Here is a 57,089-nt window from a genome sequence, read left to right on the forward strand (position 1 = left end):
ACCTGCCCGCCGCCCTGTGGGGCGGGGAGCTGACGCCCTCGCTGGCCAAGCCGTCCCTCGTGGCCGGGCTGCTCACCGGATACGTGATCACCGCCGCGCCGCCCGTCGAGGCCGCCCACCCCGCGTCCCTGCCCGCCGGGGCGCTCACCCAGGCCACCCCGGTCTCCGTCGAGCAGGACGCCTTCGACTGGGCCGCGCTGCCGGCCTTCACCGCCACCGGGCAGCCGCTGGACACCGGGCAGGGCGCGCCGGCGCGTGCCGCGATCGCCGGCAAGCTGCTGCCCGGCGTCCCCGTCGACCTGCGCGGCCTCAGCGCCGCCGACTTCCTGGAGGCACCGCAGGTGGCCCATGTCTGAGCTGACCTTCCTCAGCGACATCGTTCCCGGGCTGGAGTCCGGCGACTACACCGTCGTCCTCACCCAGGACGTCGATCTGAACACCGGGAGCTGGACGACGACCCGCACGTTCCAGGTCGCCGGGGAGCGGTTCACCCTGGCGCCGGACCTGATCGGCGCGGTCTTCCCGCCGGCCGGCAGCCTCGGCGACCACGCGCTGGTGCTCCCGCACCTCGTGCTGAACCGGGCCACGCTGCCGTGGGAACGCGAGTCCGGGGCCGGGCCGGGGCTGCCGTGGCTGGTCCTGCTGGTGTTCAGCGGCGACGAGCAGCCCGCGCAGCGGACCGCCGCGCTGGGCACGCTGCCGTTCGCGGCGCCCGAGCCGCCGCACCAGAGCGCCGACGACCCGGTGAACGTCATCGACGTGCCGCGCGACCTGCTGGCCGGCCTGATGCCGCCGGTGGCCGACCTGCCCTACCTCGCGCACGTCCGCAGGACCGGCGACGGCGACCGCGCCGTGGTGATGTCCCGGCGGCTGCCCGCGGCCGGCACGTCCAGCACCGCGCACCTGGTCTCGGTGGAGGGCCGCTACGACGCCTCCGGGTTCGTCCTGGGGGACGGCGACGGCCCGGTGCCGCTCGTCACGCTGGCGAGCTGGACGTTCGCCTGCGACGACGACGCGCAGACCTTCGCCGGGCTCGCGGCGGCGCTGGCCGGCGAGGGCAGCCCGTTCCGGCTGCCCGACAGCGGCGACCCCGGCGCCGACGCCTTCCTCGCCCAGGGGCAGGTGCCGGTCCGGCACCGGCTGCGCCAGGGCGGGCGGACCGTCTCCTGGTACCGGGGGCCGCTCGTCACCGGAGCGCTGTCCGGCGACCCGCCGCCGGTCGTGCGCACCTCCGACCGGCTGCTGCGCTACCACCCGGACGCCGGCATGTTCGAGACCGGCTACGCCGCCGCCTGGCAGCTCGGCCGGCTGATCACCCTGCAGCACACCGCCACCGCGACCGCCCTGTACGGCTGGAAACGGCGCCGCGCCCAGCTCAGCAAGCGCACCGACCCGGCCGGCCACCCGCTGGCGGTGGCCCCCATCGACGACACCCCGCCGGCCGGCGCGCTGGCCCTGCTCCAGGATCTGGCCGTGCTGCGCGGGGTCCCGCTGCGTTACCTGATCCCCGACGAGCGGCTGCTCCCCGTCGAGACCGTCCGCTTCTTCCAGCTCGACCGGTCCTGGGTGGCCGCGCTCCTCGACGGGGCCTCCAGCGTCGGCCGCATCACCGCCGCCGACGCCGAGGCCGACCAGGCGTCCCCGCTCCCGGTGGAGCCGCCGGAGGCGAGCGGCGCCCTCATCCGCTCCGAGCTGGTCTCCGGCTACCCGGACCTGCTGGTCGAGGCGTACGCCACGGACGCCGCGGACCAGCCGCTGCCGCTGCTGCGCGCCGAGCGCCTGGCCCCCACCATCATGGTGTGCCTCTTCGAGGGCGTCATGAGCCGCTTCGACCTGTGCCGGCGCCCGGAGTCCCAGCACTTCGCCGTCGAGGCGGGCCGCGTGCCGGGCGAGTACGCCAAGACGCTGCGCACCGGCACCGGCGACCCCGGCCCGTCGTTGCCCTCGCGCCCGCTCGGGCCTCGCTCCACGATCCCCGTCGCCGCGCTCGCCGCCGAGATGGCCACCGCCCTGGCCGACCCGGCGGACACGTTCGGCTCCGCCCAGTTCGCCCGCCAGATGATCGAGACCGCCGACCGCGTCACCTACCTCCGCGCCGCCCCGCCGCCGCCCTCCTGACGGCTGCCCCGGATCCTGTCCCGGTACCACAGGGCGCTCTGCTCGGGGATGCGGCGCTGGGTGTCGCGCGGAAGGTCATATCGAGAACTCGCCCCTGTTCAGCACGCGCGGCCCGAAGTAGCTGGCCTGCACGCTCGCGTTGGTGTTGTAGGCCGGGTCGATCAGCCACTCCGCCCACACCATGAACCAGGTCCAGCGCGGCTGGGCGTCCAGCAGCGCGGGGCGCGGGGCGCGGCCGACCTCGGCCAGGGCGATCGGCTTGCCGCCCGCCACGCCGAGCATCGCCTGGTAGTCGGCGGCCGACGGCTCCATCTTGACCCAGACGTCGAGGGTGGCCACGTCGGCGTAGCCGGCGCCGGGCCAGTACTGGCCGATCGAGCCCATGTTCAGATCCTTGACGTTCCAGACCCAGACGAGGTTCGTCAGGCCCTGGGCCGTGAAGTAGTCGCGGGTGATCTGGTAGAGCCTGCGGCTGCCGTTCGCGCCGGGCCGCCCGCCCCACCAGGACCACCCGTCGTTCATCTCGTGGACGGGCCGCCACAACACGGGCACGCCCGCGTCCTGGAGCCGGCGCAGGTGGGGGACGGCCTCGGCCAGGCGGCTCTTGAAGGCGTTGTTGAGCGCGGTGCCGTCGGTGACGAGCTGGCTCCACTGGCCGTCGGACAGGTGGCTGAGCACGCCGCTGGAGTCCCAGCCGCAGGTGGGGCCGGTGGTGGGCGGGCACATGTGCCAGGTCAGGGCCACCACCGAGCCGCCCTGCCACTGGCGGATGGCCTCGCTGATCATGGTCGAGCGGGCGGCGACGTCGGCGGCGGAGAACAGGAAGTCGCCGCCCCACAGGCCGGGGGTCTGGCCGGTGATGCCCTGGGCGAGGCGGGTGTACTTGGTGGGGTCGCTGTTGGGCTCGCGGTTGTGCTGGCCGGACAGCGTGTACCGGCCGGAGATCCCGGCCAGGTAGGCGATCAGCGCGGAGCGGGAGGTGGCGGGGAAGGCGTGGGCGGGCGGGGCGAGGCCGGCGACGACGGCCAGGGCGAGCGCGAGGGCCCACCAGCGGGGGGTGCGCATGGGTTCGTCCTCTCTACGAGCCTGCGGGTCTGCGGTCTGCGGGCTGCGGGCTGCGGTCTGCGGTCTGCGGGCTGCGGGGCCTACGGCCCTACGGGCCTGGGTAGGCGGTGACCTGGTCGACGGTGAGCGTGCCGCTGCCCGGGCCGCCGCCGACGTAGATCGACAGTTGTTCGAAGCGGGTCAGGTCGAGCGGGCCCGCGCCGGCCCAGCCCGGATGGTCGAAGTCGGCGAAGGGGATGCGCACGGCGCCGCCGGGGACCGCGTCGAGGGTGTGCTCGAAGTAGACGCCGCCGGTGACGAACTGGACGGTGACCTTCGCGGCCGTGCCGGTCCGGTCGAGCCGCAGCTCCAGGCCCCGCATGCCCCACAGGTCCAGCGCGGCGGGGAAGGTGCGGGTCACGCCGGCGTAGCCGGCCGCGCCGAGCGTGTAGTCCAGCCGCATGGCCTGCCCGGGTTCGAGCCGGGGCACGATCTCGTCGCCGCTGGGGTTGCGCACGTAGGTCCCGGCGAGCTGAGCCGTGGAGGTGTACGACTCGAAGTCGTCCACGACGGCGGGCCCGGCCGGGAGGGGGCGGGTGGCGAAGCTCGCGACGGCGCCGGCGGTCCGGCCGGCCGCGTTGACGGCGGTGACCCGCCAGTAGTAGGTGGTGCCGGGGGCGAGCGGGCCGGACGGCGCGTGGCTCGTCCCGGTGATCGCGGTGGCCGACAACACGGGCTCGCTCAGGTCGGCGTGCTCGGAGACGGTGAGCGTGTAGTAGCCGGCGCCCGCGGCGGGGCTCCAGGTGAACGCGGGCGGGCCCAGCACGTCCCGGGCGCCGGGGGCGGGTGCGAGCGGGGCGGGCGCGGCCGGGGGCGCGGTGACCGGCGCGGGGTCGGCCGACCACAGGGTGGCGCGGGTCAGCCCCGTGCCGCCGCTCCACGACACCCGGACGTGGCCGGCGCCGCCGGTGTCGGCCGTGACCTGGCCGCCGTCGAGGTCGTGGCGCACGGTCCGCCAGGTCGAGCCGTCGGCGGAGACCTGCACCCGCACGCGGCGCCGGCCGGTCACGTCGAAACGCGCCAGGCGCAGGCCGGGGCGGCTCCACGACATCCACGCCTCCCCCTCGGCCAGGGCCGCCGACGGGGTGAGGACGACGTTCGCGTGGCCGTCGGCCAGGTCCGTCGTCTGCAGCGGGTCGGCGAGCACGGTCTGCGCGCGGGTGACGCGCACCGGCTCCGAGCTCTGCCCCCGGCGGCCGTGCCGGTCGACCGGGACGACCCGGTAGGTGACCTCGCCCGGCGGCTCGGGGTCGATCCACGGCGTCCGGTCGTCGGTGAGCAGGCCCTGGTGGGCGGGGTTCCAGCGGCCACGTTGCGAGCGCTCCACGATGTAGCCCACCGCGCCCGCCGCGCCGCGCCAGCGCAGCTCGTTGAGCCCGCCGCGCTTGTCCACCTGGGTGATCAGCGGCGGCCCGACCCGCGCCGGGCGCCCGCCGGACGGGGAGACCCGCTCGGCGAAGGCGAGCTGCGCCTCCACCAAGGCCCGCATCCGCTCGTCGTCGCCCGGGTAGTGCAGGGTGAAGCCGTCGTCGTGCTGGACGAAGCCGTTGCGGTCGCCGTGGCCGAACAACGACCACGACAGCATGCCGGTGACGTCGGGGTTCCCGGCCAGCGGGGTGAGCAGCTCGTGGGTGGCGGCGGTGGAGGCGTACTCGCCGGCGAGGTAGACCTTGCCCGCGCCGGTCACCGTGGCCGCGTCGGCGCTCACCCGCTCGGCGGTGGGCGGGTAGTAGTGCACGTCCACGATGTCCACGCCGGGCGCGGCGAGCGTGTCGGGGTCGATGTCGAAGCGGCGGCCGGCCGCGATGAGCTGGCGCGGCGCCCAGCGGCGGAACGCGGCGGCGTTGGCGTTGATCCAGTCGAGGGTCATGCCCTCCAGCTCGTTGCCGAACTCCCAGGCCATGATCGTGGGGTCGGCGTTGTAGGCCCGCCCGGTCAGCGGGTTGACCCGGTGCATGACGTGCTCGACGTACGCCTGGTAGTCGGCGATCACCCGCTCGTCGGTGGAGAAGGCCGCCGACGGCAGCCCGTACGGGTCGGTGAAGTCGCGGTGGCCCCCGTGGTAGTACGCCCACTCGTCGGTCAGCGGCAGGATCAGGCGGAGGCCGATCGACCCGGCGTAGGCGATCGCGTAGTCCACGGTGGCGAACGCCTCGTCGTTGAAGCCCTTCTCCTTGGAGGGCAGGATGGACAGCGCGTTGCCGGTGGAGACCAGCATGTGCGAGCGCACCACGGTCATGCCCATGGCCTTGGCCGTGTCGAGCGCGTCGCGGATGCGGAAGAAGGTCGGGTAGCCGACGCCGCCGACGTTCTCGTCGAGGCCGAGCCAGTAGATGTTGGTGCCGGCGAAGCGGAACGGCTTGCCGTCGAGGCTGAGCCGGGGGCCGGACCGGGTCACGTACCTGGTGTTCGGCGAGGATGACTCCGGCTGGGGCGAGGCGTGGGCCGGCGGGGTCAGGGAGAGCGTCAGGGCGAGCGCGGCGAGGCTGGCCCATCCGATGGATCGCATGCCGGCACCTTTCTCAGGGGGCGCGGAGAGGGCTGAACGGTTGCTTTACCGGATAAGTGACCCTGACCATAGAGCCGTGCGTCAACAGCGTCAACACCTCGGAACTCCCGCGTCAGCCCACGAACTGACCGGTTCAGTGCCCTCTCTCCCGGCCCGGGCCCGCTCCCTGGCCGGAGGACGGGCCGCCACCTGCGGGTTCAACCGTTTACTGAAACGGTCTAGACAGGTTTAGTAGCCATCATCTACCTTGATCGGACGCCAAAGGACATTTGCCCCATTGCCTGATCAAGGAGCACCGGTTGACCAAGCAGATCACGTCACTGGACGCGGGATGGACGCTCCGCCTGGCGGGCGTCCAGGCGCCCGGCGGCCTCGACCGGCTCCTGGACGAGCCCGTGCCCGCCCGGGTGCCCGGCTGCGTGCACGCCGACCTCCTGGCGGCCGGGCTGATCCCCGATCCCTACCGTGACCTCAACGAGCTGGAGGTGGCGTGGGCGGGCCGGGCCGACTGGCGCTACGACACCGCGCTGGCGCGGCCCCCGGCCGGCTTCGAGCGTACGGACCTGGTCTTCGACGGGCTCGACACCGTCGCCCGGGTGCTCCTGGACGGGCGGGAGCTGGGCCGCACCAGGAACATGCACCGCTCGTACCGGTTCGACGTGACCGGGCAGGTACGGGAGGGCTCGGCGCTGTCGGTCCGCTTCACCTCCGCCTACACCGAGGCCGAGGCGCTGAAGGAGCGCCTGGGCGAGCGGCCCAACGAGTACCCCGAGCCGTTCAACTACATCAGGAAGATGGCGGCGAGCTTCGGCTGGGACTGGGGGCCCACCCTCGTCACCGCCGGCATCTGGCGCCCGGTCCGGCTGGAGAGCTGGAGCACCGCCCGGCTGGCCACGGTCCGGCCGCTGGTCACCGTCGCCGGCGGGGACGGCAGGATCGAGGCGCACGTCGAGCTGGAGCGCACCCCGTCCGGCGCGGAGCGCGAGCTGACGCTGACCATCGAGACGGCCGGGCGCGCCGCCGCCCATGCCGTCCCCGCGGGGGCGGGCAGCGCGGTGGCGGTCCTGGAGGTGCCCCGGCCCGCCCTGTGGTGGCCGCGCGGCCACGGCGACCAGCCCTTGTACGACTGCGTCGTCGTCCTGTCCGACGCCGGGACCGGCCAGGTCCTGGACCGCTGGCAACGGCGCGTCGGCTTCCGCACGACAGAGCTGGACCGCTCGCCCGACGAGCACGGCACCGCCTTCACCCTGCGCGTCAACGGCCGGCCGGTCTTCGCCCGCGGCGTCAACTGGATCCCCGACGACGTCCTGCCCGCCCGCCTCACCCCGGAGCGCTACCGGCACCGGCTGCGCCAGGCCGCCGAGGCGGGCGTGGACCTGGTCCGCGTCTGGGGCGGCGGCATCTACGAGGACCACGCCTTCTACGACGCCTGCGACGAGCTCGGCCTCATGGTCTGGCAGGACTTCCTGTTCGCCTGCGCGGCCTACCCCGAGGAGCAGCCGCTGCGCGGCGAGATCGAGGCCGAGGCCCGCGAGAACGTCACCAGGCTCGCCCCGCACGCCAGCCTCGTGCTGTGGTGCGGCAACAACGAGAACCTGTGGGGCTTCCGCGACTGGAACTGGGAGCCGAGGCTGGCCGGCGAGAGCTGGGGCGAGGGTTACTACCTGGGGCTGCTGCCGCGCGTCGTGGCCGAGCTGGACCCCACCCGCCCCTACCAGGCCGGCAGCCCCTGGTCGGGCTCCTGGGACCACCACCCCAACGACCCGGCGCACGGCCCGTCGCACTTCTGGGAGGTGTGGAACCGCCGCGACTACACCGACTACCTCAACGACGTGCCGCGCTTCGCCGCCGAGTTCGGCTGGCAGGCGCCGCCCGCGTACGCGACCCTGCGCGAGTGGCTGGGCGACGACCCCCTCACCCCCTCCTCGCCCGGCATGCTCCACCACCAGAAGGCCGAGGACGGCAACGGCAAGCTCGACCGGGGCCTGGCCCGCCACTTCGCCGTCCCCGGCGACTTCGACCGCTGGCACTACCTCACCCAGGTCAACCAGGCGCGGGCGGTCGCGACCGGCGTCGCGCACTGGCGCTCCCACTGGCCGGTGTGCGCGGGGACCGTCGTCTGGCAGCTCAACGACTGCTGGCCGGTCACCTCGTGGGCGGCGATCGACGGGGCCGCCCGGCCCAAACCGCTCTACCACGAGCTGCGCCGCCTGTACGCCGACCGGCTGCTGACGTTCCAGAGCAGGGACGGCGCCCGCGTGCTCGCCGTGGACAACCAGTCCCCCGCGCCGTGGCGGGACGAGGCGCTGGTCCGCAGGGTCCACGCGGACGGGACGGTCCTGGCGGAGGAGCGGGTGCCGTTCGACGTGCCGCCGCGCTCGGTCGCGCTGCTGCCCCTGACGGTCGCCGAGTTCAAGGAGGCGGGCGAGGAGGTGCTGATCGCCGATGCGGGCGAGCTGCGCGACGTCGTCCTGGGCCGCCCGGACAAGGAGTTCGCCTATCCGCCCGCCGACTTCGACCTGCGCCTGGACGCCTCCGGCGGTACGCTCAAGGTTGTGATCACCGCGCGTTCCCTCGTCCGCGACCTGCTGCTGCAGGCCGACCGGCTCGGCCCCGCGGCCGCGGCCGACCGCGGGCTGGTCACGCTGCTGCCCGGGGAGAGCGTCACGATCACCGTGAGCGGCGCGCCGAGCGGTCCCGGCGCCGGCGAGGAGGCCGTCAGGGCCGCGCTGTTCTGCGTCAACGCGGCGGGAGGGTAGCCCGACCATGAGTGCTGCCGCCCGCGCGGGCGGGAAGGTGACCATCGCCGAGGTCGCCCAGCGGGCCGGGGTGTCCAAGGGCGCGGTGTCGCTGGCGATGAACGACAAGCCGGGCGTGTCCGCCGCCACCCGCGAGAAGGTCCTCAAGGCCGCCCGCGAGCTGGGCTGGCTGCCCAACCAGGCGGCCAGGTCCCTGTCGTCGGCCTCGACGCAGGTCAGCAACGTCGGGCTGGTCATCGCCAGGCCGGCCCGCATGCTCGGGCTGGAGCCGTTCTACATGGAGTTCGTCTCCGGCATCGAGAGCGTGCTGGCCGAGCGGTCGCACTCGCTGCTGCTCCGGCTGGTGCGTGACGTGCGGGAGGAGATCGACGTCCTGGACGGCTGGGGCCGCAGCAAGCAGATCAGCGGCTCCATCATGGTGGACTTCACGCTCGACGATCCCCGCGTGGCCGCGGTCGGAGCGCTCCACCTGCCGGTGATCGCCGTCGGGCACCCCGACCTGACCGGCGGGCTGCCGTCGGTGTGGACCGACGACGGCGCCGCGGTCACCGAGGCGGTGCGCTACCTGGCCGCGCTGGGCCACCGGCGCCTGGCGCGGGTGGGCGGCCCGGCCACGCTGGGGCACAGCGCCATCAGGAGCGAGGCGTTCGCCAAGGCGGTCGCCGACCTCAACCTCGAACCCGGCCGCATCCTGCCCACCGACTTCTCCGGCGAGCAGGGCGCCCGTGCCACCCGCGCGCTGCTCGCCTCCGCGCAGCGGCCCACGGCCATCCTGTACGACAACGACATCATGGCCGTGGCCGGCCTGTCGGTGGCCACGGAGATGGGCGTCTCGGTGCCCGCCGAGCTGTCGCTGCTGGCCTGGGACGACTCGCAGTTGTGCCGGCTCACCCACCCGCCGCTGTCGGCCATGAGCCACGACGTCTTCGCGTTCGGGGCCGAGGTCGCGCGCCGGCTGATGAGCCTCGTGGACGGCGGCGAGGCGGTGGCCGGCGCGGTGCCGACGCCCGTGCTCGTCCCGCGCGGCACCACCGCCAGGGCACGCTGAACCATCCGATCTCGGGTTCCCGCGCGGCCCTCGCGCGCCCTTTGTTGACTAAACCGCTCTAGTAATAGTTTTCGCAGCTAGAACGGCCTGGATTCGCCGTTCACCACCGAATCCCCGGTAACGGTTATGTATCTTCGGCACTTCGTCCCTTTTGCCACTAAACACGGCGTGCCACTGTTCACCGCAACCACGGTGCTTCCCCTAGGAGATGGTGTGAGATGCGCAGACTCGCGCTGACCGGTCTGGCCCTCGCGATGACCACGGCCCTGACCGCCTGCGGTGGCAGCGGGACGACCACGGCACCCGCCACGGCGGCGGCCGACCCGGCGAAGGTCTCCGGCGACATCACGGTGCTGACCAACCGCACCGACCTGGTGAACGACGGGACGATGAAGAAGTACGCCGACGAGTTCGCCAAGGTCTACCCGAACGTGCGGGTCACGTTCGAGGCCATCACCGACTACGAGGGCGAAGTCAAGATCCGCATGAACACCGAGAACTACGGTGACGTGCTGCTCATCCCCAACGCGATCGCCAAGGGCGACTACCCGAAGTTCTTCGCCCCGCTCGGCTCCACCGGCGAGCTGTCGCGCAAGTACCAGTTCATCGGCGCCGGCACGGTCAACGACCAGGTCTACGGCCTCGTCTCCTTCGCCGCGGCCAACGGTTTCGTCTACAACAAGGACCTGTGGGCCAAGGCCGGGGTGAGCGCATGGCCCAGGACGCCCGAGGAGTTCCTGTCCGGGCTCAAGGCCGTCAAGGACAAGACCGGCGCCACCCCGCTCTACACCAACTACAAGGACGGCTGGCCGCTCACCAACTGGACCAACGCCAACGGCTCGGTCACCTGCGACCCCAAGGCCGAGAGGGTGCTGGTCACCGAGGACCCCTGGGCCGCCGGCAAGGACCTGAACGTCATCGACTCCCTGCTCTTCAACGCCGTGCACCAGCAGCTCACCGAGAAGGACCCGGCCACGACCAACTGGGAGGACTCCAAGAAGTTCCTCGCCACCGGCAAGATCGGCGCCATGTGGCTCGGGTCGTGGGCGATCCCGCAGATGCGGGCCGCCGCCACCACGGCCGGCCGGAGCCCGGACTCCATCGCCTTCATGCCCTTCCCCTCGCAGGCCGGCGGCTCGTGGTGCTCGGTGCTCAACCCCGACTACCAGTACGCCGTCAACAACCACTCCAAGAACAAGCCGGCCGCCCGGGCCTGGCTCGACTGGTTCGTCGAGAAGTCCGGGTTCTCCGCCGCCAACCAGGGTGTCTCCAGCGTGAAGTCCGAGCCGCTGCCCTCGGCGCTCAAGCCGTACAGCGACGCGGGCGTCAAGCTCATCGAGCTGGAGACCGACCAGCGGGTCACGGTGGACAACATCGACAAGGAGGCCGAAGTCGGCCTCAAGTCCCCCGACTACCGGCAGAAGCTCATCGACGTCGCGCGCGGCGCCGCCAAGGGCGACCTGAACAGCGTGCTCGCCGACCTGTCCGCCCGGTGGAAGGCAGGACAGCAGGCCGCCGCCTGACACCCCCGTCCCCGGTGCCGGCGCGACGCGCCGGCGCCGGCTCCACCAACGGAAAGGCAGAGATGACACAGACCTCGTCATCCCTGAGGCGCGGCGGCGCGGGAGGCGCCCGGCCGCAGGACGCGGCGCGGCGCTCCCGGCGCAGGCCGCGCCGCCACTGGAGGCAGGGCCTGACCCCGTGGTTGTTCCTGCTCGTGCCGCTGGCCCTGCTGGTGACCTTCTCCTACGTGCCGATCGTCAACATGGTCGTGTACAGCTTCACCGACTGGGACGGCGTCAGCCCCGACTACACCTTCACCGGGCTGGCCAACTACGCCGACATCCTCACCCGCCCCGAGCTGTTCAAGGTCTTCGTCGCCAGCGCCTACTACCTCGGCGCGGCCGTCCTGCAGATCGTGCTGGCGCTGTACTTCGCCACCGTGCTCAGCTTCAACACCCGCTTCCGCAACCTGTTCAAGGGCATCCTGTTCTTCCCCTACCTGATCAACGGGGTGGCCATCGGCTTCGTCTTCCTCTACTTCTTCCAGGAGGGCGGCACCTTCGACACCGTGCTGCGGCTGTTCGGGATCGGCGGCGAGCACCTGTGGCTCGGCGATCCCGACCTGGTCAACTTCTCGCTGGCCGGCGTGTCGGTGTGGCGCTACATGGGGCTGAACTTCGTGCTCTTCCTCGGCGCCATCCAGTCGATCCCGCCCGAGCTGTACGAGGCCGCCCAGCTCGACGGGGCGAGCCGCTGGCAGCAGTTCCGCTTCATCATCGCGCCCAGCCTGCGGCCGATCATCGGGCTGACCGCGATCCTGGCGGTCTCCGGCAGCCTGTCGGTCTTCGAGATCCCGTACATCATGACCGGCGGCGCCGGCGCGAGCGAGACCTTCGTGATCCAGACCATCAAGCTCGCCTTCCGGTTCAACAAGACCGGGCTGGCCTCGGCCGCGGCGGTGGTCCTGCTCGTCATCATCCTGCTGGTGGCCTGGGTGCAGCGCCGGCTCGTCCCGGAAGAGAGGGTGACCCCGTCATGACGGCCGTCCGCGCCCGGGTGGCGAGCGCGCTCAAGTACCTGTCCCTGATCGCCGCCGCCGTGGTCGTCCTGCTGCCGCTCGGCGTGGTGGCGCTCACCTCGCTGAAGACCTCCGACGAGCTGGCCACCGGCAGCGGCCCGCTGACCCCGCCGCACAACTGGCTGAACCTCGCCAACTACGTCACCGCCTTCGACAAGGGCCGGATGGCCGAGGCCGCGCTCAACACCTTCGTCATCCTGGTGGTGTCGATCGTCGGGACCGTCTTCATCGGCTCGGCCGCCGCCTACGCCATCGACCGCTTCACCTTCCGGCTCAAGAAGCTCGTCGTCGCCCTGTTCCTGTTCGCCACGCTGGTGCCGAGCATCACCACGCAGGTGACGACCTTCCAGGTGGTGGACCAGCTCGGGCTGTTCAACACCCGGCTGGCCCCGATCATGCTCTACCTCGGCACCGACATCGTGGCGATCTACATCTTCCTGCAGTTCATCCGGAGCATCCCGATCTCGGTGGACGAGGCCGCCCGCCTGGACGGCGCCTCCGCGTTCGCCGTCTACTGGAAGATCATCCTGCCGCTGCTCAGGCCCGCGATCGCGACGGTCGTCATCGTCAAGGGCATCGCGGTCTACAACGACTTCTACATCCCCTTCCTCTACCTGCCCGACCAGGATCTCGGCACCATCTCCACGTCGTTGTTCCGCTTCAAGGGGCCCTTCGGCGCGCACTGGGAGAACATCTCGGCGGGCGCCATCCTGGTGATCATCCCGACCCTCGTCGTCTTCCTGCTGCTGCAACGTTTCATCTACAACGGCCTGACCCAGGGCTCGACGAAGTAGGCGAGGATCCACCCTGAGCGGCCTCGTGGCCGGCTTCCGCCTGCCGGGGCTGGGCGCGGTGGGCATCGGGCCGGCCGGCCCGCCCGACGTCCGGGCGGGCACGGTCTCCCCCGTCGACATCCCGGCGTGGCGGGGCTTCCCGCTGGTCCTCCCCGCGCTCACCACCCGGTGACCAGGTCCGCGGCCCTGCGGACGTCGTCGTCCAGCGGGCGGTCGGGGTCGACCGGCGGCACCACCTCGGCCAGGCCGTCGAGCAGCGCCCGGCAGGCCGGAGCCGTGGGGCGGCGCGCGCCGACGTGGGCGGCCTGCCGCAGGCCCACCGCCAGCGAGCCGCACAGCAGCCGCAGCAGGCCGGCCATGTCGTGGGCACGCAGCGCCGCCTGCGTGCCGAAGGGCACCACGTCCTGGTTGTGCAGGTTCGTCGGCAGGCTCTGCATGCCGGCCGGCACGGCGGCGTGGCGCAGCTCGGCGACGAACGCCGTGGTGGCGAGCTGCACCCCCTGCATCCCGTGCTGGCGCCCCGGCCCGGCGGCCAGCATCGGCGGCAGGCCGCCGTTGCGGGCCGGATCGACGAGCAGGTCGAGCTGCCGCTCGGCCAGGTTGCCGAGCTGCGCGGCGACCATCGCCAGGACGTCGGCGGCGAAGGCGGCCGGCTGCCCGAAGAAGTTGCCGCCGTGCACGACCAGGTCGTCGCCGGGGAAGAACAGCGGGTTGTCGCTGACGCCGGACAGGTCGGCCGCGACGACGCCGTCCACGTACCGCAGCGCGTCCTCGGCCGCGCCCAGCAGTTGCGGCGAGCAGCGCAGGCTGTACGGCTCCTGGAGCGCCCGCGTGCCCGACGGGCTGATCCCGGCCAGGGTCTCGCGCATGTCGCGGGCGACGTCCGCCGCGCCCGGATGGCCGTAGGCGTCGAGGAGGCGGGGGTCGAGGAAGCCGGGGTCGCAGCCGAGCAGGTCGGCCATCAGGCAGGTGAGCGCCCGTATCGCGCGGTGGCAGGAGCGTACGCCGTCCAGGGCCAGAGCGGTCGCGGCGGTGGTGAGCGAGGTGCCGTTGACCAGCGCGAGCGCGTCCCGCCCGTCCAGGACCAGCGGGCTCAGCCCGGACCGGCGCAGCGCCTCGGCCGCGGGCATCCGGCACCCGCCGGCGTACGCCTGCCCCCGGCCACGCAGTGCCTGGGCGGCGTAGGCGAGCGGAATCAGGTCGCCGCTGGCGCCGACCGAGCCGTAGCGCGGGATCGCCGGGACGAACGTCGTCGCGAACATCGCGGCCAGGCCGTCCACGACGTGCGCCGACACCCCGGACAGGCCCCGCGCGAGCGACCAGGCGCGCACCAGGATCGCGGCCCGGCCCACCTCGTGGGGCAGGTCCGGCCCCTGCCCGGCGCCGAGGTGGGCCAGGGTGTTGTCGCACTGGTCGGCCTGGTCCGCCCGGCCGGGGAAGCCGACCAGGGCGCCGAAGCCGGTGGTCGCGCCGTAGACCGGGCGCGCCTGCTCGCTCAGCACGTCGCGGAGGAAGCTCCGGCCGCGTTCGACACGGTCGCGGACCGGCGTGCCGACCAGGACGGGCACCGGCGTCGCGGCCCGGCGCAGGTCGGCGGGGCGCAGCGGCGCGCCGAGGTCGATGGGATCTGCGAAGGCGGACATGGCCGGACGATAAGGCGCGTTTTCTCAGAAATCTCTGAGAACTGCTCCCTAGCTTCGAGATCATGGCGCATGACTACCTGATCATCGGGGCCGGGCCGGCCGGGCTGCAGCTCGGCGCGTCGCTGCAACGCAGCGGTCATGACTATGTCGTCCTGGAACGCGGGACCGCTCCCGGAGCCTTCTTCACCCGGTTCCCCCGGCACCGCCGGCTGATCTCCATCAACAAGGTGCACACCGGCTACGAGGACCCGGAGCTGCGCCTGCGCATGGACTGGAACTCGCTGCTGAGCGACGATCCCGGCCTGCTGTTCACCCGCTTCAGCGAGCGGTACTTCCCGCACGCCGACGAGTTCGTCCGGTACCTGTCCGCCTTCGCGGCGGCGACCGGCGTCCAGGTGCGGTACGGCACCGACGTCGTCCGGATCGGCCGGGACGGCGACGGGTTCACCGTCACCGACCGCGACGGGCACTCCTGGCGGGGCCGGCGGCTGGTCATGGCCACCGGCGTCTCCCGCCTGTACGTCCCGCCGATCCCCGGCATCGAGACCGCCGAGCGCTACGACACCTTCGAGACCGACCCGGACTCCTTCACCGACCAGCGGGTGCTGGTGATCGGCAAGGGCAACTCCGGGTTCGAGACCGCCGAATCGCTCATGGAGAGGGCCGCGGTCATCCACGTCGCCGGGCCGCACTCCATCAGGATGGCCTGGCAGTCGCACTACGTCGGCCACCTGCGCGCGATCAACAACACCTTTCTCGACAGCTACCAGCTCAAGTCCCAGAACGCGGTCCTCGACGGCACCGTGGAGGGCATCGAGCGCCGCGAGGCGGGCGGCTACCGGGTGGTGTTCCGCTACGCCCGTACCGTGGAGGCGCTGCGCGAGCTGTTCTACGACCGGGTGATCGTGTGCACCGGCTTCCGGTTCGACGCCTCCGCTTTCGACGACGACTGCCGGCCCGCGCTGGTCATCGACGGCCGCTTCCCCGAGCAGACGCCGGCCTACGAGTCCGTCAACGTGCCCGACCTGTACTTCGCGGGCACCCTCACCCAGCAGCGCGACTTCAAGAAGTCCACCAACGGGTTCATCCACGGCTTCCGGTACAGCGTGCGCGCGCTCCACCGGATCCTGGCCGCCCGCCACCACGGCGAGCCCTGGCCCGCCGAGGAGATCGGGTCCGACCCCGAGGCGATCAGCGACGCCGTGGTCGGCCGGGTCAACCGCTCCTCGGCGCTGTGGCAGCAGTTCGGCGTGCTCGGCGACGTGGTCACCGTGACCGGTGGCACCGCGCTCTACCAGCCGGAGGTCCCGGTGGCCTATGTCGCCGGCGGCGGGCTCGGCCCGGCCCGCCACCGGTTCGTCGTCACCCTGGAGTACGGGGAGGGGCACGACAGCGTCGATCCGTTCGACATCTCGGTCCCGCGGGTCGCGGAGAACGACGCCGAGCACGCCTACGACGCGAGCTACCTGCACCCGGTGGTGCGCTACTACCGCGACGGCGCGCCCGCCGGCGTCCACCACCTGGCGGAGAACCTGGAGAACGAGTGGGACCTGCCGGCGGTGCACCGGCGTCCGCTGGCCGTCTTCGCCAAGGAATGCCTCGCCGATGCCGGGTGACGGCGGTCCGTACCCGCGCGCCGTCCTGGACCTGCTGGCCGCGGCCGGGGAGCGTCCCGTGTTCGAGCACGGGACGCGCGCGGTCACCGGGGCGGGGATGCTCGGCCTCGTCCGGCGGCTCGCGGCCGGGCTGCGCGCGGCGGGCGTCGGCCCCGGGGACGGCCTCGCCCTGATGCTCGGCGTCACCCCCGAGGCGTTCGCCGCGACGGTCGCCGGTTACGTCGTCGGAGCCCGGGTCGCCGGCGTACGTCCCGGGCTGCCCCGCGACCAGCTACGCCACGTGCTGGCCCAGGACCTCGCCGCGATCGTGACCGACTCGACCGACTCGACCGACTCGACCGCCCCGCCCGGGCCCGCTCCTGGGCCCGCTCCTGGGCCCGCTCCTGGGCCCGCGCCGCGGGTGCTGACCGTCGCGGAGTTGCTGGCCGCGCCCGACGACGGCGGCCCGCTGCCGCTGTCCGGCCGGCCGCACGACGTGGCCCGGCTCGTGTACACCAGCGGCAGCACCGGCCTGCCCAAAGCCTGCGCCCAGACCTACGCCGCCCTGGACGCGGCGTGGACGGCCCGCCCGCGGGCGTGGCCGCCGGCGATCAGGGAGCTGGCCTCCCGGCTGGAGCGCTACCTCGTGTTCGGCTCGCTGGGCAGCCAGGTGATGATGGAGTACGGCGTCCTCACGCTCGCCGCGGGCGGCACCATGGTCGTCGCCGACCCGCCGGAGTTCCCCGGCGCGATCGTCCGGCACCGGGCGTCGGCCTCCGTCATCACCGTGCCGCGCCTGTACCGGCTGGTGGCCGGCCAGCGGCGCGCCCCGGCCGACCTGGGCTGCCTGCGGGCGCTCATGGTGTCCGGTTCGCCGGTGGCGGCGTCCCGGCTGCGCGAGGCGCTCGACGTGCTCGGCCCGGTCGTCTTCCACGGCTACGGGCAGAGCGAGACCGGCACGATCTCCATGGCCACGCCGTGGGACGTGCCCGGCTCGGTCGGCTTCCCGCCCGACGTCATCGACGTCGAGATCCGGGACGCGGCCGGCCGGCCGGTCCCGGCCGGCACCGACGGCGAGGTGTACGTCCGCACCCCGGCGCAGGCCGCCGGGTACTGGGCCGACCCCGCCGCGAGCGCGGAGGTGTTCACGGGCGGGTGGGTACGCACCAGGGACCTGGGCCACCTCGACGGCGACGGGCGCCTGTACCTGTCCGGGCGCACGCGGGACGTCGTCATCGTCAACGCGAACCTCCACTACACCGGGCCGATCGAGCGGGTGCTGGCCTCCTCCCCCGACGTCGCGGAGGCGTACGTGGTGGCCGCCCCGGACGAGGACACCGGCGAGGCGGCGCACGCGTTCGTGGTGCCACCGGCCGGCCGTACCCCCGACCCGGACGCGCTGCGCGCCCTGGTGAGGGATCGGCTCGGCACCGCCTGCGTGCCGGCGACCGTCACCGTCATCGACGAGGTCCCGTCGGCACCGAACGGCAAACCCGACAAACGCCTCCTGCTCCCGGCGACGGCCCGTGCCGCCGGCGTTCACGCGAGCGGAAGGACGAAGGAAGGGTCATAGCGCTCGTCGCGCGAACCAGCAGTGCCCGCTGCCCGTGGCGGGCGGTCAGCTTCCCGGGGGGAGGGGGCCGAGGTCGCGGACGACTTCGGCCAGGGCCCGGATGGGCTCGCTCTCCTTCTCGCCGCGCCACACCAGCGCGTACGCCAGCGGCTCCAGGTCGGTGACCGGCAGGTAGGCGATGTCCGGCCGGACCCAGTAGCGGCTCATGTGGGCGGGGAAGAGCACGACCATCCCGTCCATGCTGGCGAACGTCATGGCCTCCTCGGCATCCCGCACCACGGGGCCGCGCTCGATCGGGCGGCCGCGGCGGGTGAGGCGCGGGGCGTAGGTGTCGTACCAGTAGCCGGGCCCGGTGTCGGCGTGCGGGTGCCGGAAGTCGGCGATCGTCTCCAGCGAGACCGACGGGCGCGGCGCGAGCTCGTGGTCGGCGGAGACGGCCAGCACCCGGGGCTCGGCGAACAGGACCGGCCCCACGGTGAGGTCGGGCTCCTCGACGGGCAGCCAGCAGACCAGGATGTCCATGTCCCCGCGGCGCAGCGCGTCGAAGGCGTCGCCGAAGCGGGTGCGCTGGATGCTCAGCCGCCACTGCGGGTGCCGGAGGCGGAAGACGTCCCAGTAAGGGCGCAGCTCGTAGGCGTTGGCGGGCAGCATGCCGACGCGCAGCGTGCCGGTGATGCCCTGGCCGGCCAGCCGGGCGCGCCGCACGCTGTCCTTCAGCCCGGCGTAGAGCGGCTGGAGGTCCTCGCGGAGCTGCCGGCCGACCGGCGTCAGCCGTACCGCGCGGTTGCTGCGCTCGAACAGCAGGGCGCCGATCTGCCGCTCCTGCTTCTGGATGGCCTGGGTGACGCGGGCGGGCGAGACGCACAGCCGGGCGGCGGTGCGGCCGAAGTGCAGCTCCTCGGCCAGGGTCAGGAAGATCTCGATGTCACGCAGCTCCACGCCCGGCCTGCTCCGTTTGCTCCAGATGAATGTGATCTTGAGGCATTTGTCGTTGTTCCGGGGCTCACCGTACTCGATGCTCGACGCGTACGAACCTCCGGTCGATTGAGCAGGTTGATGGACGTCCTGATCTCCGGCGCCGGCGTCGCCGGGCCCGCCCTGGCGTACTGGCTGCGCCACCACGGCTTCACCCCCACCGTGATCGAGCGCGCTCCCCGGGCGCGCGGCGGCGGGTACGCGGTGGACCTGCGCGGCGAGGCGCTGGACGTGCTGGACCGCATGGCCCTGCTGGACCGGGTCGAAGCGGTCAAGACACCCACGCGCGGCATGGCGATGGTGGACCGCGACGGCGACGCGTACGCCTTCCTCCCCGTGGCGGGCGATCCGCGGATCCTCCGGGACGACCTGTCGGGCCTGCTGCACGAGGCCACCCGCCACGAGGTGGAGTACGTCTTCGGCGACTCGATCACCGGCCTGGAACAGGACGCCGGCGGCGTGCGGGCCACCTTCGAGCGCGGCCGGCCGCGCCGCTTCGACCTGGTGGCCGGCGCCGACGGGCTGCACTCGCGCACCCGCCGGCTGGCCTTCGGCCCGGAGCGGCGGTTCGCCCGGCACCTGGGCATCCACACGGCGGTCTTCGGCCTGCCCGACCACCTCGGCCTGCGCGAGACCGGGCTGCTCTACAGCGCGCCCGGCCGGGCGGCGGGCGTCCTCGGCGTCCCCGGCGCCGGGGCGCGGGCGGCGCTGCACTTCGCCTCCGGGCCGCTGGGCCGCGACCGCGGCGACCCCGGGTGGCACAAGCGCGTCGTGGCCGAGCGGTTCGCCGGCGAGGGCTGGCAGATCCCGCGCCTGCTGGCGGAGATGGACAGGGCGGAGGACTTCTTCTTCGACGCCAACGCCCAGATCGAGATGGACCGCTGGTCCGCGGGCCGGGTGGTGCTGCTCGGGGACGCCGGCCACTGCGCGGCGCCGGCCTCGGGCCACGGGCCCTCGCAGGCGCTGATCGGCGCCTACGTCCTGGCCGGCGAGCTGGCCGCCGCCGGCGGCGACCACGCGGTGGCGTTCGCCGCCTACGAGCGGGAGATGCGCGGCTTCGTCGCCGAGCACCAGCAGGCGGGCCGGGAGGGCGCCGACCGGTTCTTCCTGGGCGCGCTCATCCAGCAGGAACCCGGCCCGATCACAGCCGGCCCGATCACAGCCGGCATGGCGCAGCCGCCTCGCACGCGGCTCGTCAGGCTGAAGGACTACGCCCCCGGCCTCACCACGAAACCACGTTGACCCCGCCGCCGCGCGGCGGCGGCCGTATCAGCGGCCGTATCAGCAGCCGTATCAGCGGGCGCGTCAGCCCGGCGGCGGCCCCATGTCAGAACGGTCGGCGAACGTGGTCGTCACGAACGGTCCGGCGACCACGGCCACCGGCCCGACCGGGCCGAACCTTTGACACCAGGAGATTGAGATGGGACAGACCGACAACGGCTTCTCCACGACGGGACTGCGCAGGGTGCGCGAGGCGCTGGCGCGGCACGTCGACTCCGGGCGCATCCCCGGGCTCGTCGCGCTGTTCAGCCGGGGCGAGGAGACGCACGTCGAGGTGCTCGGGACGATGCGCCACGACGGCGGCGCGCCGATGAGCCGGGACACGATCTTCCGGATGGCGTCCACGTCCAAGCCGGTCACGGCGGCGGCGGCGATGGTGCTGCTGGACGAGTGCCGGCTGCGGCTGGACGACACGGTGGACGAGTGGCTGCCGGAGCTGGCCGACCGGCGGGTGCTGGCGCGCTTCGACGGCCCGCTGGACGACACCGTGCCGGCGCGACGGCCGATCACCGTCCGGGACGTGCTGACCTCCACGTTCGGGCTCGGCATGGACATGACGTCGATCGGCACCCCGATCATGAACGCGATCTTCGAGCAGGGGATCACCCCGAACCTGCCGGTGCCGATGCCCGAGCCGGACGAGTGGATGCGCCGCCTCGGCTCGCTCCCGCTGATGCACCAGCCCGGCGAGCGCTGGCAGTACCAGATCAGCAACGACCTGATCGGCGTGCTGGTGTCCCGGGTCACCGGCCGGTCGTTCGAGGACTTCCTGCGCGAGCGCCTCTTCGAGCCGCTGGGCATGAAGGACACCGGCTTCCACGTGCCCGCCGACCAGATCCACCGGCTGCCGCCCCTGTACGCGCCCGACCCGCGGACCGGCGAGTTCCTGGTCTGGGACGAGGCCGAGGGCGGCCGGCACAGCGCGCCCCCGGCGTTCCCGAGCGGCGGCGGCGGCCTGAACTCCACCGCCGACGACTACCACGCCTACTTCCGCATGCTGCTCAACGGCGGCGTCCACCAGGGCGAGCGCATCCTGTCCAGGCCTGCCGTCGAGCTGATGACCACCAACCGCCTCACCCCCGAGCAGCAGGCCGCCCGGCACGCCATGGCGGTCAACAACGTGCACATCTCGCACGGCCAGGGCCAGCACGGCGGCTGGGGCATCGGCATGGCGGTACGCACCTACCGCGGCGACTACGCGCCCGTCGGCCAGTTCGGCTGGGACGGCGGCAGCGGCACCGCCACCTACGCCGATCCGGCCAACCGGCTCACCGGCATCCTGCTCACCCAGGTCGGGGCGTCCGTGCCGGACCCGATGCGGCTCATCCACGACTTCTGGACCACCCTCTACCAGGCGATCGACGCCTGACCCCCGGGCCGGGCCTCACGCCGGTCCGACGAGCCAGTCGTGGAACCGGCGGGACACGACCCACGCTCCGTCCCTCGGCCGGATCCGCCGCCGGTGGCAGGTGATGGCGTAGTCCTGGGCGCGCGGGCGTCCCAGGCGGGTCCACGCGCCGAACGCCTGGCGCAGCCGGTCCACGAGCCGCGGGTCACCGAGGGAACGCAGCATGCCCCGGCCCGCGGCGGCCCAGTCGTCGCCGTCGGCCAGCCCGGGGCCGTACGCCGGTCCAGGGCGCCTGCGCCCACCGTGACGATCACCCTGTCGTAGGGCGGCGCGCCCGGATCGAGCTCGACGGTGTCCACGTGGCCGCGCGGCGTCACCAGGTGGGCGAGCAGCGCGGCGTTGTAGCCGGTGGCCGTGCCGATCTCCAGGACGCGCATGCCGGGCTCCAGGCGCAGCTCCTCCAGCATCCTGGCCATCAGCGACGGGCGGGTCGACGAGCTGGCCGGAAACCCCTGGTCGAGTCGCGTGGCGAGCGCCGTGTCGGAGTAGACGACGGCCAACCGCTCCACGTCGGGCTCGTGCGGGTCGCAGTGCCAGGGCCGCCATCCCTCGGCCGTCGGGGTGTAGCCGTCGCTCACGAACAGGTGCCGCCGTGTCGCGGCGAACGCCTCGGCGACCCGCGGCGACCGGACGGCGCCGGATGCGACGAGCGTCTCCTTGAGCGCCTCGCAGAACTCCGCGGCGGCATCCACGCCGGTCAGCCCGCGCCGATGAGGACGTCGTGGGTCACCGGGCAGGACAGCGGATTTCGTCAAGGGAAAGCCCGCCGGATGGCGCGCTGCGGCGTTTCCGCGCCGCGGCCGAGCGGGAGCGGGACGAGCCGCCGCGGGAGCCGGTCAGCCGGCACGAGGTACCTGGCCGGGCGGTACGCCGACGCCGACGGCCGTCCTGGACGCCCGCGCGGGGCACGAGTTGCTCCGGCGGTGATCCGGGCGCGCGATCAGGACGCCGGGGCGGGGCCCGTCGAGTCGCGGACGCTGAGGGTCGTCGCCAGCTGGATGTGCCGCGAGGCGGGCTGGACGCCGTCGGCCATGCCGAGGACGGTCTCGACGGCCATCCGCCCCATGCCGACGAGCGGCTGCCGGACGGAGGTGAGGCGGGGCGTGGTCCACTCGGTCTGCGGGGTGTCGTCGAACCCGGTGACCGACAGCTCGCCCGGCACGGCGATGCGCAGCTCCTTGGCGGCGGCGAGCACCCCGACGGCGATCTCGTCGTTGCCCGCGACGACCGCGGTCGGCCGCTCGGGGAGCGTGAGGAGGTCGAGGCCGTGCCGGAGCCCGGCCTCGACGGAGAACGCCTCGTGGCGGACCAGCGCGCGGTCGGGCGCGATGCCGGCCGAGTCGAGCGCGGCCTGGTAGCCGTGGAAACGTTCCAGCGAGGGCGCCGAGCCGAGCGGGCCGCCGATCCACGCGATCCTGCGGTGGCCGAGCCTGAGGACGTGCTCGGTCGCCGACCGGCCGCCCGCCCAGTTGGTGGCGCCGATGCTGACCAGCCGCGACTCGGTCGTGTCGATCGGGTCGATGGTCACGACGGGCACCGCGAGGTCCGCCGCGGCGAGCAGCACCGTGTCGGGGACGGCGACGGCGAGCGCGATGACGCCGACGACGCCGGACGCCTTCTGCTCCTCCAGCCAGGTGAGCGCCGCCGTGCGGCTGGTGCTGACCGGCCCGTCGGGCGGCAGGCGCAGCAGCAGCTCGGCCCGGGCGGCGGTGGCGGCCACGAGGATGCCCTGGAGCACCGTCCCGGCGTAGCGGGACTCCACGATGTCGAGCACGGTGACGAGAGTGCGGTCGCGGGGCTGCTCGTGCCGCGCCGCCGTCGGCTTGTAGCCGATCTCGGCCATGATCCCGAGGACGAGCTCCCGCGTCCGCGCCCCGACGTCGCTGCGCCCGTTGAGCACCTTGGAGGCGGTCGTCGGCGAGACTCCGGCCAGCCGGGCGACGTCCGCCAAGGTGGCTCGCTCGGAACGACCTCGTCGCATCAGGGCCCCTTTCGGCTCCGAAATTCTTTCGAACCTACCACGGACCCCCGTACCCGCCCGGCTCCGGAAATCTCCCGAGGGCATCCATTGACACGGCGGGAAGGCGCCGCCTAGGGTCCTGACCACGCCGAATAAGTTTCGAAATATTTTCGGAACCGTTCGGGGCGAGAGGTCCCTCCACGGACGATTGCGAGATCATGACCAGCGACGACACCCCCGGGTCCCGCCTCCTGATCGACGGGAAAAGGTGCGCCGAGAGCCCGCTCCCGCACGTGTGGAGCCGCTGCGTCGGCGCCGGCCGGGCCAACGAGGCGCTGCGCGCCGACTGGCGCGAGCAGTTCACCGAGGTCGCCGCCGCGTTCGGGTTCCGGTACGTCCGGTTCCACGGCCTCTTCCACGACGACATGTTCGTGTACCGGGAGAGCTACGGCGGCGGCTTCGGCCCGGACAGGCCCCTCGACTCCCCTGTCCACACCTTCAGCTACGTGGACAAGGTCTTCGACTTCATCCTGGACCGCGGCGTGCGGCCGTTCGTGGAGCTCGGCTTCATGCCGCGCGAGCTGGCCACGGTGACCGGCACGCTGTTCTGGTGGGGCGCCCACTGCAGCCCGCCCAAGGACATGGCCCGCTGGGTCGAGCTGGTCACCAGCACCGTCGAGCACTGGATCGACCGGTACGGCCGCGCCGAGGTACGGCAGTGGCGCTTCGAGGTGTGGAACGAGCCGAACCTGGTCCCCCACTTCTGGACCGGCACGAAGACCGAGTACTTCGAGCTCTACGAGCACACCGTCCGGGCGATCAAGCGCATCGACCCCGAGCTGAAGGTGGGCGGGCCCTCGACGAGCGTCTTCGTGCCCGACGACCGCTACAAGGGCGAGGTCGAGGACCGCTCCGCCATGTACGAGACGGCCACCGCGGCCGACGTGGACGCGCTCGACTGGCGTCCGGTGTGGATCGAGGACTTCCTCGCCTGGTGCGCCGGGCGCGAGCTGCCGGTCGACTTCGTCTCGACCCACCTCTACCCCACCGACTTCGCCTTCGGCGCCGACGGCGAGACGGTGGAGATCACCCGGTACGCCGACGCGACGTCCGACGACCTGACCCGCCTGCGCGAGCTGGTGCGGAGCAGCGCCTACCCGGACGCGGAGATCCACATCACGGAGTGGTCCACGTCGCCGTCCTCGCGCGACTTCGTCCACGACACGGTGTTCGCGGCCACCTCCATCACGCGGTCGTACCTGAAGTGCGCCACCCTCGCCGACTCGATCTCCTACTGGACCTTCACGGACGTGTTCGAGGAGGGAGGCGCCGGGATCGGCCCGTTCCACGGCGGTTTCGGCCTCGTCACCGAGCACGGCGTCCACAAGCCCACGTTCCACGCGTTCGCCATGCTGGAACGGCTCGGCGACCGGCTGCTCCTCGCCACGCCCCACGGGGTCGTGACCCGGGACAGCCGGACGTCGGCCGTGTCGGCGGTGTTCTTCAACTACCCCGAGGACATGGCGCTCGGCGGCGTCGGCTCGCGGAGCTCCTACCCGGCGGCCCGCGCGCTGGCCGAGGCCGGCCCGGCCCGCAGGATCCGCCACACGATCGGCGGGCTGGAGCCGGGCACCACGTTCCTCGTCGAGATCCTCGACGGGGAGCACGGCAACCCCGCCGAGGCGTGGTACCGGCTCGGGTCCCCGATCAACCCGTCCCGGGCCCAGCTCGCCTACCTCGGCGAGGTCGCCGACTCCCTCCTGCGGTTCACGCTGACCGTGCCCGACGACGGCGTCCTGGACCTCGACGTCGAGCTCGCGCCCTGGGCGGTGATGTCGCTCAGCCGGTGAACTGCCACCAGTTGACGTTGAACAGGTAGCCGCTCCCGCCGGTGTACTTGAAGTACAGGTCGTGGGTGCCCGTCGCGCCGCTCACCGGGCAGGTGACGGACGTCCACGTCTGCCAGCCGCCGGTGCCCGCCACGGTGCACGTCCCCACCAGCGTGCCGTTGACGCCGTCCAGGCGCAGCTCGATGCGGCCGCCGGAGGTGGCGGAGGCCACCCGCGCGGTGAAGGACCTCGCGCCGGAGCCGAAGGCGACGCCCTTGACCTTGATGTTGTCGCCGTTCTCGATCCAGCCGACGTTCATGCCGCCCTCGCTGGCGGGCTCGGTCTCCACGCCGGACTCCCAGGCGATCGTCTCGGCCTCCTGCCTGACGTACGGGTTGAGCGTGCCCACCTGCGGGGCTCCGGCCGTGGTCATGGTGATCGTGGGGATGGTGCCGTCGGCGTTGTAGGCGAACTTCTCCACGGCCACCGAGCGGGTGAAGCCGCCGCCGCCCGGCAGGGCGCCGTTGTGGTAGAAGAAGTACGACCCGCCGTTGAAGTCGACGATGCCGGGATGGTTGGTGAAGCTGCTGCCCTGCGTGGGCATGACCGTCCCGCGGTAGGTCCAGGGGCCGGTGGGGCCGGGGGCCGTCGAGTAGCCGATGAACTCGGAGCAGCACTTCGCCGCGAAGACGTTGTAGTAGAGGCCGTTGCGCTTGTAGACCCAGGGCCCCTCCTCGTAGAGGGTCGGGCGGCTCGTGTTGCCGGTGCGGGTGCCGAAGCCCGCGGTGGTGAGCGGGATCTGGGTGGGGCTGCCCGAGTACGAGATCATGTCGGCGTTGAGCCGGACGTACCACAGGTTGGGGTTGCCCCAGTAGAGGTACGCCTGGCCGTTGTCGTCGATGAAGACCGTGGGGTCGATCTCGCCGTTCCTGACCAGCGGGCGGCCGATGGCGTCGGTGAAGGGCCCGGTGGGGCTGGTGGAGACGCCGACCCCGATCGCCATCTGGCCGCTGGCCCGGTCCTTCACCGGCACGTACCAGTAGAACTTGCCGTTGCGGTAGACGGTCTGGCCGGCCCACGCGTCGGCGCTCGCCCAGCTGAAGGTGGCCACGCTCATCGGCGAGCCGTGGTCGGTCCAGTTCACCATGTCGGCGGACGACCAGACCCGCCACTCCTTCATGGTGAAGTACGTCGAGCCGTCCTCGTCGTGCCCGGTGTAGAGGTACACCCGGCCGTTGTAGACCAAGGGAGCGGGGTCGGCGGTGTAGATCGTCTGGACGATCGGGTTGTCCGCCCTGGCCGTGCCCGGGATCACCGTCATGGCCAGGAGCAGCGTCATGACCAGTAACAGGCCGCGCCTGGCCGTGGCGCCGGGCCGGAGGGTCGATACGACTTTCATGATCACCTTCTGGGGTCTCTCGGACGCGGATCAGGTACGGGTCCAGCGCTGGTTGGCGCCGCCGTGGCAGGTGTAGAGCTGGAGGCGGGTGCCGTTGGCGGTGCCCTGGCCGACCGCGTCCAGGCACAGCCCCGACTGCGTCCCGGTGATGGAGCCGTCGGCGTTCAGCCGCCACTTCTGGTTGGCGCCGCCGTGGCAGGAGTAGATCTGGATCCTGGCGCCGTTGGCGGAGCCGGCCGCGTCGAGGCACCTGTCGCCGTAGACCCTGAGCTCACCGGCCGAGGTGGCCGCCCACTGCTGGTTGACCCGTCCGTTGCAGTCCCACAGCTGCACGGCGGTGCCGTCGGTGGTGGCGGCGTTCGGCACGTCCAGGCAACGCCCGGAGCCCACTCCCTTGATCTGCCCGGCGCCGTCGCCCGGCGTCGGCGTGGACGAGCCGCCGTCCAGGCCGAAGAAGCGGATCGCGTACGCGGCCATCCCCGGCCGCGGCAGGTCGTGACCCGCGCCGGCGATGGTGTACGCCTCGACCTGCCCGGAGCCGAAGACCCGCCGGGTCCATCCGGACTGCGGGCTGTCGGTGGAGGTGGGGGTCTGGCTCAGCCCGTGCACGTCGGTCCACTGGTCGACCTCCTCCTGCAGCATCGAGTACGGCAGCACGGAGTCGGCGGTGCCGTGCCAGGCCGTCACCCGCGGCCGGGGCCCGGTGTAGCCGGGGTAGGCGTTCCTGACCAGATCGCCCCACTGCTTCGGCGTCTTGTCGCCGCAGCCGGCGGGGCCGAGGCAGCCGTAGGGGACGCCCGAGAACGGCGCGCCGGCCTTGAACACGTCCGGGTACGTGGCGAGCAGGTTGTTGGTCTCCATCGCCCCGGAGGAGAAGCCGGTGGCGAAGACCCGCTCCGGGTCGCCGTTGTAGCGCTGGAGCACGTAGCTCGTCATGGAGACGATCGACACCGGGTCGCTGCCGCCGCCGTGGCGCAGGGCCTCGTTCGACCACACGTCGAAGCAGTTCGACATGCCGTTGGCGCTCTTGTTGGCCTGCGGGTAGATGACGATGAAGCCGTACCGGTCGGCCAGTGAGGCGAACTCGGTGCCCTGGTGGAAGCCCGGGGCCCAGCCGTTGCAGCCGTGCATGGCCACCAGGACGCCCGGCCTGGACGCCACCGTGTTGGGGACGTAGAGGTACATCCGCAGCCCGCCGGGGTTGTTCCCGAAGTTCGTCACCTCGGTCAGGGTCGCCGCCGACGCCTGCTGCGGGGCGGTGAGGAACATGGACAGCGCGGTCACCACGACCGCGACCAGGGCCGCCACGCCTGCGTACCCGCTGGGACCCACTTTCATGAGCTGGCCTTCCTCTCCGCGGCCGCTGCTGTTAGCGCTAACAAAACAGCGGCCCTCCCGGAGATCGATAGGAGGTGGTAGCGGGAGGGAGCACATACGAGCCGGAAAGCACTGTCAAGAGAGCGGGCCCGGGGCGGAGCGGAGGCGGCGGCGGCCGAGCGCGCTCACCTCGCACTTCCACCTTCGGCTACGGCCGCCGCGCAGAACGTTTCCGTGAAACTTTCACCCGCCGTCTCCGCCGGGCGGGCGTGGCCGAAACTTTCAGCCAGGCTTCGGAGCGTCTTGCCACTACAGCGCCGCCATAGCGGCAGGTCACTTCCGAAAGTTACGCCCTCGCCACGACAAGTTTTGGTACGTCACCCGTGCCGGGATCACACCGTGCGGCCCGCGCGTGGCTCGTCCAGGCCCCACGAAACGATCTTGGTGGGGTGATCCTGATGATCTCCCGGGCCAGGCCGGGCACGGGCGGCTCGTGATCGGTCAGCGCGACCGCCGTGCCCCGGATCTCGACGCCCCGGGGCGTCCACGGGCCGGTCGCCGCCAGGTCGTCCACGACGAACGCGACCGCGCCGCCCCGCTGGACGTTCCGGAACTTCCTGGTCCCGCCCAGCGCGCCCCCGCCGAGGAAGAAGCTGGTGGGGTTATGGCGAGACGAGACGTTCCGTCTTGACAATGGACCGGCGGACATCCATACTCATCTCTCAGCGAGACGGACCGTCTCGTCTTTAATGAGTAGGGAGAGTGCATGACGATCGGCCGCGTATGGTTCGTCACCGGCGCGTCGCGGGGCCTGGGCAGGGCCTTCGCCGAGGCGGCGCTGGCCGCCGGGGACCGGGTCGTGGCGGCGGCGCGCGACCTCGGCCCGCTCGACGCCCTGGCCGCCGCGCACCCCGACCGCCTCGTCCGGCTGGCGCTGGACGTCCGCGACCGCGCGGCCGTGCGGGCGGTGGTGGACCGGGCGGCGGCCGCGTTCGGGCGGCTCGACGTCGTGGTCAACAACGCCGGCACGATGCTGCTCGGCATGGTGGAGGAGGCGACGGAGGAGCAGGTCCGCGCCCAGTTCGACGTCAACTTCTTCGGCGCGGTCTGGGTGGCCCAGGCCGTGGTGCCGCACCTGCGGGCGCAGGGGTCCGGCCACATCATGCAGGTCACCTCGATGGGGACCGGCGGCGGGTTCGCCTCGACCGGGTTCTACGCGGCGAGCAAGAGCGCGCTCGACTCGTTGAGCCAGGCACTGGCGATGGAGGTGGCACCGTTCGGGATCAAGGTGACGATCGTGCAGCCCGGCGGGTACGGCACGGACCTGTTCACCCGGGGCACCACGGCGACCCGGCCGCTCCCGGAGTACGAGCCGCTGCGCGCCCGGCTCGCCGAGATGTGGGGCGAGGACGCCGGCCCCGAGCCGGGCACCGCGGCCCCGGTGGTCATGGAGCTGGCCGGCCTGGCCGAGCCGCCGCTGCGGCTGATCGTCGGCTCCGCCTCCTACGACCTGCTCCAGCAGATGGACCAGGCCCGCACCGAGGAGTACCGCGCCTGGGAGCACCTCAGCCGCAAGGCTCCGGGCTGACCCCGGCGGCCATTCGTCCCGTCCGTACGGAGAACAGGAGGTGGGGCGCTCTGCGCACCCCTGACCAGCTGACACTCGACCAGATCACCAAGCGTCACGGCACCCGCGTCGTGCTGGACCGGGTGTCGCTCACCGTCAGGCCCGGCGAACGGCTCGGCGTGATCGGTGACAACGGGTCCGGCAAGTCCACGCTGCTCAAGCTGATGGCGGGCACCGAGCGCCCGGACAACGGCGAGCTCGTGACCGTCGCGTCCGACGGCGTCGGCCACCTGCCGCAGTCGCTCGCGCTGCCGCCCCACGCCACCGTCGCCGACGCCGTGAACCTGGCGCTGGCCGGCCTGCGCGAGCTGGAGGCCAGGATGCGGGCGGCCGAACGCGCGCTCGGCACGGCGGAGCACCCGGACCTGGACGCCTACGCGGAGCTGGTGGCGCGGTTCGAGGCGCGGGGCGGCTACGAGGCCGACGTCCGGGTGGAGGTCGCGCTGCACGGGCTCGGGCTGCCCGGGCTCGACCGGAGCCGCCCGCTGGGCACGCTCTCCGGCGGCGAGCGCTCCAGGCTCGCCCTGGCCGCCACGCTGGCGTCCGCTCCCGGGCTGCTGCTGCTCGACGAGCCGACCAACGACCTGGACGACCAGGCCACCGCCTGGCTCGAACAGCGCCTGCGCGCCCACCGGGGCACGGTCGTGGTGATCACGCACGACCGGATGTTCCTGGAGCGGGTGACCACCGCCATCGTGGAGGTGGCCGACGGGCGGGTACGCCGCTACGGCGACGGATACGCCGGCTACCTCACCGCCAAGGCCGCCGAGCGCGCCGCGCGGGCGCGGGCCCACGAGGAGTGGCGGGCGGAGCTGGACCGGCACGCCACGCTGGTGACGGCCAACGCGGGCCGGCTGGCCGCGATCCCTCGCAAGACGGTCAAAGCGGGCATGGGCACCGGCGCCTGGCGGGCGCGCTCGCGTACCCACGGGGCCGCCGGCCGCGTCCGGCAGTCCCGGCAGCGGCTGCGGTGGCTCGCCGATCACCCGGCGCCGCCGCCGCCCGAGCCCCTGCGGTTCGCCGCCGTGCCCGCCACGGCGGGCGCCGCCGCCGGGGACGAGGTGGCCGCGCTCGACGGCGTGGTGGTGGCGGGACGGCTCAGCCTGGAGTCCCTGACCGTCCGCGCCGGTGACCGGCTGCTCGTCACGGGGCCGAACGGCGCGGGCAAGACCACCCTGATGCGGGTGCTCGCCGGCGAGCTGCGACCCGACGCGGGCCGGGTACGCCGCTCCGGCCGCGCCGGGTTCTTCCGCCAGGACGAACAGGACAGGCCGGCGGGGCCGGCGGGACTGACCGGGTTGGCGGGGCCGGCAGGGCCGATGGGGCCGAGCGGGGGCGCGGAGGAGTGGACCGTGTTGCGGGCCTACGCGCACGGGCGGCCCGGGAGCCCGGACGAGCACGCGGACGCGCTGCTCGCCCTGGGCCTGTTCCGGCCGTCCGACCTGGGGCTGCGCCTCGGGGAGCTGTCCTACGGGCAGCGGCGCAGGGTCGAGCTGGCCCGGCTGGTCAGCGAGCCCGTGGACCTGCTCCTGCTGGACGAGCCGACCAACCACCTGTCCCCGATGCTCGCCGAGCAGCTGGAGGAGGCGCTGGCCTCCTACCAGGGCGCGCTGGTCGTCGTCACGCACGACCGGCGCCTGCGTGCCGCGTTCGCCGGCGCCCGCCTCGAACTGGCCGGCGGGAGCGTCACGGCCAGCCGTACACCTTCTTGACGGCGGCGGCGATCTCGGTGACCAGGCCCGCGTTGCTGCCGTTGGCCAGGACGGCGAAGCCCGCGCCGAGCTTCGGGTAGCCGGTGAACAGCGACCTGAAGCCGTAGTTGGAGCCGTCGTGGCTGTAGGAGAGGTCGTCGGTCCCCGCGCCGGCGAGGAACAGGCCGCGGCCCATCCCGGGCTGGGGGCCCTGGCTGAGCAGCGTGCGGACCGAGGCCCTGGTGAGCGGGCCGGCGAGGTCGCCGGAGGCGGTGTAGGCCCGGTTGAGGTAGGACACCAGGCGGCACAGGTCCAGCACGTTGGTGTAGAGGCCGGCGGCGGCCGACTCCGGGTAGCGGTTGCGCCTGCCGGGGATCACCGCGCCGGCGGCGGTGTGGCCGGCGGCCAGCTCGAAGGAGGGGGTGAGGGCGTAGGAGCTGGTGGTCATGCCGAGCGGGGCGAACACCTCCTTGCTCATGTACTGGGCCAGCGTGGTGCCGCTCTGCTCCTCCACCATCCGCTGGAGCAGCACGAAGCCGGCGCCCGAGTAGTGGTACTCGGCGCCCGGCGTGGTGGTCAGCTCGATCCTCGGGGTGTTGCCCTCGCCGTTCATGACCTGCAGCAGCGTGGGCACGGTCACGTCGGGGCCGTAGCCGGGGAAGCCGCCGCCGCCCGCGTCGAACCCGGTGCAGGCGCCCGCCGGGGTGGTGGAGCCGCGGCCGATCACGCCGGCGCGGTGGGCCAGCACCCGGTCGATCGTGGGCACCGCCGTGGAGGTCACGCAGTCGCGCTGGGGCAGGGCCCAGCCGAGGTGGGGGCGGATGTCGTCGCCGAGCGCGATGCCGCGCGTCTGCAGCAGGCGCAGGACGCCGACCGCGGTGACGGCCTTGCTGATGGAGGCGGCCTGGAACGCGGTCTCGGGGTGGGCGGCCGCGGCGCCGCCCGCCTCCAGCCGGCCGTAACCGGTGGACCAGGCGATCTTGTTGCCAGTGACCACCGCGAGCGCGACGCCGGGCGTCTTGTACGCGCTCATCCGCTGCCAGATCGTCGAGCCGCCGACCGCGTTCTCGACCTGGCGCACCTTGTCGGCGGGCAGCGCGGGAGCCTTGCCGCGCGAGGCCAGCGCCCAGCCGCCGGACGGGGAGAAGGCCACGCCGTGCACCTGCCAGCCGCCGCCGGCCAGGGTGTTCATGCGGGCGAAGCAGGCGTCCGGGATGCCGCGGGCGTGGAACTCGTCCTGGGCCACGACGGTCCAGCCGCCGGCGCGGGGGAAGGCGACGCGGGTGACGCGGCGCCCGCCCTGCGTGAGGTTGCGCATCATCTGGAAGCACTCGTCGTCCACGCCCTTGGCGTGGTAGCCGGTGGCGGAGACCACCACCCAGCGGTCGCCGCCGGCCGGCGGGAAGGCGACGTCCACGACCTGCTGCCCGGCCGCGTAGAAGGCGTCGATGCGCTCCCGGCACGCCGCGGGGATGCCCCGCGCCGTCACGCCCCGGTCGGTGGTGATCACCCAGCGGTCGCCGCCCTCGGGCGGGAAGGCCACGCAGTTGATCTTCCTGCCGGCGGTGGAGAGCCTGCCGATCTCGGTGAAGCAGGCGTCGGGGATGCCGCGGGCGAAGTAGCGGCCGTCCTGGGTGACGACGACCCAGCCGCCGGAGGGGGTGAAGGCCAGGGCGGTGATGCCGTACGGGGCCAGCTCGCCCAGCTTGGCGTGCGCCTCGGCGGGGACGCCGCCGTCGTAGCAGGGGTAGCTCGCGGCCCAGGCCGGGGTGACGTGTCCGGTCGCGGCACCGAGCCCGGCGGCGCCTGCCAGAGCCAGGAAACGTCTGCGGTGCATGCGGTCATTCCTCCTTGCGACGGGGCCCGATGATCCTAGACCCCAGCCCGCCGAGGTGCCGCATCCGGCTCCCGCCCGGCGGCTCCCGCCCGGGCACATGAGGGCCACCGCGCGGGCCACCTTATTGTGCCCGCGGAGAACGCCTAACAGGCAAATCATTGGCATTTGCCGTTTTTCATCCCGAGCCATTTAAATTGATTTTTCCGGAAATCCTCTGCCGTATCGATATCGGTCGGCGAAGCTGGACGGGCCACCGGCCCGATGAGAAATTCATCGGGCAACCCATCGCTCTCTCGAAGGGACATCGCATGAAGCGGTACGAGAAGCCCCGTCTGACCACGGCCGGCTCCTTCCGCAAGGTCACCGGCCTGCTCCAGAGGAGCGGCAACGACCGGCTCATCTTCAGCAAGAACTAAGGTCAGTCCCCCGTTGGCACGGCTCATGTCGAGCCGGCCCCACCACGGCGAGGCGTACTTCGTGGTCCTCCCCGACCACGAAGCAGCGCCCGCCGTGGCGGCGGCCCTGCGCACCGCCACCGCTCGCACTGTTCCCCACGCCTCCGGACGGCCCTGGCTGGTCGGGCACTGGTCCGACGAGGAGCTGACGGTGGCCGAGGCCGGCCCGGTCAGGATCGCGATGATCGGCCGCTGCTCGATCGACGCCGCACGGCTCGCCGCCGAGGCGGGCCGGTTGCGCGACGTGGCACACCTCGACCTGCCGGCCGGCGTCCTGCCCGGCAGCTTCCACCTGGTCGCCGCGCTGCACGGCCGCTCGCGCGTCCAGGGCACCGCCTCCGGGCTGCGGCTGGTGTTCCACGTCCGGCTGAACGGCATCACGGTCGCCGCCGACCGCGCCGACGTCCTGGCCGCCCTCACAAACCCGGCGGGCGCCGGAAGAGGTGCCGGGCCCGATCCGCGCCGCCTGGCCACGCGGCTGCTCTGGCCGACGCCGCACCCCCTGCTCGACCTGCCGCTCTGGCCGGAGGTGACCGCCGTCCGGCCCGGCCACGCCCTGATCGTCGGGCCCGACGGCGCCACCGCGGAGCACCGCCGCTGGTGGACGCCTCCCGAGCCGGTCCGCCCGCTGTCCGACGCCGCCGAGGACATCCGGCGCGCGCTCGACGACGCGGTCGGCGCGCGTACCCGGGGCGGCGGCACGGTGAGCTTCGACCTGTCCGGCGGGCTGGACTCCACCTCGCTGTGCTTCCTGGGCGCCGCCCGCCGGGAGGCGCGCGTCGTGACCTCCACCTGGCCGGGCCGCGACCCCGCCGACGACGATCTGGCCTGGGCCCGCCGCGCGGCCGCCCACCTGCGCGACGCCGAGCACGTCGTCTGGCCGGCCGAGGAGTCGCCGCTGGTCTACGAGGACCTCCTGGGCCTCGACGACACCCTGGACGAGCCCACCATAGGCGTCATGGACCGCGCGCGGGTGCTGGCGCACCTGCCGCGGCTGGCCGGCATGGGCAGCAGACTGCACGTGACCGGCATCGGCGGCGACCACGTCGCGTGGTGCTCGGAGGCGAGCTACCACCGGCTGCTGCGCCGGCGGCCGCTGCTGGCCGCCGGGCGGCTGCGCGGGTTCCGGGCGCTGTTCCACTGGCCGCGCGGGCCGATGCTGCGGGCGCTGGCCGACCGCCGCTCCTACCGCCACTGGCTGGCGGGCTCGCTCGCCGACCTGCGGGCCCCTGTGCCGCCGCCGGTCACCAGCGCGCTGGGCTGGGGCGCGCCGCCGCGGGTGTTCCCGTGGATCACGCCGGAGGCCGAGCGCATGGCCGCCGAGGTGATCGCCGAGGCCGTCCCGGACGCCGAGCCGCTGGCCCCCGAGCGGGGGCGGCACGCCGACCTGCACGCCATCCGCGAGACCTGCCGGATCATCCGCCAGTGGGAGCAGATGAGCGGCCGCGCCGGGCTGCCGATGACCTCGCCCTTCCTCGACGACCGGGTGATCGAGGCGTTCCTGTCGGTGCGGCCCGAGGACCGGGTCACGCCGTGGCGGTACAAACCCGCCCTCACGGCCGCGATGCGGGACGTCGTCCCGGCGGAGTGCCTGCGCAGGACCAGCAAGGCCGAGGCTTCGCTCGACGCCGCCGACGGGCTGCGCCGCCACGCCGCCGACCTGCGGGAGCTCTGGTCGGATTCACGGCTGGCCCGGCTCGGGCTGGTGGACGCCGGCATGCTGAAGGAGCTCGCCGGCCACCCGGACGCCCCCGGCCTGCGCGAGGGCATCCTGTACTCGACCATCGGCTGCGAGGTCTGGCTGCGGGCCCTGGAGCCGTCACCCAAGGAGGGCCTGCGATGAGTCTGCGACTGCGTCCCGACGTGTCCACCGCCGAGACCGACTACGGCGTCGTGCTGCTCGACGAGCGCAGCGGCGACTTCTGGCAGCTCAATCCCAGCGGGGCGCTGGCGATGCGCCGGCTGCGGGACGGGGACACCGTCGAGCAGGCCGCCGCCGCCCTGGCGGAGGAGTTCGAGGTCGGGCGGGACGAGGCCCTGGAGGACGTCCTCACCCTGCTGGAGCAGCTGCGCGCGGCCGGGCTGGTGGCGCCGTGACCGTGCCGAGCGCGCTGGGCCGGCCGCGAGGGGTGCCGTGGCGGGCCAGGACGGCGGCGCGGATCGCGGTGGGCGCGGCGTTCGTGCTGGGCCTGCTGCCGCCCCGGCGGCTGCGCGCCGTGCTCGCCGTGGCGTGCCGGGGCGCGCGGGCGGCCACGTACGCCGAGGCCGAAGCCGCCAGGGACGCGGTGCTGGCGGTGAGCCTCACCTGCCTGGGCGGGCACGGCTGCCTCCCCCGCTCCCTGGCCACCGCCCTGCTGTGCCGGATGCGGGGCTCGTGGCCGACGTGGCGGGCGGGCGCCCGGACGCGAGCGCCCTTCGGGGCCCACGCGTGGGTCGAGGCGGAGGGACGCGTGGTGGGCGAATCCACGCCGAAGGGGTATCTCGCCCCCTTGGTGACCGTCGCGCCGCGTTCGTGAGCGGGCCGGCCGGTGCCGGACCGGCCTTCCGGCCGGCCCGGCACCGCCGTCGGGTGCCCTAGCCCTGGGGCTCCTCCGCCGGGCAGCGGGTGCCCTTCGCGGGCACGGTCAGCGAGAGCAGGTAGTCGTCCATGGCGGCCGTGGTGCACTCGGTCATGCCGTAGACGCCGTGACCCCAGCCCTCGTACGTGAGCAGCGTGGCCTTGGGGCCGAGCTGGCGGGCCACGTTGGCCGACCACACGTAAGGGGTGTCGGGGTCGTGCATGGAGGTGGTCACCAGCAGCGGGGCGCTGCCCTTGTACCGCAGCCGGTGCTGCGGGTTGTTGACCGGGTGGCCCTGGCAGATGGGCATGTCGCCCATCGGCATCGGGTTGTACCGCATGTCGGGGGCCACCGCGTTGGAGGCGCGCATCACCTCGGCGTACTCGTCGTAGCCGCGCAGCGACAGGTTCCAGTCCTCGCAGAGGATCGCGGTGGGCAGCTCGGCGAACTTGCCGTCCACGGGCCCGTTGCCGGGCGGGCCGGGCATGTCGTCCGGCACCGGGCCGCCGTCCAGGGCACGCAGCACCTTGGCCTCCTGCCGCCAGGCGGGTGCCTCGTTCATGATCACGCCGAGCCACAGCAGGTTGTGGGCGCTCACCACGCGGCCGTCGCCCGGCCACCGCAGCTCGCCGCGGTCCGCCTTCCGCAGCAGGCCCCTCCACAGCGCCCGCACGTCGCGCCCGTGCAGGACGCACTCGTCGTCGCGCTCGCACCAGGCCACGAACTCGTCGAAGCTGTCCTGGACGGTGGCCGCCTCGGTCACCTGGAACGCCTTGACGTCCAGGCTGTGGTCCATGTTGCTGTCCAGGATCATGGCCCGGATCCGGTTCGGGAACAGCTCGGCGTACATCTGCTGGGCGAGCGTGCCGTAGGAGACGCCGTAGGAGGTCAGCTTGTCCTCGCCGAGCGCGGCGCGGATGGCGTCCATGTCACGCGCCACGTTGACGGAGTCGATGTGGTCGTACAGGGGGCCGGTGAGCCTGCGGCAGTCGGCGCGCAGCCTCCTGTCGAAGGCGACCCACTTGACGTAGTCGGCCTGGCTGGTCATGACCGGGTACGGCATCTGGTTGTAGACCGAGGCCGAGCAGGTCACCGAGCCGCTGCGGGCCACGCCGCGGGGGTCGTAGCTGACGATGTCGAACCGCCGCTGGATCTCCTCGCTGAAGCCGGAGGGGCGCAGGATGTCGTTCACGCCCGAGTTGCCCGGCCCGCCGGGGTTGGTCAGCAGGGACCCGATCCGCGCCGAGGGGTCGGTGGCCTTGCGGCGGGCGAGCACCAGGTTGACGGTGGGCCCGCCGGGCCTGGACCAGTCGATCGGCACGGCCAGGGTGCCGCACTCGACGCTGGGCTCCTCCTCGCACGGCGCCCAGGCGATGCCGCGCTTGCCAATGGCGTCCGTGACGTCGCTCCCGGTCACTGTCGCGTTCGCCGTCTCGGTCAGCGGGGCGGTTAACAGCGTCGCCAGCGCCACGAGGGCGGTGGTGAGCAGGGACGTTCTTCTTGGCACATCGCTCCTATCGTCGATCGGCAGGCCGCGCGAGGACGGGATCGAGGCCCCGCCGCCTTGATCAGAATCCGAATCTAACAGGCGATGCCCACAGGATTGACATCAATTCGTACCAAATGCCGCGCTCGCCGGAGGCCGGCCACCTGACCCGGCCACCTGACCCGGCCACCCGACGAAGCCCTGCCCGCGAGCCGGTCGCGGGCGGCGAGGCCCCCTCCGTCCTCGACGTACAACCACGAATTCAGCCGACGGAGCGTATCCACCGAAACAACACCAAACGCAATAAATAAAACGTACGCCCTTTCCGCCGCCCGGGGTCGTCGTGGATTACCGGCCAAGTGGCAGGCGGCCGGCCGCCTCTTGCGCGATCCTGGAAAGCGAGAAAAGCGGCGACGGACAAGTGCGATGGCGGACCCGTGGAACGGCTGGAATACCGAAAGCTCATCAAAGTGCTGGAGCAGGTGGCCGCGGCCGGGCAGGGAGACCTCTACCCGGTGCTGGCCGAGGCCCTGGCCGTCCATCTCGGCTGGATCGACGCGTTCGTGGCCGAGAACCCCGCCTACCTGGCGCCGGGCGGCGGCGACGACGGCGAGGAGCAGTACCTCACCAGGTTCCGGCCGGACTTCGTGGAGGAGTACGTCGAGCGCTGGCGCTGGGCCAACCCGTTCGCCTCGCACGACGGGGTCGCCCACCTGACCCGCCACGGCGTGGCCACCCTCGGGCGGCTCCGCCAGGGGGCCAGCGGCCCGGAACGTGACTTCGCCGACATGTTCCTGCGCCGCCACGGCATCGACGACATGCTGAAGATCGTCATCAGGTCGCCGGTCACGGGCGCGGTCAGCACGCTGGGGGTGCCGTTCGACGGCGCGCGGCGCGCCATCGAGCCGGGCGACCGGCTGATGGCGGTCACGCTGGCGCCGTTGCTGAGCCCGTACTTCGGCGCCGCCCGCTGAGCCCGCCCGCTGAGCCCGCCCGCTGAGCCCGCCCGGTGGCCAGCCGGGCCGTCAGGTCACCAGGCGCTCGTCCTCACGGTGACCGCCGGGACCAGGTCGTCGCGCAGCGTCTCCAGGAACGTGACGACCTCGGCGGCCACCGAGCGGTGCTGGAGGTCGTTGAGCACGTCGTGGTGGGCGCCGCGCACGACGGCGAGCCGCGCCTTCGGCAGCGTCCCGGCCGCCCGCGCGATCGCGTCGTGGTCCGCCAGCGGGTCGGCCTCCCCGGCCAGCAGCAGGTGCGGGATCGCGGCGGCGCTGCCGTACGCCGCCTCCAGCAGCTCGCGGGGCAGGGCGCCGGCCAGCGCGCCGCGCTCCACGGACGCGTCGCCGGTCAGGACGCCGCGGTGCACCGGGCAGTGGGTGCGGAGGTCGAGCTCGTCCTCCCATCCGCCGCCGGAGCGCGCGCCGACGGCGGGCAGGCCGGCGAGCACGACCCCCTGCGGCCACCAGTCCGCGGCCGGGGAGGCCGTGGCGAGCAGGGCGGCGAGCGCGGCGGCGCCCAGGTCGGCGCCCACCAGCACCAGCGGGCGCGGCAGCCCGCCCGGCGCCTCGGCCGCGATGCCGCCGACGGCCTCCGACAGCCGCCGGGAGAGGGCGTCCAGGAAGGGCGCGACGGCGGCCAGATCGGCGGCCGGACCAGCGGCCGGACCAGCGGCCGGACCGGCGAGCGGACCGGCGGCCGGATCGGCGGCCGGATCGGTGAGCTGGCCGGCGGCCGGCGGGTCCACGACCCGCACCCGGTAGGCGTCGTGGGCGAGCCGCGAGCCGAAGCGCGCGTAGGTCGCGCGGGTCTCGCCGCGACCCGGCACGACGACGACCGTGCCTCTGGTCCGCAGCCCGCCGGGGACGTGGTGGTCGGTGCTCTGTGTCATGTCATGCTCCAGTGGTCCGGGACGGGACGGGACGGGACGGGACGGGACGGGACGGGACGGGACGGCTCATTGCCGGGCGGGGGCGGCGGCGAGGCCGCGCACCTCCTCGCGCAGGGCGCGCCGCAGCTCGGGGTCCGGCGGCTCCTCGTCCCCGATCGACGGCACGGACGACACGAGCAGGCGGGTGTAGGGGTGCCGAGGGGCCAGCAGGACCTCCTCCGTGGTGCCCGTCTCCACGACCTGCCCGTGGTAGAGCACGACGACGCGGTCCGCCACGCCGCCGAGCGAGCCGAGGTCGTGCGTGATCAGCAGCACGCCGAGGTCGCGGGTCTCGCGCAGGCGCAGCAGGAGTTCGAGGATCGTGATGCGGGTCGAGGCGTCGAGGGCGCTGACCGGCTCGTCGCAGATCAGCAGCCGCGGATCGACCGCGATCGCGCGCGCGATCGCCACGCGCTGCCGCTGGCCGCCGGAGAGCTCGCCCGGGTGCCTGGGCAGCAGGTCGGGCGGCAGGGAGACCAGCCGGGCGGCGTCCAGCGCGGCTTCCCGCAGCTCGGCGCGGCTGTACCCGCCGCGCACGACGAGACCTTCCACCAGCGTCTCGAACACCGTGCGTTCGGGGTCGAGGCTGCGCAGCGGGTCCTGGAAGACGTACTGCACGGCGCCGCCGCGGCGGAACTCCCGCAGCGCGCCGCCGCGCAGCCCGCCGACCTCGCGCCCGTCGATCGTGATGCTGCCGCGCTGGGCCCGCGCCAGGCCGAGCACGGCGCGGGCGAGCGTGGTCTTCCCCGAGCCGGTCTCGCCGATCAGGCCGACGATCTCCCCGGGCGCCACCGTGAGGCTCACGCCGTGCAGGATCCCGGCGCGCCCGCGCCCGCGGCCGAGCGCGACGTGCAGCCCGGCGACGTCGAGCAACGCGGTCATGAACGGCTCCTCTGCTCGCGCACCCGGCCGATCCCGAAGCGCTCGTGGTTGTCGATCAGCTCGCGCGTGTACGGATGCCGCGGCGCGCGCAGGACCTGCCGGGTGGGCCCCGCCTCGACCACGCCGCCGTCGCGGAACACGTGGACCGTGTCGCACACCTGCGAGATCACGGCCAGGTCGTGGGAGACGACGACGAGGGTGAGCCCTCTGTCGCGGCGCAGCTCGGCCAGGAGTTCGAGCACCTCGGCCTGCACGGTCACGTCGAGAGCGGTGGTCGCCTCGTCGGCGATCAGCAGCCGGGGCCCGGCGGTGATCGACATGGCGATCAGCACCCGCTGCAACATCCCGCCCGACAGCTCGAAGGGGTACTGCCTGGAGACGTGCTCGGGGTGGCGCAGCCCCATGGCGCCCAGCAGCTCGACGGCCCGGTGCCGCGCCGCCCGGCGGCCCAGCCCGACCTTGACGCGCAGCACCTCGGCGAGCTGCGCCCCGACGGCGATCGACGGGTTCAGGTACGAGGCGGGGTCCTGGAACACGGCCGCGAGGTCGGTGCCGCGCAGGCGCGCTCTCCGGGCGGCCGGCAACGCGGTCAGCTCGGTGCCGTCCAGGGTGATCTCGCCCCCGGTGACCTCGACGCCGGCGGGCAGCAGCCCCAGGACGGCCCGGCAGGTCAGGGTCTTGCCGCTGCCGGACTCGCCGACCAGCCCGACCGCCGAGCCGCGCGGGACGTCCAGGTCCACGCCGTGCAGGACCTCGGAACCGTCGGCGACGCTCACGCGCAGCCCGCGTACCGACAGCAGCGTCTCGCGGGCGGCGGCCCCAGGACCGGCGGCCTCCGCGGCCTCGCGGGCCGCCGTCGCGGGGTCAGGTGAGACGGACACGGCCGGCTCCCGTTCTCCTCAGCGACCGCGCGCGCCCGTGGTCGCCGCCGGTGTCCCTGATCGCGTCGGCGAGCAGGTTGAGCGCGCCGACGGTCGCCATGATGAACAGGGAGGGCAACACCGGCCCGTACGGCCGCTGCGTCAGGTAGCCCAGGTCGCTCGCGACGATGCCGCCCCAGGTGGGCTCGGGCGGCACGACGCCGATGCCGAGGAACGTCAGCGACGAGACCACCAGCAGGCCGCCGGCGGTGGCGTTCGCGGTGGCCACGACGAGCGTCGGCAGGACCTTCGACCACACGTGCGCGCGCAGCACCCACCACGTCGAGGCGCCGAAGAGCTGCGCGGCGGTCACGTACTGCGCGTTGGCGTGGCTGAGGGCGGCGGCCCGGGTGATGCGGTAGAACGACGGCGCGAGCAGGATGCCGACGGCGACCATCGCCTGGTGGACGGCGTTGCCGAGCAGCGCGGCCACCGCGATGGCGAAGATCAGGAACGGCAGCGCGATGAGCCCGTCCATGACCCGCAGGGTGATCCATTCGTAGGCGCGCCCGAGGTGGACAGAGGTGATGCCGGGCACGACGCCGATGACCAGGCCGATGCCGACGGCCTCGAAGGCGGTGAACACCGAGGCCGGCGCGCCGGCCAGGACCCGGCTCAGCACGTCGCGGCCGAGGTAGTCGGTGCCGAACCAGTGCGCCGCGCTGGGCGGCTGGAGGATGTCGGCGCCGTTCCTCAGCGGGTCGTACGGCGCGAGGAGGGGGCCGACCACCGCGAGCAGGAGCACGGCCACCAGCACGGCCGCCGCGACGGCGCCCGCGCGGGTGCGCAGGGCGGCGGTGACGGTCCTCATATCTCCCTCCGGGCGGCGGGGCGCAGCTTGACCAGCAGGACGTTGACGAGCGCGGAGGAGACCAGCACGACACCGATCGTCACGAGCAGGGCCCCTTGCACGACGGGCACGTCACCGCCGAGCGCCGCGGTCTTGGTGAGGTCGCCGATGCCCGGCAGCGCGAACACCGTCTCGACGATGACGGCCCCGCCGATGAGCCGCGGCACGTGCATGCCGAGCACGGCGACCGCGGGGCCGGCGCCGTTGCGCAGCGCGTGGACGAGGACGACCCGCCACCCCGGCAGGCCCCGCACCCGCGCGCCCACGATGTAGTTCTCGTGCAGGGTGTCGGCCATCCCGGTCCGTAGCTGGCGGGCGACGTCCGCCGCGGCGTCCAGGCTCAGCGACACGCTCGGCAGCAGCAGGAAGCTCGCCCAGGTCAGCAGCCCCGCCGACGGGGGCGCCCAGCCGCCCGAGGGCAGCACCGGCACGAGCAGCGAGAACACCGTGATGAGGGCGATCGCGGCGACGAACCCGGGGACGGTCGCCAGCACGGAGGTGACGACCGTGACCGTGCGGTCCAGCCGGCCGCCCTGCCGGACGGCGGCGAGGACGCCGAAGACGCCACCGAGCACGACGGCGATGAGCAGCGCCCCGGCGGCCACGGACAGGCTCACCGGCAGCCGCTCGGCGATGCTCTGCGCCACGGGGATCTTGGTGAACCACGAGGAGCCGAGGTCGCCGTGCAGGGCGCCCCACAACCACGACGCGTAGCGCGACAGCAGCGGCCGGTCGAGCCCGAACGCCTCGCGCATCCGCGCCACGTCGGCGGGGGTCGCGGAGTCGCCGAGCACGGTCGAGGCCGGGTCCTGGTCGGTCAGCCCGCCGAGCATGAAGGTGATGAAGGTGGAGACGAGCAGCACCGGGAGCGCGATCAGCAGGGCGCGGCCGAGGGCGGCGGCGGTCCGCGCGACGGCGGCCGGCACGGGCCCGGGCCTGGGCCCGGGCGAGGCGGGGCCCGCCGGCGTGGCGGGGTCCCGCACCCGGCCGGCCGCGTCGCGCACGTTGAGCGCGGTCATGGCCGTTCCATTACTTCTCTACCCAGACGCCCTCGAAGCGCTGGATGTCCACCCAGTGCTGCAGGCCGTGCACCTTGGGGGTGTGCGCCGTGAAGCGCGTCACCGTGAACAGGAACACGTTGGGCATGTTCGTCACCGCGATCTTGGTGGCCTCCTGGATCGCCGCCGGGTAGGCGGGGTCGGTCAGGGCGTACCCGCTGGCCTTCGCGACCGCCGCGGGCAGCCCGGCGGGGGTGGTCTTGCCCAGGTTCATCAGCCCCTGCGGGCCGAACAGCACCTGCAGCGCCTGCACCGGCGACTGGCGGGCGTTGAACTGGTCGAGCACGAACGGGTACCTGCGGGTGATGTAGTTGTTGACGCCCGGCGTCTGGACCGTGAGCGTCGTGCGGATGCCGGCGGCGTTCAGCTGCTGCTGGATCAGCTCGCCGACGGGGTCGTCCGCCTTGCCCAGCGCGAGCTGGACGTCCACGCCGTCGGGATACCCCGCCTCGGCCAGCAGTCGCCGCGCCTTGTCCACGCTGTGCGGGTGGAGGTTGTCCAGCTCCGGGTTGTAGGCGACGTAGCCCTTGGGGAAGGGCTGCCAGGCCGGCTGGCCGTAGCCGAAGTTGGCCGTCCTGACCAGCGCCTGCCGGTCGATCGCCGTGCTGATCGCCTGGACGACCTTGGGGTTGTCGAACGGCTTGACCGTGTTGTTCACGTCGAGGACGCGGACCGGCAGCACGTCGGTCGTCTCGACCGGGAACCCGGCGGCCTTGACCCCGGCGACCTGCGACGCGGTGAGGTCCGCGACGTCGTACTGGCCCGACTGGAGCCCCGCGACCGCGACGGCCGGGTCGGGCGCCGGCTTGAGCACGAAGTTCGGGACGAGGATCTGGTCCGCGTTCCAGAAGGCGGGGTTCTTCACCAGCCTCGCCTGCGAGCCGGGCACGTAGCTCTTCAGGATGAAGGGCCCGGCGCCGACCGGCTGGGTGGCCAGCTTCGCGGGGTCCTTCGCCGCCGCCGGGCTGACGATCTGGCCGGTCTTGCCCGACAGCAGCAGGGGGATCTGGTAGTCCACCTGGGTGAGGTGCAGCGTCACGTCGGTGGCGCTGTCGGCGGTGACGCGCTCGACGGTGACGAGCTGCGGCGCGATCGTGGAGTCCTTCGCGGTCTTGCCGCGTTCCAGGCTCGCCTTGACGGCGGCCGCGTCGAGCTTCGTGCCGTCGGAGAAGGTCAGGCCGGGCCGCAGGTGGAAGGTGACCGAGCGGCCGTCCTTCGCGTACGTCCACGACCGCGCGAGGCCGGGCTGGACCTCGCCCTTCGCGTTCACCTCGGTGACCCCCTCGTAGACGAGAGTCAGCGCGTGGACGTCGTTGCCGACCGCGGAGGTCACCGGATCCCAGGTCGAGGGCAGCGACCATCCCCAGGTCAGGGTGTCGCCGCGCTGGCCGGCGGAGACCGCGCCGCCGCCGGAGGAGGACACCGCGCTGCCGGACGCCTGGGAGGCGCAGCCCGCGAGCGCGAGCACGAGTGCCGTGGCACCGGCGAGGCCGGCCGTCTTGAAGGCCGGCTTGAAGGCCGTCTTGAAGGCCGGCTTGAAAGCCGTCTTGAAGGTCCTGCCCATGCTCGTCACTTCGCGTCCCGGCCCTGTCCGGCCCCGGCGGCGACGAGGTCCCGCTCGCGGGCGGCCGCGCCGGCGCGCAGCAGCGGGACGAGCTCCTCGCCCCACTCGCGCACGTCCCGCAGCGGGTCGAAGCCGCGGATCAGGAAGTTCCTGACGCCGAGGTCGTAGTACTTCAGCAGCGCCTCGACGACCTGCTGGGGCGTGCCGACCAGGGCGGTGGAGTTGCCGCCGCCGTCGGTGAGCTGGGTGACGCCGAACCAGAGCCGCTCGTCGTGCACGAGCTTCTCCTCCGCCTCGTCCTTCAGCCGTCGCGCGCCGACCGCGGTGTTCTCGCCGCGCCCGATCCGCCATCCTCCGCCGCCACCGCCCTGGGCGAGGTTGTCCTCGAAGGCGCGGCGGATGCCGTCGGCCTTCTCCCAGGCGGCGTCCTCCGTCTCGGCCACGATCGGGCGTACGGACAGGGAGAAGTCGATCTCGCGGCCGTGCCGGGCGGCCTCGGCGCGGATCAGGTCGATGCGCTCGCGCGTCTGCGCCAGGGGCTCGCCCCACAGGGCGTAGACGTCGGCCCAGCGGCCGCCCACCCGGATCGCGTCGTCGGACTGCCCGCCGAAGAAGATCGGCACCGGCCCGCGCGGCTTGACCGAGCTGAACGCGCCCTCGAAGCGGTAGAACTCCCCCTCGTGGTCGAAGGGCTCGTCGGAGGTGAGGGTGCGGCGCAGGACGTCGATGAACTCCCCGGTACGCCGGTAACGCGCGTCCTTGCTCGCGAAGTCCCCGTCGCGCCGCTGGTCGGCGTCGCTCCCGCCGGTGATGTGGTGGATCGCGACGCGGCCCGCGCCGGTGAGGTTGTCCAGCGTGGCCAGCTTCCGCGCGGTCAGGGTGGGCTGGATGAACCCGGGCCGCTGGGCGATGAGCACGCCCAGCCGCTCGGTGGTGTAGAGCACGTGGGCGGCGGCGGCGAAGCCCTCGGGGGAGGTGGCGCTGTGCGCGATGAGCGCGCGGTCGAAGCCGGCCTCCTCGTGGGCGCGGGCGAAGTCGGCGAGGTAGCCGGGGTCGACGACCGGCCCCCGCCAGCCGGCGCTCTCCGAGCCGTAGCTGGTCGAGACCATCCCCAGGATCTGGATCGACAATGTGCGAACCTTTCAAACGTGTGGACTGAGCCGTCCGGAACGGCGAGCTCGATGTGTCAGAGGGCTGATGCGGCCGCGCACGCGGCATCAGCGGCACGGAGGGCACGCCGGCGGCGGCGGACGGATCAGCGGAGGGAGTGCGGCGAAGGGGGTACGCGCGGCGGCGGGCGCTACTTCGCTATCGACATCGTGTCCGATTCGCGGCGGCTGAGTGCTTCACAGCCATCAGCCTGCGGTCTTGCCCGCCGGGCTGTCCAACGACGCTTTGTAATCATGGCCGATCACGTCACGTGATAAATACCCTTACATCAGGTAGGGATAATAGGTATACTGGACCCATGAGCCGTACGCTGGACATCGCCCCGTTGCGCAGCTTCGTCGCCGTCGCCGACGCCGGTGGTTTCCAGCGCGCCGCCGACGCCCTGCACCTCAGCCAGGGGGCGGTGAGCCAGCACGTCCGCAGGCTGGAGTCCGCGATCGGCCGCCCGCTGGTGGAGCGCAGCGGCCGCGGCTCCCGGTTCACCGCCGACGGCGAGAAGCTGCTCAGCCTGGCGCGCGGCCTCCTGGCACTCCACGACGAGGTGCTGCAGAGTTTCGACGACGAGGCCCGGGGGACGATCGTCATCGGCTCCACCGAGCACGCCGCGGCCCAGCTGCTGCCGTGCCTGGCGACCACCCTCGACGCGTCGGCGCCCCGCTACCGCGTCACGTTCAGGATCGACCGGGGGACCAAGCTCCGCGAGAGCTTCGCGGCCGGACGCGTCGACCTGGCCCTGCTCATCGGCCCTGCCGACGACCCGCGCGCCACCCCGGTCGGCGACCTGAGCCTCACCTGGTACGCCGCCCCCGGCTGGCGGCCACCGAGGAAGGGCGAGCCGCTTCCGATCGTCGCCTTCGACAACCCCTGCGCGCTCCGCGAGCGGGCCCTCGGCACCCTGGCGCACCACGCGATCCCGGTCACCGTCGCCGCCGAGGCCAACCAGCTGGCCGGCGTGCAGGCCGCCGTCAGCGCCGGCGCGGGCGTGGCGCTGCTGGCGACCCTCGGACGCACCCCGGAGGGCCTGGTGGCCCGCGACGACCTGCCGAGGCCGAAGCCCCTGCCGCTGGCGTTGTGGACCCGCCCCGGCGTCGCGCCCACCGTGGCCGAGCGGGCCACCGACGCGCTCCGCCGCCTTCTGACCACCCCGGTCCTGACCGGGGTGCCACCGCACGACCTCGTCCTCGCCAAAGGAGCCTGATGCCCGTCCAGCCGTCCGACCCGGCCGGCGGCCTTGTCCGCACGCCCAGCGGCATCCTCGTGCCCGCCGACCTCGACCCGTTCCACCGCACCCTGCACCACGTCGCGCCGGGCGGCCTGATCGGCCACACCACCCAGACCTCGGGGATGAAGCGCCTGGAGGCCGTCAGCGGCAAGACCGTCGGCGCCAGGAGCCTCTGGATGGGCCAGACCCATGTCGCCGCGGCGACGGCGTCCGGCAACCACCACCACGGGGCGTCCGAGACCGCGATCTACGTCGTCTCCGGGCACCCCGTCTTCGTCTTCCTGGACGTCGAGGGCGACGAACCGGCCGAGCGCCGCGTCCAGACCGGTCCCGGCGACTACGTCTTCGTGCCGCCGTTCGTCCCGCACCGCGAGGAGAACCCCGACCCGGAGACCGAAGCCGTCGTCGTCATCGCCCGCACGACCCAGGAGGCGATCGTGGTCAACCTCGACGGGCTCGACTGGTCCGAGGTCAGGATCGGCTGAGCCGGCCGATGCGGACACCCGACACCACCACCGGCACCCCCGCCGAGATCCCCGCCGAGATCCCCGCCGAGCGGGTGCGCGCGCTGCTGCTGAGCCGCGACGAGGTCGTCATCGCCGACGTCCGCGAGGAGGCCGAGTACGCGCGGGGCCATCCGCTGTGGGCGGCCAACTTCCCGCTGTCCCGGCTGGAGCTGGACGCCTGGCGGCGCGTCCCCCGCCGGGACACCCCCATCGTCGTCTACGGCGACGCGGACGCGCCCGCCCGCCGCGCGATCGACGTGCTGCGGCGGCTCGGCTACTCCCGGGCGCACGCGCTGGCGGGCGGGCTCGACGGCTGGGCCGCCTCGGGCGGCGAGCTCTTCCAGGACGTCAACGTGCCCAGCAAGGCGTTCGGCGAGCTGGTCGAGTCGGTCAGCCGCACGCCGTCCCTGAGCGCGCGGCACGTGCAGGCGCTCATCGACTCCGGCCGGCCCCCGGTCATCGTGGACGCGCGCCGCTTCGACGAGTTCCACACCATGAGCATCCCCACCGCCACCAGCGTGCCCGGCGCGGAGCTGGTGCTGCGCATCCGCGAGCTCGCCCCCGACCCCGCCACCCCCGTCGTGGTGAACTGCGCCGGGCGCACCCGCAGCATCATCGGCGCCCAGTCCCTGATCAACGCCGGCCTGCCCAACCCCGTGGCGGCGCTGCGCAACGGCACCATCGGCTGGACCCTCGCCGGGCAGCGCCTCGACCGCGGCGCGACCAGAGCGGCCCCGCGCACCGTGGCGGAGTCGCACCACGCGCTCGCCGTCGCCGGCGCCCGCGCCGCCGCCCGGCGGGCCGGCGTACGGTCCGCCCGCGTGGCCGACCTGCCCGGCCTGCGCGAACCCGGCCGCACCACCTACGTCTTCGACGTGCGCTCGGCGGCCGAGTTCGCCGCCGGGCACCTCGACGGCTCCCGCCACGCCCCCGGCGGGCAGCTCGTCCAGGAGACCGACCACTACGCGCCGGTACGCGGCGCCCGCGTCGTCCTCGTCGACGACGACGGCGTGCGCGCCGCGATGACCGGATCGTGGCTCGCCCAGATGGGCTGGGACACCTGGGCGATCAGCCCCGCCGCCCCCGGGGACCTCACCCGGCGGGGCGAGGAGCGAGACCCCCTCCCGGAGCCGCCCTCGACCGACGCCGTGGACGCGGCGACCCTGCGCGCCTGGCTGGAGGCCGGCCGGCCGCGCACGGCGGTCATCGACGTCGCGCCCAGCCGGGACTACGCCGCCGGGCACGTCCCCGGCGCCTGGTACGCCGTCCGGGCACGGCTGGCCGCCGCCCTCGGCACGATCGGCCCCGCCGACCGGTACGTGGTCACCTCGCCGACCGGCGTGCTGGCCCGCTTCGCCGCCGCCGACCTGCGCGGGCTCACCCCCGCGCCGGTGTCCGTGCTGGACGGCGGCACGGCGGCCTGGCACGCCGTCGCGCCGCTGGAGTCGCACCCGGCGCGCTACGCGGTCGAGGCGGTCGACCGGTACCGGCGGCCGTACGAGGGCACGGACAACGCCAGGACGGCCATGGAGGCGTACCTCGCCTGGGAGTTCGGCCTGGTCGAGCAGCTCGAACGGGACGGCACCCACCACTTCAGGGTGCTCCGGTGAGCCCGGTGCTCAGCCGGAGATCACCTCGTGCAGGCGCCGCGCCTCGTGGACCAGCACGCTGGAGCCCTTGCGCGCGGCCAGCTCCACCAGCCCCGGCACCTCCCCCCGCGCCCCCGCGCGTGCCGCCGCCCGCGCGGCGACCTTGAGCAGCTCGCCCAGCCCCGCCCTGGCCTTCTCCCCGGGCCGGGGCAGCAGCAGCGGGATCGCCCGAGCCAGGGCGGCCCACGTCTCGGCGTGCGCGCCGGCCGCCGCGACCTCGTCGAGGGCGCCGGCGACCCGGTTGAGCTTGACCTGCCCGCCGCGGACCAGGCGGCCCACGGCCCGGCCGAGGTCGGCCGCGGGCAGCTCCCCGCGCGCCGCCAGCGTGATGACCGCGTCGGCGGCCCAGTCCCGCTGGGCGGGAAGGCGGTGCCCCATGCCGAGGACGAGCACGCCGGCGGTCGCGATGCCCGTGGGGCCGTCGCCGTGCGCCAGGGCGGCCACGGCCTCCACCTGGCCGTCGATGCTGTACTCCAGGACCATCGGCAGGCACTCGGCCACGTGCGCGGCCACGGCCTCCCGGTGGGACGGCATGACGGCCGGCCACCACACCAGGTGCCGGGAGTACCCGGGATAGTCGGCGCCGGGGGTCAACGTCCAGAGCTCGGCCTGCCACCCCGAGACCCCTTCCGGCGGCGCGAGCCTGACATGGGTCCCCCGCAGCGGCCGGTGCGGGGCCTCCGGACCGCCGAACGGCTCCCCTGTGACGACGGGGTCGGCCGGGTCCCACGTCACGACGGGGTCGGCCGGCCCCCCGTCGCGCAGGCGGGCCGCCAGCCGCCGGCCCGCCGCCGACCGCAACCTCTCCGCCCACGCGACCGGCCCCGGGTCGATCCGGCGCGGCAGCCGCAGCAGCGCCTGCAGGAAGTCGCAGGCGAGCGGCTCCGTGTCGCCCAGCCGCTCCACGCGCTCGACCAGGGTGGCGGCATCGACGTGCCCGGTGGGCGAGGTGGGCGTGGACAGGAGCACGGGGATCGTCCCGCCCCGCTCGAACAGGGCGAGGACCTCGCGGAAGCGCTGCTGGACGAACCGCTGCGGGGCGGGCTCGAAGCTGGGCCGGCGGCGGCTCTCGTCGGCGAGCAGCGCGGTCAGCGCGCGGCTGTCGGCGGGCGACACGAGGGCCAGCGCGCAGCGTGACAGCAGGAAACAGATGTCCTCGTCGAAGCCGGAGATGCCGTACACGTAGGTGCTCGCCTCGAACGGGTGCCGCCAGTGCGTCCGCCACCAAGGCTGCAACCCCGCCACGAGGGCGGCACGATCCTGGTGGGCCAGCGCGACCAGGGCGGCGAGGATGCGCTCGAACCGCGCCGGATCCTCCGGCCAGAGCGACCGGTCCAGCTCGGCGGCCAGCTCGGCCACCGAGGCGATGGGCGGCTGCAGGGCGGGCAGCGGCGTCACGGCCGGCACGGGAACGGGCTCGGGCTCCTGCGGGGCCTCCTCGACCGGGCCGAAGGCGGCGGCCACCCGCTCGCGCAGCGCGGCGGGCAGCCGGGTGGCCGCCTCGCGGATCGCCTCCCGGCCGGGCCCGTCGGCGTGCGGGGCGAGCTTGACCGCGACGCGTACCGCGCGCTCGCGCAGGCTGGGCGGATCGGCGTCGAGGACGGGCGCCAGCGCGGCCACCGCCCTGCCGCCCCTGGGCGCGGGCGCGGCGGCGATCCACTTCACCGCGGCCGCCAGGCTCTTCTTCTCCGGCCGGTACGCCAGCGCCTCGATCGCCTCGGCGAACAGCTCGTCGCCGAGCGCCCCGGCGGACTCCGCCCGGCGCAGTTCCTCCAGCGCCAGCTCCACGACCGGCGAGGACGCCGACGGCAGCAGCCGGACGAAGTCGGTCACCGGGATCTCGGCCACCTCCGGCCGCAGCTCCCGCCACAGCCTGACGAACGGGCCGGCCTCGGCCGCGTCGCCCCCGGCCAGGAGCCGGCCCGCGCAGCCGTTCAGCAGCGTCGCGCGCGGCACCCGGCCCGCCCTGGCCAGCTCGGCCAGCTCGCCGACGATGCTCCGGCCGTCCTCCCAGGCAGGGGTCCAGCTCCCCAGCGCGCCGGCCACGCCGGCCGCCCGGAACAGGCGCGGCACCATGTGGTCGAGCAGCGGGTCGTCGGCGAGCACCGGCTTTCCGCGGCTCATCCACTGCCGCTCGACCGTCCGCACCATCCACCCGGACACGAACGCGTCGCTCTCCGGCGGCTCGACGCCCGTCTCGACCACCAGCGCGGCCGCCAGGTCCCAGTTCCGCAGGGACTGCGCGCGCCGCCACGCCGAGCCGGCGGGGGCCGGCCGCATCCGCCGCACCAGGCGGACGGCCAGGTCACGGCGCCACTCCACCGGCCGGTCCGCGAGCACGGACATCACCTGCGCGGCGTCGGCCTTCGGCTCCACCCACCTGAACTCCTGCCGGTTGAGCCAGGCCGCCACCTGCTCCGCCCCGCCCATGCAGAACGCCCCGGCCACGCGGTAGAGGGGCGCCAGCTCCCAGATCCGCCGCTCGGCCTCGATCCCGGCACGCCTGCGCTCGCCCAGGTGCGCGGGCAGGTGCCGGGCCACCGCGCGCCTGCCGTCGTCGTCGAGGCTCTGTAAGAACGCCACGAGGCCCGCGACGGAGCCGGCCTCGACGCGGTCGAGCACGTCCCGCACGGGGTTCGTCTTGATCATGGCGCGCAGCCTACGGACCCGCACCGACAATCACGGGAAACAGAAAAGAACGGGCCGGCCGGGTGCGTGCTCGCACCCGGCCGGCCCGTTCCGGCCCGTAAGAACTCAGGGCCGTGCCATGCGCAGGGTCAGGCGGCGACGATGTTCTCCGCCTGCGGGCCCTTCTGGCCCTGGACGATGTCGAAGGACACCTTCTGGCCCTCGTGCAGCTCACGGTAGCCGCCGTTGGCGACGATGTTGGAGAAGTGCGCGAAGACGTCGGCGCCGCCGCCGTCCTGCTCGATGAAGCCGAAGCCCTTTTCGGAGTTGAACCACTTCACGGTTCCGGAAGCCATGACGATCTCCTTCAGAGATGTACCGGGACGCGATCCGCACCGTGCGGATCGCCATGTCGCGCGATGAGCCCATCCGGAGATGACCGGGAACAAAAACGCGCCTGGCACCAAACTCTGCCAGACGCACAAAGTCATAATGGGTAACAGCAACTGCAACGCCTACGAGGCTACCACAGCCTCCGGCGCGCCGCGCCAGAACCACGCCGAACCCCCTCGCTCGCGGCCGGCCGTTCCCTATCAGGTGTTCGCCGGCCCGCCACCTCTCCCTTCGGCCGATCATCGACCGATGACCGCCGATCCGGCGGCCGTGCCGGCATGGGGACGACACGGCCCGTTACCGTCCCAGCCGTGCGGAAACGACAACGGACAGGCTCGGCCTGCGGCGGGAGTTCGACGCGCTGTCCCGCGCGTGATCGGGGACGCCGGCCGCACGGGGGCGGGCCGGCGTCCCCTGAGGGCGGGCCGGAGGTGCGGGGATCAGCCGTAGTAGTCGCGGATCTCCCAGTAGCGCGAGGGGTGACCGTCGCAGGTGTACTGGACGGCTTCGACGTTGTTCTCGGTGCTGACGCCGCCGGCGATGGTCAGGCACTTGCCGGTCTGCACGTTGCGGAACTCGACGTACTGGCCGGCGCGGTTGCCGAGCGCCCAGTAGCGCGAGGGGTGGCTGTCGCAGGTGTACTGCAGGGCGACGACGTTGTTCTCGGTGCTCACGCCGCCGGCGATGGTCAGGCACTTGCCCGTCTGGCGGTTCCTGACCTGGAGGTTCGCGCTGGAGTAGCCCCAGATGTCCCAGCGGCGGGAGGGGTGGCTGTCGCAGGTGTACTGGACCGCGTGGACGTTGTTGTCGGTGCTGACGCCGCCGGCGATGGTCAGGCACTTGCCGGTCTGCCAGTTCACGAGCTGGACGTTCGACGCGGCCCAGACGGCGCGCGCGGAGGCCGGGGTGGAGGCCGAGGCGGGAGGGACGGCGGCCGCCCCGGCGGCGAGGAGGGAGGCGACGACGACTGCCGTCCGGACGGTGACCGCGTGAGGAGTACGTGACTTCATGCGACACAGCGTGCGGGACGCGGGACCGGCGTGACCTGAGTAAGCCGTACTCAATCGCGCCGGGGGGCTGCCGCAATCCGCCTAGAACACCTAAAGTATTGGCGTAGTCACTCTCAGCCATTGGGGTGGTCATGGTCGTGCCGCGTCATGTGGCCTGTGTGATGGACGGCAACGGCCGCTGGGCCGCGCAGCGGTCCCTGCCGCGCACCGCGGGTCACGAGGCCGCCGAGGCCGCCGTGATGGACGTCATCGAGGCGGCCCGCTCCTCCGGGGTCACCTGGCTGAGCCTGTACGCCTTCTCCACGGAGAACTGGCGGCGGCCGGCCGGCGAGGTCGACGTCCTCATGCGGCTCGTCCGCCGCGCCATCCGCAGGCACGCGCCGGTGCTGCACACGCGGGGCATCCGCTGCAGGTTCCTCGGCATGAGCGATCCGCGCATCCCGGCGCCGCTGGTCCAGGACATCACCGACCTGATGACGCTCACCCGCGACAACAGGCGCATGACGCTGACCGTCGCCTTCGACCACGGCGGGCGCCGCGACATCGTGGAGGCCGCGCGGTCGCTGATCCGCTCCGCGACACCGGCCGACCAGGTCACCGAGGCCAGCTTCGCCGCGCACCTGCCCTACCCCGACACCCCCGACGTGGACCTGGTCATCCGCACCTCCGGCGAGCAGCGCATCTCCAACTTCATGCTCTGGCAGGTGGCCTACGCCGAATGGGTCTTCCCCCAGGTGCTCTGGCCCGACTTCCGCGCCCCCCACTTCGGGGAATGCCTCGACTCCTACCTCCGCCGCCAGCGCCGCTTCGGCGACGTACGTCCCGCCACCATGACAGGAGAGAGCCTTCGATGAGCCAGACCACCTCGCAGGCGAGCATCGACGTCCTCGGCCCCGGCTCCATCCTGCGCCGCCTGGTCGGCGAGGCGCGCTGGGGGCTCGCCGTGACCCGGGCCACCCTGCTGGAGGCCGCCCACCCGCAGATCGGCGCCGCGCTGATGGAGAACTCCACGTTCCTCACGCACCCGTGGCGGCGCCTGCGCAACACCACGATGAGCTCGCGGCGGCTCCTCGACCCCGACCCGCGCGTACGCGAGCGCGAGGCGGCCCGGCTCAACCGCCTCCACGCCCGCATCTCCGGCGCCGACGCCCAGGGCCGCCCCTACGACGCCACCGACCACGAGGCGCGCGCCTGGGTGATGGCGACCCTGTTCGAGTCGACGGTGACGATGTGCCGGCTGAGCGGCGACACGCTCGACGCCGAGACGATGCGGCGGCTCTACGACGAGCACCGCGCGGTCCTGGCCCTCATCGACGGCACCAGCGACCACCTCCCCGCGACGCTGCAGGAGTTCTGGCCCTACTACGACGACATCGTCGAGCACCACCTGGAGAACAACGAGGCCGTGAGCGTCATCCTCTACCGGCTCTTCGCCACCGTGCCCGCGCCTCCGCTGCTGCGCGGCCACCCCGCGGTGTGGACCGCGGGCCGGGCCGTGGCGGGACCGCTGGCCACCGCGATCACCATCGCCTCGCTCCCCGAGTCCTTCAGCCGGCGCGTCGCCCTGCCCGACCTGCCGGGCGCCAGGACGCTCATGCAGACCGCCTACCTGAGCGCCGCCCTCGCCACCCGCTACCTCCCGCAGAGCTGGACGCGGGTGGAGTTCTTCATGGGCCTGCTCGACCCGTCCCACGAGGGCACGGGCCCGTGGGAGGCCGTCCGCCGCCGGGCCGGCAAGGCCGCGGCCCTGGTCCGCCTGCTCACCCCCGCCGCCGCCGAGGAGCCTCAGGCGGTCCGGTCGGCCGACCGGTTCTTCGCCGAGGTCCTCGACCAGACCGGCGACGGCTACCTGCGCTGGCCCGACCTCGCCGCCGTGGCCAGGGAGATCGCCACCCGGCTCGACCTGGGCGAGCAGGAGGAGGAGCGGCTGTTCCAGGCGTACGCCGCCTGGTGGCGCGAGCTGCAGAACGCCCTCGACGGCGACGGCGACGGCCGCGTCACCCGCCACGAGTACGCCGCCGCGGCCACCCGCATGCCCAGCACCGGGCTCATCAAGATCGCGGACGTGCTGTTCGACGTCACCGACGTCGACGACGACGAGCGGATCGACGCCGAGGAATACCACGACCTGTTCCGCACGGCCTTCCACCGCGACCTGACCGGCAACGGCAGCGGCGGCGGGGCCGGCGGCGACGGCGGCGGCTACTCGCGCGGCGCCTTCGTCAGGCAGTTCGTCTCCTTCATGTCCGGCCAGCAGCACTCGAACGCCTACACCGCGCTCCTCACCGGCGGGTGACCGGCCCTACGCGCAGGTCTTCGTCTCCGGGGCGCAGAACGTGACCTCCGGGTAGCGCTCCGAGGGCTTGTCCAGCAGGGGCTGCGGCTTCCCCCGCAGGTGCAGGTCGAAGAAGGCCGTGACGTACCTGCGGGTGATGGCCAGGGCGCGGGCGCCGGGCAGTTCGGCGCCGTCCTCGATGCCGACCTGGTCGGCCAGCACGCCGAGGTCGGTGAAGGACATGTGCACGGTCCCGGTCACCAGCAGCCAGCGCTTCCAGCCGTGCAGCCCCGCCCAGACGCCCTCCCAGCTGGCGGCGGGGGGCTTGCCCGGCGTGTACGTGGCGGGCTTGCCCAGCAGCAGGAACGGCCGGGACAGCCCGGCCTCGGGCAGCGGGGTCTCGACGGTGCCGTCCACGTCGATGCCGGCCTTCAGCCGGGAGTCGGCCGCCAGGGCCGCGAGCGCGCTCGCCCCGCCGGCGGACTGGCCGGACATGGCGATCCTGGACGGGTCGATCAGCCGCGCGCCCTTCCACTTGGGGTGCGCGCCGGTCAGCTCGTCGAGCACGAAGGAGACGTCGGCGGCCCGGCCCTTCTCCAGCTTCTGCCAGACGGACGGGTCCTTCTTCATCTCGCACGTGACGCAGGTCGTGACCCGCCCGTCGGGGAAGGTCTGGGCGACGTTCTCGTAGGTGTGGTCGATGGCGGCCACCACGTACCCCTGGCTGGCCAGCTCCTCGGCCAGGCCCGTGAGCTCGGACCTGGGCTTGCTGTGCCCGGGGGAGAGCACGACGAGGGGCAGGCTGTGCGGGGCTCCGGCGGGGCGGGCGTCGGTGAAGGCGTTGGTGCGCACCTTGCTGAGTGTGTCGGCCGGGATGCTGGTGATGTTCCCGTCCTTGAGCAGCAGCTCGGACTCCTTGGGGGTCATGTACCGGGCCCGGTGGCGGCCCGGCGCCTTGGCCGGATACCACAGCGAGACCATCAGCTCGCGGGCCTCGGCGCTGGGGACCCAGGGGTCGGGGCGCGAGGTGTCCTTGAGGTACAGGGACGTGGTGCCGACCGGATGCGGGCCGGTGGGCGCGGGCAGGTACGGCTTGACGGCGGCGCGGGGAGCCGGGGTGGGGGTGGCGGAGGCGGGGCCCGCCTGGCCGAGGCCGGTGGCCGCCAGGACGGTGACGAGCCCGGCGATCGCGGCCGACCGGCCTCGCCGCCGGGTCTCGCGTGGTTCACGGGGGCCGGCCGGGGCCGGGCGGTCGAACATCTGACTCATGCCGAGTGACTATACTCCGAGAATATAGACGCGGTGCATAAACCAGCGGCACGTGAACCAGCGGCACGTGAACCAGCGACGCGTGAGCCGGAGGACGGCTGCGCGGGCCGGCCCCGGGCCCCGGCCCGGGGCCGGCTCCGTGGGCCTCCCGGAGCCCGGCCCTGGGGCCTCCCGGAGCCCGGCCCCGGGGCCTCGGGGGCTCACGCCGGGGCCGGCGCG

At 73.5% G+C, this 57,089-nt stretch carries 48 protein-coding genes (2 of these 48 only partly in view); 25 read left to right on the forward strand and 23 right to left on the reverse strand.

What is annotated here, in order from left to right; translation table 11 throughout:
* On the forward strand, positions 1–356 hold the end of the coding sequence (locus tag AB0H75_RS27980) for a DUF6603 domain-containing protein (protein WP_367801116.1). 3,991 nt of this gene lie to the left of the window's left edge; the window shows 356 of its 4,347 coding nt (coding positions 3,992–4,347); the start codon falls outside the window, past its left edge; its stop codon occupies positions 354–356.
* Positions 349–2,118 (forward strand): hypothetical protein, encoded by a 1,770-nt coding sequence (locus AB0H75_RS27985; protein ID WP_367801117.1) that lies wholly within the window; start codon positions 349–351, stop codon positions 2,116–2,118. Before AB0H75_RS27980 ends, AB0H75_RS27985 begins: the two co-directional genes overlap by 8 nt.
* Positions 2,119–2,193: 75 nt before the next feature.
* On the opposite strand, the gene AB0H75_RS27990 is transcribed toward AB0H75_RS27985, so the two are convergent.
* A complete protein-coding gene (locus tag AB0H75_RS27990; protein ID WP_367801119.1) occupies positions 2,194–3,183 on the reverse strand; it encodes a glycosyl hydrolase in 990 nt (329 codons plus the stop codon).
* Positions 3,184–3,271: 88 nt separating this feature from the next.
* Positions 3,272–5,731, reverse strand: coding sequence for a cellulase family glycosylhydrolase (locus tag AB0H75_RS27995; RefSeq protein WP_367801121.1), 2,460 nt, complete (start codon positions 5,729–5,731; stop codon positions 3,272–3,274).
* Positions 5,732–6,030: 299 nt separating this feature from the next.
* On the opposite strand from AB0H75_RS27995, the gene AB0H75_RS28000 reads away from it, so the two are divergent.
* The 6 genes from AB0H75_RS28000 to AB0H75_RS28025 all read left to right on the forward strand — a co-directional run bounded on the left by AB0H75_RS28000 (position 6,031) and on the right by AB0H75_RS28025 (position 13,085).
* Entirely contained in the window at positions 6,031–8,490 is a 2,460-nt protein-coding gene (locus AB0H75_RS28000; RefSeq protein ID WP_367801123.1) for a glycoside hydrolase family 2 protein, read from the forward strand.
* Between the two features lie 7 nt (positions 8,491–8,497).
* Positions 8,498–9,538, forward strand: a complete 1,041-nt coding sequence (locus AB0H75_RS28005; protein WP_367801125.1) for a LacI family DNA-binding transcriptional regulator — start codon at positions 8,498–8,500, stop codon at positions 9,536–9,538.
* Between the two features lie 218 nt (positions 9,539–9,756).
* On the forward strand, positions 9,757–11,061 hold the full coding sequence (locus tag AB0H75_RS28010; RefSeq protein ID WP_367801127.1) for an ABC transporter substrate-binding protein: 1,305 nt from the start codon (positions 9,757–9,759) through the stop codon (positions 11,059–11,061).
* 62 nt (positions 11,062–11,123) lie between these two features.
* Positions 11,124–12,080 carry a carbohydrate ABC transporter permease gene (locus AB0H75_RS28015; RefSeq protein WP_367801129.1) on the forward strand — a complete coding sequence of 319 codons (957 nt, stop codon included), beginning with the start codon at positions 11,124–11,126 and terminating at the stop codon, positions 12,078–12,080.
* Positions 12,077–12,913, forward strand: a complete 837-nt coding sequence (locus AB0H75_RS28020; protein ID WP_367801131.1) for a carbohydrate ABC transporter permease — start codon at positions 12,077–12,079, stop codon at positions 12,911–12,913. The genes AB0H75_RS28015 and AB0H75_RS28020 overlap by 4 nt, the downstream gene beginning before the upstream one ends.
* A gap of 25 nt (positions 12,914–12,938) precedes the next feature.
* Positions 12,939–13,085, forward strand: coding sequence for a hypothetical protein (locus tag AB0H75_RS28025; RefSeq protein WP_367801133.1), 147 nt, complete (start codon positions 12,939–12,941; stop codon positions 13,083–13,085).
* On the opposite strand, the gene hutH is transcribed toward AB0H75_RS28025, so the two are convergent.
* Positions 13,072–14,556, reverse strand: a complete 1,485-nt coding sequence (gene hutH, locus AB0H75_RS28030) for a histidine ammonia-lyase (RefSeq protein WP_367801135.1) — start codon at positions 14,554–14,556, stop codon at positions 13,072–13,074. The genes AB0H75_RS28025 and hutH overlap by 14 nt on opposite strands.
* Positions 14,557–14,618: 62 nt before the next feature.
* Between hutH and AB0H75_RS28035 the strand changes: the two genes are divergently transcribed.
* Together AB0H75_RS28035 and AB0H75_RS28040 are read left to right on the forward strand one after the other, a co-directional pair.
* Positions 14,619–16,172, forward strand: coding sequence for an NAD(P)-binding domain-containing protein (locus AB0H75_RS28035; protein ID WP_367801137.1), 1,554 nt, complete (start codon positions 14,619–14,621; stop codon positions 16,170–16,172).
* Entirely contained in the window at positions 16,162–17,724 is a 1,563-nt protein-coding gene (locus AB0H75_RS28040) for a class I adenylate-forming enzyme family protein (RefSeq protein WP_367801139.1), read from the forward strand. Before AB0H75_RS28035 ends, AB0H75_RS28040 begins: the two co-directional genes overlap by 11 nt.
* Positions 17,725–17,769: 45 nt before the next feature.
* On the opposite strand, the gene AB0H75_RS28045 is transcribed toward AB0H75_RS28040, so the two are convergent.
* The gene (locus AB0H75_RS28045; protein ID WP_367801141.1) at positions 17,770–18,663 is read right to left on the reverse strand and encodes a LysR family transcriptional regulator; all 894 of its coding nucleotides are present in this window, start codon (positions 18,661–18,663) and stop codon (positions 17,770–17,772) included.
* Positions 18,664–18,780: 117 nt separating this feature from the next.
* On the opposite strand from AB0H75_RS28045, the gene AB0H75_RS28050 reads away from it, so the two are divergent.
* Together AB0H75_RS28050 and AB0H75_RS28055 are read left to right on the forward strand one after the other, a co-directional pair.
* A complete protein-coding gene (locus AB0H75_RS28050; protein ID WP_367801143.1) occupies positions 18,781–19,941 on the forward strand; it encodes an FAD-dependent monooxygenase in 1,161 nt (386 codons plus the stop codon).
* A gap of 178 nt (positions 19,942–20,119) precedes the next feature.
* The gene (locus AB0H75_RS28055) at positions 20,120–21,349 is read left to right on the forward strand and encodes a serine hydrolase domain-containing protein (protein ID WP_367801145.1); all 1,230 of its coding nucleotides are present in this window, start codon (positions 20,120–20,122) and stop codon (positions 21,347–21,349) included.
* On the opposite strand, the gene AB0H75_RS28060 is transcribed toward AB0H75_RS28055, so the two are convergent.
* Positions 21,328–22,080: a protein-L-isoaspartate O-methyltransferase gene (locus AB0H75_RS28060; protein ID WP_367801147.1), complete on the reverse strand. Its 753-nt coding sequence runs from the start codon at positions 22,078–22,080 to the stop codon at positions 21,328–21,330. The two genes, AB0H75_RS28055 and AB0H75_RS28060, sit on opposite strands and share 22 nt — an antisense overlap.
* Positions 22,081–22,328: 248 nt before the next feature.
* Positions 22,329–23,369, reverse strand: a complete 1,041-nt coding sequence (locus AB0H75_RS28065) for a LacI family DNA-binding transcriptional regulator (RefSeq protein WP_367801149.1) — start codon at positions 23,367–23,369, stop codon at positions 22,329–22,331.
* 197 nt (positions 23,370–23,566) lie between these two features.
* Here AB0H75_RS28065 and AB0H75_RS28070 point away from each other — a divergent pair, with 197 nt between their 5' ends.
* Positions 23,567–25,198 (forward strand): beta-xylosidase, encoded by a 1,632-nt coding sequence (locus AB0H75_RS28070; protein ID WP_367801151.1) that lies wholly within the window; start codon positions 23,567–23,569, stop codon positions 25,196–25,198.
* Here AB0H75_RS28070 and AB0H75_RS28075 read toward each other — a convergent pair.
* The 3 genes from AB0H75_RS28075 to AB0H75_RS28085 form a co-directional block, all read right to left on the reverse strand.
* Entirely contained in the window at positions 25,188–26,576 is a 1,389-nt protein-coding gene (locus AB0H75_RS28075) for a glycoside hydrolase family 43 protein (protein WP_367801153.1), read from the reverse strand. The genes AB0H75_RS28070 and AB0H75_RS28075 overlap by 11 nt on opposite strands.
* A 30-nt stretch (positions 26,577–26,606) precedes the next feature.
* On the reverse strand, positions 26,607–27,914 hold the full coding sequence (locus tag AB0H75_RS28080; protein ID WP_367801155.1) for a PHB depolymerase family esterase: 1,308 nt from the start codon (positions 27,912–27,914) through the stop codon (positions 26,607–26,609).
* A gap of 325 nt (positions 27,915–28,239) precedes the next feature.
* The gene (locus AB0H75_RS28085; RefSeq protein ID WP_367801157.1) at positions 28,240–28,587 is read right to left on the reverse strand and encodes a hypothetical protein; all 348 of its coding nucleotides are present in this window, start codon (positions 28,585–28,587) and stop codon (positions 28,240–28,242) included.
* Between the two features lie 72 nt (positions 28,588–28,659).
* Between AB0H75_RS28085 and AB0H75_RS28090 the strand changes: the two genes are divergently transcribed.
* On the forward strand, positions 28,660–29,481 hold the full coding sequence (locus AB0H75_RS28090) for an SDR family NAD(P)-dependent oxidoreductase (protein ID WP_367801159.1): 822 nt from the start codon (positions 28,660–28,662) through the stop codon (positions 29,479–29,481).
* Between the two features lie 122 nt (positions 29,482–29,603).
* Entirely contained in the window at positions 29,604–31,232 is a 1,629-nt protein-coding gene (locus tag AB0H75_RS28095; RefSeq protein WP_367801161.1) for an ABC-F family ATP-binding cassette domain-containing protein, read from the forward strand.
* On the opposite strand, the gene AB0H75_RS28100 is transcribed toward AB0H75_RS28095, so the two are convergent.
* Positions 31,207–33,048: a serine hydrolase gene (locus tag AB0H75_RS28100; protein WP_367801163.1), complete on the reverse strand. Its 1,842-nt coding sequence runs from the start codon at positions 33,046–33,048 to the stop codon at positions 31,207–31,209. The two genes, AB0H75_RS28095 and AB0H75_RS28100, sit on opposite strands and share 26 nt — an antisense overlap.
* 308 nt (positions 33,049–33,356) lie before the next feature.
* Between AB0H75_RS28100 and AB0H75_RS28105 the strand changes: the two genes are divergently transcribed.
* The 4 genes from AB0H75_RS28105 to AB0H75_RS28120 are packed head-to-tail and all read left to right on the forward strand — an operon-like array spanning position 33,357 to position 36,019.
* Entirely contained in the window at positions 33,357–33,464 is a 108-nt protein-coding gene (locus AB0H75_RS28105) for a keywimysin-related RiPP (protein ID WP_367801165.1), read from the forward strand.
* A gap of 13 nt (positions 33,465–33,477) precedes the next feature.
* The gene (locus AB0H75_RS28110) at positions 33,478–35,346 is read left to right on the forward strand and encodes a lasso peptide isopeptide bond-forming cyclase (RefSeq protein WP_367801167.1); all 1,869 of its coding nucleotides are present in this window, start codon (positions 33,478–33,480) and stop codon (positions 35,344–35,346) included.
* Positions 35,343–35,600, forward strand: a complete 258-nt coding sequence (locus tag AB0H75_RS28115) for a lasso peptide biosynthesis PqqD family chaperone (RefSeq protein WP_367801169.1) — start codon at positions 35,343–35,345, stop codon at positions 35,598–35,600. Before AB0H75_RS28110 ends, AB0H75_RS28115 begins: the two co-directional genes overlap by 4 nt.
* Positions 35,597–36,019 (forward strand): lasso peptide biosynthesis B2 protein, encoded by a 423-nt coding sequence (locus AB0H75_RS28120; protein ID WP_367801171.1) that lies wholly within the window; start codon positions 35,597–35,599, stop codon positions 36,017–36,019. Before AB0H75_RS28115 ends, AB0H75_RS28120 begins: the two co-directional genes overlap by 4 nt.
* 58 nt (positions 36,020–36,077) lie before the next feature.
* On the opposite strand, the gene AB0H75_RS28125 is transcribed toward AB0H75_RS28120, so the two are convergent.
* On the reverse strand, positions 36,078–37,568 hold the full coding sequence (locus AB0H75_RS28125) for an alpha/beta fold hydrolase (RefSeq protein WP_367801173.1): 1,491 nt from the start codon (positions 37,566–37,568) through the stop codon (positions 36,078–36,080).
* A gap of 416 nt (positions 37,569–37,984) precedes the next feature.
* Between AB0H75_RS28125 and AB0H75_RS28130 the strand changes: the two genes are divergently transcribed.
* A complete protein-coding gene (locus AB0H75_RS28130) occupies positions 37,985–38,521 on the forward strand; it encodes a hypothetical protein (protein ID WP_367801175.1) in 537 nt (178 codons plus the stop codon).
* A 56-nt stretch (positions 38,522–38,577) separates the two neighbouring features.
* On the opposite strand, the gene AB0H75_RS28135 is transcribed toward AB0H75_RS28130, so the two are convergent.
* The 7 genes from AB0H75_RS28135 to AB0H75_RS28165 all read right to left on the reverse strand — a co-directional run bounded on the left by AB0H75_RS28135 (position 38,578) and on the right by AB0H75_RS28165 (position 45,878).
* Entirely contained in the window at positions 38,578–39,435 is an 858-nt protein-coding gene (locus AB0H75_RS28135) for an alpha/beta hydrolase (protein WP_367801176.1), read from the reverse strand.
* A 66-nt stretch (positions 39,436–39,501) separates the two neighbouring features.
* Positions 39,502–40,356 (reverse strand): ABC transporter ATP-binding protein, encoded by an 855-nt coding sequence (locus AB0H75_RS28140; protein ID WP_367801178.1) that lies wholly within the window; start codon positions 40,354–40,356, stop codon positions 39,502–39,504.
* The gene (locus AB0H75_RS28145) at positions 40,353–41,237 is read right to left on the reverse strand and encodes an ABC transporter ATP-binding protein (protein WP_367801179.1); all 885 of its coding nucleotides are present in this window, start codon (positions 41,235–41,237) and stop codon (positions 40,353–40,355) included. The genes AB0H75_RS28140 and AB0H75_RS28145 overlap by 4 nt, the downstream gene beginning before the upstream one ends.
* On the reverse strand, positions 41,221–42,087 hold the full coding sequence (locus tag AB0H75_RS28150; protein WP_367801181.1) for an ABC transporter permease: 867 nt from the start codon (positions 42,085–42,087) through the stop codon (positions 41,221–41,223). The genes AB0H75_RS28145 and AB0H75_RS28150 overlap by 17 nt, the downstream gene beginning before the upstream one ends.
* Positions 42,084–43,145, reverse strand: a complete 1,062-nt coding sequence (locus AB0H75_RS28155) for an ABC transporter permease (protein ID WP_367801183.1) — start codon at positions 43,143–43,145, stop codon at positions 42,084–42,086. Before AB0H75_RS28155 ends, AB0H75_RS28150 begins: the two co-directional genes overlap by 4 nt.
* A gap of 10 nt (positions 43,146–43,155) precedes the next feature.
* On the reverse strand, positions 43,156–44,748 hold the full coding sequence (locus tag AB0H75_RS28160) for an ABC transporter substrate-binding protein (RefSeq protein ID WP_367801185.1): 1,593 nt from the start codon (positions 44,746–44,748) through the stop codon (positions 43,156–43,158).
* A gap of 5 nt (positions 44,749–44,753) precedes the next feature.
* Positions 44,754–45,878: an LLM class flavin-dependent oxidoreductase gene (locus AB0H75_RS28165; protein ID WP_367801187.1), complete on the reverse strand. Its 1,125-nt coding sequence runs from the start codon at positions 45,876–45,878 to the stop codon at positions 44,754–44,756.
* A gap of 338 nt (positions 45,879–46,216) precedes the next feature.
* Between AB0H75_RS28165 and AB0H75_RS28170 the strand changes: the two genes are divergently transcribed.
* The 3 genes from AB0H75_RS28170 to AB0H75_RS28180 are packed head-to-tail and all read left to right on the forward strand — an operon-like array spanning position 46,217 to position 49,256.
* On the forward strand, positions 46,217–47,116 hold the full coding sequence (locus AB0H75_RS28170; RefSeq protein ID WP_367801189.1) for a LysR family transcriptional regulator: 900 nt from the start codon (positions 46,217–46,219) through the stop codon (positions 47,114–47,116).
* The gene (locus AB0H75_RS28175) at positions 47,116–47,625 is read left to right on the forward strand and encodes a cupin domain-containing protein (protein ID WP_367801191.1); all 510 of its coding nucleotides are present in this window, start codon (positions 47,116–47,118) and stop codon (positions 47,623–47,625) included. The genes AB0H75_RS28170 and AB0H75_RS28175 overlap by 1 nt, the downstream gene beginning before the upstream one ends.
* An 8-nt stretch (positions 47,626–47,633) precedes the next feature.
* A complete protein-coding gene (locus AB0H75_RS28180; RefSeq protein ID WP_367801193.1) occupies positions 47,634–49,256 on the forward strand; it encodes a rhodanese-like domain-containing protein in 1,623 nt (540 codons plus the stop codon).
* Between the two features lie 9 nt (positions 49,257–49,265).
* Here the strand turns inward: AB0H75_RS28180 and AB0H75_RS28185 are convergent, their stop codons facing one another.
* From AB0H75_RS28185 to AB0H75_RS28195, 3 genes are all read right to left on the reverse strand, one after another.
* Positions 49,266–51,944, reverse strand: coding sequence for a DUF6493 family protein (locus AB0H75_RS28185; protein WP_367801194.1), 2,679 nt, complete (start codon positions 51,942–51,944; stop codon positions 49,266–49,268).
* Positions 51,945–52,072: 128 nt separating this feature from the next.
* Complete coding sequence (locus AB0H75_RS28190) at positions 52,073–52,279, reverse strand: cold-shock protein (RefSeq protein WP_367801195.1); 207 nt, start codon at positions 52,277–52,279, stop codon at positions 52,073–52,075.
* Between the two features lie 477 nt (positions 52,280–52,756).
* Positions 52,757–53,326, reverse strand: a complete 570-nt coding sequence (locus AB0H75_RS28195; protein ID WP_367801196.1) for an RICIN domain-containing protein — start codon at positions 53,324–53,326, stop codon at positions 52,757–52,759.
* A gap of 131 nt (positions 53,327–53,457) precedes the next feature.
* Here AB0H75_RS28195 and uppS point away from each other — a divergent pair, with 131 nt between their 5' ends.
* Positions 53,458–54,180, forward strand: coding sequence for a polyprenyl diphosphate synthase (gene uppS, locus AB0H75_RS28200; RefSeq protein ID WP_367801198.1), 723 nt, complete (start codon positions 53,458–53,460; stop codon positions 54,178–54,180).
* Positions 54,177–55,622 carry an oxygenase MpaB family protein gene (locus AB0H75_RS28205; RefSeq protein WP_367801200.1) on the forward strand — a complete coding sequence of 482 codons (1,446 nt, stop codon included), beginning with the start codon at positions 54,177–54,179 and terminating at the stop codon, positions 55,620–55,622. Before uppS ends, AB0H75_RS28205 begins: the two co-directional genes overlap by 4 nt.
* Positions 55,623–55,628: 6 nt before the next feature.
* Here the strand turns inward: AB0H75_RS28205 and AB0H75_RS28210 are convergent, their stop codons facing one another.
* Positions 55,629–56,870 (reverse strand): alpha/beta hydrolase family protein, encoded by a 1,242-nt coding sequence (locus AB0H75_RS28210; protein WP_367801202.1) that lies wholly within the window; start codon positions 56,868–56,870, stop codon positions 55,629–55,631.
* A gap of 200 nt (positions 56,871–57,070) precedes the next feature.
* A protein-coding gene (locus tag AB0H75_RS28215; protein WP_367801204.1) for an MFS transporter crosses the window boundary here: on the reverse strand, positions 57,071–57,089 show its 3' end. The gene runs 1,214 nt beyond the window's last position; only the last 19 of its 1,233 coding nucleotides appear in the window; its start codon lies off the right edge, out of view; the stop codon is at positions 57,071–57,073.

The sequence above is a fragment of the Nonomuraea sp. NPDC050783 genome (assembly GCF_040802095.1).
In the GTDB taxonomy this organism is placed as follows: domain Bacteria; phylum Actinomycetota; class Actinomycetes; order Streptosporangiales; family Streptosporangiaceae; genus Nonomuraea.

Coding starts and splice junctions, on each gene's coding strand:
- AB0H75_RS27985 (WP_367801117.1), top strand. CDS start 349: ATGTCTGAGCTGACCTTCCTCAGCGACATCGTTCCCGGGCTGGAGTCC.
- AB0H75_RS27990 (WP_367801119.1), bottom strand. CDS start 3,183: ATGCGCACCCCCCGCTGGTGGGCCCTCGCGCTCGCCCTGGCCGTCGTC.
- AB0H75_RS27995 (WP_367801121.1), bottom strand. CDS start 5,731: ATGCGATCCATCGGATGGGCCAGCCTCGCCGCGCTCGCCCTGACGCTC.
- AB0H75_RS28005 (WP_367801125.1), top strand. CDS start 8,498: ATGAGTGCTGCCGCCCGCGCGGGCGGGAAGGTGACCATCGCCGAGGTC.
- AB0H75_RS28010 (WP_367801127.1), top strand. CDS start 9,757: ATGCGCAGACTCGCGCTGACCGGTCTGGCCCTCGCGATGACCACGGCC.
- AB0H75_RS28015 (WP_367801129.1), top strand. CDS start 11,124: ATGACACAGACCTCGTCATCCCTGAGGCGCGGCGGCGCGGGAGGCGCC.
- AB0H75_RS28020 (WP_367801131.1), top strand. CDS start 12,077: ATGACGGCCGTCCGCGCCCGGGTGGCGAGCGCGCTCAAGTACCTGTCC.
- hutH (WP_367801135.1), bottom strand. CDS start 14,556: ATGTCCGCCTTCGCAGATCCCATCGACCTCGGCGCGCCGCTGCGCCCC.
- AB0H75_RS28035 (WP_367801137.1), top strand. CDS start 14,619: ATGGCGCATGACTACCTGATCATCGGGGCCGGGCCGGCCGGGCTGCAG.
- AB0H75_RS28040 (WP_367801139.1), top strand. CDS start 16,162: ATGCCGGGTGACGGCGGTCCGTACCCGCGCGCCGTCCTGGACCTGCTG.
- AB0H75_RS28050 (WP_367801143.1), top strand. CDS start 18,781: ATGGACGTCCTGATCTCCGGCGCCGGCGTCGCCGGGCCCGCCCTGGCG.
- AB0H75_RS28055 (WP_367801145.1), top strand. CDS start 20,120: ATGGGACAGACCGACAACGGCTTCTCCACGACGGGACTGCGCAGGGTG.
- AB0H75_RS28065 (WP_367801149.1), bottom strand. CDS start 23,369: ATGCGACGAGGTCGTTCCGAGCGAGCCACCTTGGCGGACGTCGCCCGG.
- AB0H75_RS28070 (WP_367801151.1), top strand. CDS start 23,567: ATGACCAGCGACGACACCCCCGGGTCCCGCCTCCTGATCGACGGGAAA.
- AB0H75_RS28075 (WP_367801153.1), bottom strand. CDS start 26,576: ATGAAAGTCGTATCGACCCTCCGGCCCGGCGCCACGGCCAGGCGCGGC.
- AB0H75_RS28080 (WP_367801155.1), bottom strand. CDS start 27,914: ATGAAAGTGGGTCCCAGCGGGTACGCAGGCGTGGCGGCCCTGGTCGCG.
- AB0H75_RS28090 (WP_367801159.1), top strand. CDS start 28,660: ATGACGATCGGCCGCGTATGGTTCGTCACCGGCGCGTCGCGGGGCCTG.
- AB0H75_RS28100 (WP_367801163.1), bottom strand. CDS start 33,048: ATGCACCGCAGACGTTTCCTGGCTCTGGCAGGCGCCGCCGGGCTCGGT.
- AB0H75_RS28105 (WP_367801165.1), top strand. CDS start 33,357: ATGAAGCGGTACGAGAAGCCCCGTCTGACCACGGCCGGCTCCTTCCGC.
- AB0H75_RS28115 (WP_367801169.1), top strand. CDS start 35,343: ATGAGTCTGCGACTGCGTCCCGACGTGTCCACCGCCGAGACCGACTAC.
- AB0H75_RS28135 (WP_367801176.1), bottom strand. CDS start 39,435: ATGACACAGAGCACCGACCACCACGTCCCCGGCGGGCTGCGGACCAGA.
- AB0H75_RS28140 (WP_367801178.1), bottom strand. CDS start 40,356: ATGACCGCGTTGCTCGACGTCGCCGGGCTGCACGTCGCGCTCGGCCGC.
- AB0H75_RS28150 (WP_367801181.1), bottom strand. CDS start 42,087: ATGAGGACCGTCACCGCCGCCCTGCGCACCCGCGCGGGCGCCGTCGCG.
- AB0H75_RS28155 (WP_367801183.1), bottom strand. CDS start 43,145: ATGACCGCGCTCAACGTGCGCGACGCGGCCGGCCGGGTGCGGGACCCC.
- AB0H75_RS28160 (WP_367801185.1), bottom strand. CDS start 44,748: ATGGGCAGGACCTTCAAGACGGCTTTCAAGCCGGCCTTCAAGACGGCC.
- AB0H75_RS28170 (WP_367801189.1), top strand. CDS start 46,217: ATGAGCCGTACGCTGGACATCGCCCCGTTGCGCAGCTTCGTCGCCGTC.
- AB0H75_RS28175 (WP_367801191.1), top strand. CDS start 47,116: ATGCCCGTCCAGCCGTCCGACCCGGCCGGCGGCCTTGTCCGCACGCCC.
- AB0H75_RS28180 (WP_367801193.1), top strand. CDS start 47,634: ATGCGGACACCCGACACCACCACCGGCACCCCCGCCGAGATCCCCGCC.
- AB0H75_RS28185 (WP_367801194.1), bottom strand. CDS start 51,944: ATGATCAAGACGAACCCCGTGCGGGACGTGCTCGACCGCGTCGAGGCC.
- AB0H75_RS28190 (WP_367801195.1), bottom strand. CDS start 52,279: ATGGCTTCCGGAACCGTGAAGTGGTTCAACTCCGAAAAGGGCTTCGGC.
- AB0H75_RS28195 (WP_367801196.1), bottom strand. CDS start 53,326: ATGAAGTCACGTACTCCTCACGCGGTCACCGTCCGGACGGCAGTCGTC.
- uppS (WP_367801198.1), top strand. CDS start 53,458: ATGGTCGTGCCGCGTCATGTGGCCTGTGTGATGGACGGCAACGGCCGC.
- AB0H75_RS28205 (WP_367801200.1), top strand. CDS start 54,177: ATGAGCCAGACCACCTCGCAGGCGAGCATCGACGTCCTCGGCCCCGGC.
- AB0H75_RS28210 (WP_367801202.1), bottom strand. CDS start 56,870: ATGAGTCAGATGTTCGACCGCCCGGCCCCGGCCGGCCCCCGTGAACCA.